This is a genomic window from Gardnerella sp. KA00771, assembly GCF_049244045.1.
Lineage (GTDB): Bacteria > Actinomycetota > Actinomycetes > Actinomycetales > Bifidobacteriaceae > Bifidobacterium > Bifidobacterium swidsinskii.
This window is the reverse complement of the sequence record NZ_CP058368.1, coordinates 230686-288356: the sequence shown is the minus strand read 5'-3', so window position 1 is coordinate 288356 and position 57671 is coordinate 230686. Positions and strand designations below refer to the sequence as shown.

Genomic DNA, 57671 nt, shown 5'->3' with positions numbered 1-57671 from the left:
AGCTTTACATAAAACACCCATTTTCCATCTGGAGAAAGTGAAGCAGAAGCAAGATTTTCCCACGATTCTTCTAACTGCAACCAAGAACATGTTTTTGTAGAAAAGTCACGAATAAAATAGTTAAAGCGTTCATCGCCTTGAGTGTCGACACCGTACAGCATTCTCAAACCATCGGTGCTCAAATCCATTCCACCGACTCTAAAGAACTTGCCACCAGAGTGCTCAGACTCAAAGTTTGCATCAAATAAAATCTCTTCACCATCAGTTGTGCCAGGTTTTGCAGAATTGTCGATAATTGGCGGATTCCAATCGTCACTATTTTTGACTTTCATACGGCATTGCACAGCGTATTGTTTGCCTTTTTCAGTACGCACGTAATACCAATAATTATTCATGCGCACAGGAACAGACATGTCTGTTTCTTGAACTCTTGAACGCAACTCGTCAAACAATGTAGAACGCAAGTTTTCTAAGTGCTTTACACGCTGTTCAGTATAAGCGTTTTGACTATTGACGTATTCCATAAGCTTAGGATTATTGCGATCTTTCATCCAAGCATATTCGTCTATATAAGTGTCGCCATGGAATTCACGTGCCGACGGTATGCGTTCTGCTGCTTTTGGCTTTGCGAAATCTTGATTACTCATAGCTACACCTCTTTTAATTTTCATTAAGTATTTTCTTCAGCTTTTATATATTAGTAACGAAATATTTTCTGCAATTCTTTAATATTACAAAATTATTTTACAATTATTTTTATACTATTTCGCGATTGCTTCCTCTATAAACGGAAGCATTACTTTAGCTAAATCTTTGCCTTGAGGAGCTGCAAAAAATGGCACGCCTTGCAAAGTACCAACAGCACCTTCTGCTTCAATTATGCGCATTTGAGCATCATCAAAATCATCAATATCACCAGAAAACTCGTTAGCATTATGTAATTTTTCGATCGCCATAGTAGGAATTTCTTGTGCATCTTCACACGTAGTATCAAGAGCATCCGAAAAAACATATGCACGCTTAGACGCACTTAAAGCAACCGCAAAATCACGAGATAATTTACGACGAAAATCCTCAACAGTAGCATGCTTACGCAATTGCCTAATACCTACTGCAAGCACACGACCTGGATGCTTACGAATAATATTCGCATACGTTAAAGGATCCTTTTGACCATCATCGCCAATAAGCACAAAACGCATACCCGGAAAATCATCCATAAGCTGAGTTGCAAATTCTAATTTATGCTGCGGTCCGTTTGGGATAAAAGTTTTAGGACGTGGATCCAAATCACGAAGAAGAAGAGGACCCTCAGGAAACTTTTCGCGATCAATAAAGTGACGAATTGAAGCCTCAACATTCCACGGAGAAGTAGAAAGATAGAAAAATGGAATATCGTCACGTAAACGCTCTAAAGACTGGAAAAACTCAGACATTCCAGTAACTGGCGAACGATGAGCAGGATTCATAATAAGCAAATTATAAGCAGCACGAATTGGCGAAGGCGCTTGAGTTACCATAATAGTGTCGTCAACGTCCGAAATAACACCAACAGGAACATTTGCGTCAATAGCAAACAAGCTCGCTTTTACAGGCTCACGATCACTAACAGAATACGAAACAACGTGACGACCAGGCTCTAAAGCGCGCTCAGTAATTAAATCTAAATACCCTGCACGGTCAGAAATACAATACTCTGCACTACCATCGCGCGAACCTTCAGGCTTATCGTATATTTCAGAATCGCCAATTTGAGCTGTTTCTACAGGAATACCGTCAATAGACAAAGCCACGCGCACACGCACAGCAGGAACAACAAGCATTGCGTAAATTCCGCGTTTTAGAGCAGAATGATGACCAAGCTTTGGAGCATACACAGTTCTGCAAATCAAGCGAGCATATCTATGCGTTCCGTATCCAATATACGGCTCAACACTTGGAAACCAGCCAAGACGACGAGCAACACGACCAGCAAGACGCATCCACATGCCGACAATAGACGTAACGAGCCTGCGACCAAAACGCACAAGCAATGGCTTATTGTCAATACACTCAGCTTTAGACGGAGTGTCAAACAATGTTGCAGTAACATGCACAGGAATTGGCGCGCTGCTAATTCGTCTAGACGCAGCTAACTTCGGAGTAGATTGTGGACTTTGCACACACTCAAGATTAGAACGCGCAGAAAGCAAAAGTTCTTCGGCGCGTTCATCTTTGTTAAGTGAGTTACCCACAGATTCGCTCATTCGCGTACCGGACCATCTGGAGTCGTGCCAACAATTTGTACAATAGTGCCACGTGGGCAATTTTCAAAAATCCAGCGAGCATCCTGCTCATACATGTTTATGCAACCATGAGAGCCGTGATTTGCAGCATCGCCAGTTGCAATACCCTTATAATTCCAAGAAGCAGTGTGGAAGCCTTCTCCACCATGGTAATAGCTAACCCAACGCACTCCAGGAGAGAAGTAAGGAGAGCCATCGCCGTTCCTACCGCGCATATCTTGTGAAGCATAACGCAAGTAAATAAAGAATGTGCCGGAAGCTGAATCATCAGCACCGCGCTTACCTGTGCAAACAGGGAATGTTTTTACAAGTTCATCATTCTTATAAACAGAAGCCGTTTGAGTTGTTTTGTCAACAACAATGCGCATTTCAACAAGCTTCTTTTCAACGGTAAACTTAGTGATTTTCGCAGGAACAGCCATCTTGAAATCATTGCCATTGCGCAAAGATTCTACAGCCTTTTTCGCAACACTATTGGAATAGTTAATTTCAACACCATTAGAACCTTTAAGCGTTGTGAAAATAAACCTACCTTCTTTATCAATTGCATCTTCTTGATTAATTTTTTGCTGATTAAGTTCTTTTGGAAGAACTTGAGACAAATAATAATCTGCTTTATCTGCATCAATTGTGTAAGAAAGCTTACGGCGAGTCGTATCTGCTTTTATACTGATCCAAGACGCAATCGCTTCTTTTGGAACCGTAAAATCTTTACCGTCACCGTTATTAAACGTGATTTTTTTCTCAAGAAGTTTATTTAAATCATTTACAAGTTTCTGCGCTGCATCAAGCTTAATAGGAGCGTCAGTGCGTCGAGATGTAACAGAAACTTTTACTGTTTTACCAGGGTAAGCAATTAACTTTTTTACTGCTTCACGAACAGACATAGTTTCTATAGTGCGACCAGGTATGCCATCCTCTACCTTGTAAGATTCAGAATCCTTGTCGAAAACTGCACTATAAGGTACAGCACGATCCTTCTCACGAATAAACTTATGCAATAAGTACGAATCCAAAGCAGAATCATCACGTACAGCTTTCAAGCTCACAGTTTGATGAACCCAAGGCATAATACGAGTAAATAAATTATCTCGCTTAGCATTCATAATAGCTTTTACAGTTGCGTTCTTATCAATCTTGACACCAAGCTGACTCAAATCTGCATCAATACTATTTCCTTGATCGTCACTAATTTCTAATTCGCTATGATCCACAGCATTCTGAACAGTCTTGCTTACAGAATCTTCCTGATAGCCAGTGAGATTGCGCGTAATAGAAGCATCACCAAAATCAACACCTGGAGCAACTCGATTGTTGAAATACAAATGAAGTGCAAAAAATGCTGCTGCTAACAAAATAACAAAAATAAGAAGCGAATACATCAACGCCATTGCGGAACGATTCGTACGATGTTTCTTTGCTTTCGGCTCTACTACTCTAAATGAATCGGTTGCAGTTGAATCGGCAGGAGTTGCATTTGCATACATGCCATAAGATGCAGCATTATTACCAAACACATTCTTCTTATTACCGGCAATATCTTCAACGATATCGTCAACAATGTCTCCAGAAGTATCTTCTTCATCGGCGACTTCGTCTAAATTATCAGCAAGAGTTCCCTCATAATTAACAGAATTATCAGCTATTTGATCTTCTACATGACTTTGAGGAACCTGCATAAAAGCAACAGTATCGTCACTAGCATCATCAGGCATATTACTAGGTGTAATATTGAGGGATTCATCTCCCTCAAAATTTTGCTGTAATTCAGCCATATTCAAAACCTCTGCTCAATAGTTGTATGCGACAGATACGCTTGCACAGTTTACCACTAGCGACGCACGAAATTAGTATTAGCGAAGCAGGAGAGCATAACTGGTTACATAACTAGCTATATAACTAACTAAATATTTAGTACAGAATTAATGCGAATAATACACGTGAAAAACGAGCAAAGAACAAGCAAAAGCAGCAAAATGCACAATTAACTAGCAACTAGCCGACACCTGATGAGTAACTAATAAACATCTAATACAAGCAATAAACGGTATTTATAAAAACAATACATACTATACAAATGTGTAAAAAACGTAAATATTCGCAATATGCCGCAAAATTTAGTATTGTAGAAAAAATAATGTGCAAGAATAGGAGGTATGCCAACTATGCCTATTCAAGCGACTATTGCTCTTATGATGATTGTATTCGCGCTTGTACTCGCTCCATTCGTCATCATGATTGTTTCGCGCGCTTTAAAACGTCATCATTTGGCAGAAAAACTTGCTCAACGACATGGCGACTCAGTGCATTACGCATTCATACTTAATCCTTCAAAACCACAAGCGAAATCGTATCGCGAAAGTATTAAAAATTATTGCAAAGAACGCAATTTAACCTACGAAATTATTGATACACAGTTAGATAAAGATGGACGCGAATGCGCTTTAGAAGCACTTTCAAACGGAGCTAACGTAGTAGTAGCAGTAGGCGGAGATGGCACGGTTCGTACTGTTGCGAGCGCAGTAAGCGGTAAAGGTCACGCGATGGGAATTATTCCTATTGGAACTGGCAATCTTTTTGCTAGAAATATGGGAATTCCAGTAAACGACGTGGATGCTGCGTTGCGTGTTGCAACTTCTCACGGCTCTAGGCAGGTTGACGTTGGGCGCGTAACGATTCTCGACAATCCAGAAGAAGATCATGGACACGCATTCTTAATTATTGCAGGCATTGGTTTTGACGCGTTAATGATTGACGACACTGATCCAAACTTAAAAAAGAATATTAGTTGGCTTGCTTATTTTGTCTCTGGCGTAAAGCATTTGTTTATGCCAAAATATCGCGCAACCGTTACCTTACAGCGTTCGAATGGCGACGAAAGCGTGCTAAAAGGATTGACTTTCCGCACACTTATGGCTGGAAATTGCGGTCAGATTCCTATGTTTTCGCTTATGCCAGAAGCAGCATATGACGATGGTGTGCTTGATTTTGAGATTATTGACACTTCGGGCGGTTTAATTGGTTGGGCTAATTTGTTCCGAGGAGTAATACACCAAACGCTAACAGGGCGCGCGCTCCAGCAGGATTCGCTTTCTGCAGGCTCAAGAATTGACCAAACGCAAGGTTTTAGCGCAGAAGTGCAATTAGAAAAAGCGGCGCCAGTGCAGGTGGACGGCGACATTTTGGGTTACACAAAACATTTGCGATTCACTGTTGACAAACAAGCACTGTGCGTGCGCGTGCCGGCAAGCGTAAAAACTAGCGTTGCTTCAGAAAAAATATAAAATACAAGCGCCGTGGCAAAATAAAAAATTATGGTAGCAAAAAATGCGGGAATGCCCGCCACCCCAGAAGATCTAGTCGACGTCGACGCTTTGGTTGGCGCTTACTATGATGAAGTTCCAAATTCCAACATTCCAGAACAGCGCGTGATTTTCGGCACGTCCGGTCACCGTGGTTCTGCTTTAAAAACTTCGTTTAACGAAGCTCATATTGTGGCAATTACACAAGCTATTGCTGAATATCGCAAAAAAGCTGGCGTAACTGGCCCTCTTTATATTGGTCGCGATACGCATGCTCTTTCTGAGCCTGCTCAAAAGACCGCTATTGAGGTTTTGGTTGCTAACGGAGTTCACGTTCGCGTGGATTCTCGCGGCGATTTCGTGCCAACTCCTGTTGTATCCCAAGCTATTTTGACGCATAATCGCGCAGCCGACGGCACTCAGCGTTTTAGCGGCGACGGCTTGGCTGACGGCATTGTCGTCACTCCTTCGCACAACCCACCAACCGACGGCGGTTTTAAGTACGATCCTGTAACAGGCGGTCCTGCCCCTGCAGAAGTAACTAACGCAATTGCAGCTCGAGCAAATGAATTGCTCGACAACTACAAGTCTGTAAAGCGCGTACCTTTCGAGGAAGCAATCAAGTCTGATTTGGTTGAAGGATTCGATTACCGCGAACACTACGTTAGCGATTTGGCAAACGTAATCGACTTCGACGTGATTCGTTCCAGCGGCGTGCGTTTGGGAATTGACCCACTCGGCGGCGCAAGCGTAAACTACTGGCCACTTATGAACGAAAAGTATGGCCTGAACATTGGCGTTGTGCGTCCAGAAGTTGACCCAACTTGGAGATTCATGACTATTGACCACGATGGCAAGATTCGTATGGATCCAAGCTCCCCTTACGCAATGAAGGGCTTAGTTGATCAGCTTAACGCTGGCGCTTGGGATAAGTACGATTTGGTTGGCGGCACCGATCCAGATGCTGACCGTCACGGTATTGTGTGCCCGAACTGGGGCGTTATGAACCCGAACCATTACATCGCGGTGTGCGTGGAGTACTTGTTCGGCGGCGCTCGCCCGGATTGGCCAAAGAATACTGCTATCGGCAAGACGCTTGTGTCTTCTTCCTTGATCGACCGCGTAGCTGCTTCTATTAACGCAAAGCTTGTGGAAGTTCCAGTTGGATTCAAGTGGTTCGTTGACCCACTCTTTAGCGGCGAAGTTGCTTTCGGCGGCGAGGAAAGCTCCGGCATGAGCTTCTTGCGCAAAGATGGTCGCGTGTGGACCACCGATAAGGATGGCTTGATTCCTGATTTACTCGCTGCGGAAATTACTGCAAAGACTGGCAAGAACCCAGCTCAGCTTCACCAGGATCAGGTAGCTCGTTTTGGCGAAAGCTGGTATAAGCGCGTCGATACCCCAACAACACTTGAGCAAAAGCAGAAGTTTGCAGCTTTGAGCGGCGACGACGTTGAAGCAACCAAGCTTGCTGGTGAGGATATTACCGCAAAGCTTACGGAAGCTCCTGGAAACGGCGCAAAGATTGGTGGCTTGAAGGTGACGACTAAGAACAACTGGTTCGCTGCTCGCCCATCTGGTACCGAGAATATTTACAAGGTTTACGCAGAATCCTTCGTTTCTCCAGAAGCACTTGACAAGGTGCTTGAGGAAGCTACTGCTGTAGTCGACAAGGCTTTAGCGTAACGTAATAATCTTGCGTAAATAAAGAAATCTACTAATTGCGCTGGTTGCAATCTGCAGTCGGCGCATTTTTGAAAGGTTTTGTCATGATTGTTGTTTCAACAGACGGTTCCGCGCTCGGAAACCCGAATGGTTCAATGGGTTGGGCGTGGGCAGATCACATTGACGAGTCTGGTAGCTCTAACGAACATCATCACACAGGCAATGCAGATGCTGGAGGCGCAACTAATGGCACAAATCAAATTGGCGAATTATGCGCGGTTTTGGAAGCTTTACGAGCACATCCTGGAAGAGAGCCGCTCACAATCGAAAGTGATTCACAATACGCTATTAACTGCGCAACTACGTGGATTCACGGATGGAAAAAGAACGGTTGGAAAAACTCTAAAAATGAACCTGTTAAAAATGCCGAGCTGATTCGAGCAATCGACGCGGAAATTACTAAGCGCGAAGGCGCCGTAAAATTCGTGTGGGTTAAGGGTCACGCAGGAAACGAAGGAAACGAAAAAGTTGATACATTAGCGCGCGGATATGCGGAAGATTGCCGAAATGGTTTGAAGGACGGATACTTGCCTTTAGAAGGCTGGAAGTCGCTTCTTGCTTCTGAATATGCAAAAGGTACGAATGTGCCAAGTGATGCGAAAATGCTTTTAGACGGCAAAATTTCTCATGCAAAATACCATCTTGAACGCACAGTTGGCGAAGATATTAATCCTGATTTTTCTGCACAAAATAGTAAAAACACTAGTGATCTAACTGAATCTGCAAATGAATCAGCGCGCGAACAAGCGCGTGAAACAAAGCGTGAAACGTTAGAAAATAGCGAAAAAGATGCACTATCAATAGAAAATAAACAAAATGTACACCAGCAAGATGCACACCAGCAAGACGCTATAACTATTGTTCAAGAAGTTCCAAAAACAAAGCAAAATGTTACGCAAACTGCATCTAAACCAGTTCAAGGATTAAGTGTTTCTGGCGTGCTGCAATTTACTCCACCACCAAACACAAGCCCAAGTTTTAACGGCGAGGCGCGCTTTATTTCCGGCACAATCAACGTAAACGGCTACGTAGAACCAGACGGCACCTTGCATTTATCTCCAACCGCCTTCTACCTTTCATAGCTATTTTTTGCAATTCGTTTAGTGTGGTGTTTGGCTGGCGGATTTCTGAAGTGGCTGTGTGAGATAGGAATTACTTGTCTCGCAGCGCTCCGCTCTTATACCTTATTTGAGCTTAGCGGTTGCATAGTTAAGTTTAGTTTTTTACTTACTTTTTCTGCAAAAATAGTATTCATCAACAAGATTATTACTATCGTTCCGCTTTTATATTGCTCGACCAAGCAATTCCTATCTCCCACTACTAATAAAACCGCTAGCGTTCTGTGGTGTGGTATGAGTGCCTGGTGTGGCACCATGCAGTAGCAATGACGCTAGTGTTCTCTAAGCAATAAATACTCAACGTCTGCAGAGCGCAACTGCAAAACTTCATGAACGTGCAAGCATCCAATCAGTGCAAAAAATCTCAAATCTCTACCACACGAATATCCCGTGAATGAATGAAGGCACAATTAAAATGCACATAGCCCTAAAAATCTGCACGCAGACTAATATGGAAATGTACGAAAATGAGGCACGCATAAAAACACAAAGCCTCTCCCGCAAATAGCGATGGAAGTTCATCGGCGAACTCGGGAATAACAAAAACAAGAAAGCAGGGATAATGGATAAAGCACAACAAGATGCGCTTAAAAAAGCAGCAGGCATTGAAGCCGCAAAGATTGTAAAGAATGGAATGATGGTTGGCCTTGGCACCGGCTCTACAGTGCGCTTCTTGGTTGACGAGCTTGGCCGCAGAGTTCAGGAAGAAGGCTTGAGCTTTACGGGAGTTACCACTTCTCGTCGCACACAAGAGCAAGCAGAAGGCTACGGCATTAAGATTCTCGACATTAACGAAGTGGATCACATTGACGTTACAATCGACGGCTCCGACGAAGTTGACAAGAATTTCAACGGAATTAAAGGCGGCGGCGCAGCTCTTCTTTGGGAAAAGATTGTGGCTATTAACTCTGACCGCATTGTGTGGATTGTTGACGCAAGCAAGGTAGTCGACACGATTGGCAAGTTCCCACTTCCTGTTGAGGTGATTCCATTCGGCTCCGCGCAAGTGATTCGTAAGTTCGAAAAGCGCGGATATAAGCCAGTTTTACGTCTTGATGCAGACGGCAAAGAAGTTCGTACCGACGAGAACAACTTCGTGGTTGATTTGCATATGGAGCGCATTGAGCATCCACAGGAGTTGGCGAAGGATTTGATTGAAACTGTTGGCGTTGTGGAACACGGCTTGTTCTTGAACATGGTTGACACCGTGATCGTCGGCGATCCTAACGGCCCTCGCACGCTTACCAACCCAAATAAGTAGCGAAACTAATCGCAACTAAATAAAACGAAAGTAGAGTCCGTAAACACGGGCTCTACTTTTTTATTACTGTTGCGCGAGTTTTTGTTTGGTGTGGCGCGAGTTTTGGGGGATTTCTCTCCTCGCATGCGCTACGACCTGCTTGAGCGCAGCATTGTGCGCGCGAAAGCAACTCGGAGCGTGAGCTTGCTCAAGTTGAAAGCACGGTGTGCTTTCAACGCAAGCTCAGTAGCGAGCGCACCTAGACCGCGCGAGCGTTCCTTCGTCGCTCTATTCTTAAACTTTTTTAACGATAAGCTCGCGTTTTATTACGCTCGCTTGCGAAACTCGCGTTGGAAGTCCACTGGACTTCCAACTTAAGCGAGTTTCCGCATTGAAGTGCCTCCGCGCACTACGCTTTAAGCGCTCCGGCAAGTCAATGCGCAGTCCTCTTTTAGTGCTCGTAAAGAAATCCCCCAAACTCTGCGTGTTTAATCGTTAATAACCGTGCCTTATCGCAGAGATTTTTCGATTTTTCTTCTTCGCTTGGCGAATCAGCAGCCTGAGGCTCTGACGTTCGCCGCGCTCAGTGCGAAAAATCTCAAATCTCTACCACACGAATATTTGCAAGACAATCCGCGAAATATATAAATAAATAAAAAGCGCCGGGAAAACCGACGCTTCAAAAAAAGTCTTACGTGCCTAAACGTTCAGACACGCATCAACGCATAGCAAGAAAATTACTTGCGCTGGTGACGAGTCTTACGCAGCAGTTTGCGGTGCTTCTTCTTGCTCATCCGCTTGCGGCGCTTCTTGATGACAGAACCCATCTGAAGCCTCCATTCCTATGTAAAGTGTGCAACTTGCCTAATGTTACACCGTTTTAACGACTTTGTGGAGTGATATTACAAAGAACATCATTTTTTACAACAATTTACATTGGGAATCTGTGATAAAAACGCTCTACTGCTTGCTTTGCGCCGTTCACTTCAAAAACAGCGGTATCGTTCTGCCACAATGCACTAGCCTGTGATTTATCATTTTCATCATTTCGCAACACATAGCTACCGGAAGTCTTGCCAGAAACTTGAATTTTTCCACTTGCGATATCAGAACCCTTAAGTCCATCAACTAACGCCTCATACTGTTTGTTTGCAGAATCGCGATTCGACCATTGAGCAACAGTTACAGACACTTCCCCATCTGGCTGACCAGTTGAGTACTTAACAGAATATTCCTCCAAAGGCGACGATTCAGTCCAAGTTGCACTAGGTATAGCGTCAACACGAGCGAAATCAAGTACGCTATCTGGCATAGCCTTAAGCAATGCCGTAGAAGATGCTGGCAAAGGTTTCGATGGTATAGAAGGCGTTTTAGGCATTACCATATGATTTTTGCTCGCAACGTTTTCGTGATTTAATGCCCAACCTGGCCACATAAATGCTGAAATTAGAGCCAAAACCACAATTACTGCAGCTGAAGTCAACACAACTAATAACTTGCTGTGTGATGAATTATTGACACTTGAGGAATTCATATTCAACGCACCCATCTTTGAAGCATTCATACTTGAAGCATTCGATTTCGACATACTTGCATTATGTCACATCGCGATGACGCTTTTAGTACGCAAAAGCGCTTTACAATCAAAAACAAATACAAAATATGATTGTCTAATAAAGCGTATAGCGTCGAGATATGGCTAGTAAATCTACTCTTCACTATTTATGCTCTGAATGCGGTTGGAGCGGCTCAAAATGGTACGGTCGCTGCCCTGAATGTGGCGAATGGGGCACAGTGAACGAGTTTAGAGAAGCGCGAGTTAGCGGATTATCTCGTACAACACGTACACCGCGCGCATATTCACCAGATAGCATAACTACTTCTAATCGCAATAGCGCACATTCAACTCTCGATTCAGCAACATCCGCGCAACCAATTAGCGAAATTCAAGCAGACGACACAATGCGCATCCACACTGGTTTTAGCGAATTCGATCGCGTATTAGGCGGAGGACTTGTGCCAGGCTCCGTAACTCTTATAGCAGGAGAGCCAGGTATCGGAAAATCAACACTACTTCTAAAAACAGCAGCTTACGTATCTAAGCAATCAAAAGAAAGCAACACTCCCCCGGTATTGTATATTTCCGGCGAGGAATCAGCAGCGCAAGTTAAATTGCGCGCGTCTAGAATTAACGCTGTAAACGATTATTTATTACTTGCAACAACAGGCGATCTTGACACTGTGCTGGATCTTATTGAAACGCATCACCCTACGCTTGCCATTGTCGATTCTGCGCAAACGATTTCCGCACAAGAAGTAGATGGTATTACAGGCGGTTCTACACAAGTTAGAGAAGTTGCGAGCGCACTTATCGACGTTGCTAAAGCTAACAATATTCCGATACTTTTAGTTGGGCACGTTACAAAAGATGGTTCAATAGCAGGACCGCGGACGCTTGAGCATTTAGTTGACACAGTATGTCAATTTGAAGGCGATACACAAACAGCGCTACGCATGCTAAGAGCCGTAAAGAATCGCTTTGGACCTACAGACGAAGTTGGCTGCTTCGATATGAGCGGTGAAGGAATTGAGGAAGTGCCAGATCCTTCCGGACTGTTTTTGTCTTCTACAGAAAACGATAATCAAGGTAAAAATGCGCAAGATGGCACAAACGACGGAACTTGCGTCACTTTTACACTTGAAGGACACAGAAGCCTGCCGATTGAAATACAAGCACTTGTAACGCAATCAGCCCTGCCCACTCCTCGCCGTGCAGTTTCTGGTGTTGATTCTAACCGTCTTGCAATGCTTACAGCAGTTTTGTATCGTCACGGACGCGTTAATTTGCTTGCAAAAGATTTGTACGTATCTACTATTGCAGGAGCGTTGGCAAAAGAGCCGTCTTGCGACTTAGCAATCGTAGCAGCTTTAGCTAGCGCTGCTGCCGGGAAAGCAGTAACTCCTAAAACTTGCGCAATTGGCGAAATGAGCTTAACTGGTCAAGTTCGCCCAGTGCCAAGAATAGAGCCGCGATTGCGTGAGGCTGCGCGAATAGGATATAAGCGCGCAATAGTTTGCCATATGCGGAAAAACGTTAATATTCCAGGATTAGAAATTATTGAAGTTAGCACAGTGCGAGAAGCGTTGAAAGCACTTGGGCTATAAGCTAAGCAAATGCCCAAGTGCTACTACTTTAAAGGATTTCGCTTGTGCTGCACACTGTTATAAGCGGCGTAAAAAGCTCCATAGTTTTAAGAGCTAGCTTATGATTTTCTGGCGTGCTTCCTGCACAAGCATCTTCTGCGATACGCACAGCAACGCCATTATCTGCTGCAGCTAAAGCGGTTGTTAGTACGCAACAATCTGTTGCGACTCCGCAAATTGTTATTTTGTGACATTCGCCTAATGCAGCTTTAAGCTTCGTACCCCACTTTCCAAAAGTTTCGCAAGTAACTACAGTGTGACCTTCCGCAAGTTCTGCTGTTTCTGGAGTGAAGTCATACATTGGGTCGTCAGGTTTTACGAGGAATTGTGGCCAATCTTTAAAATAGTCAACCCAAGCGTTTTCTGGCTTAAGCGGTGCTACATAGCGCGTGTAAATTACTCGATTACCATAGGCTTTTGCAAGTTTTGTAAAAGCTTCGGTTGTTGAATCGTAAGTGTGATCTGCGCACGCCCAAGTCGACCACTCACTTTCGCAAAAAACGCGCTGTCTGTCGATTACCACTAACCATTCGTCTTCTTTAATCATTTGAATATCCTTTCATACGAATATCCTTTTTCATTTTTATTTTTATTCTGCAATTTCGCTTGTCTGCAAACCTACTTCGCTTGTTGGCAAATCCGCTTCTTGCTTAGCAATATCTTTACGCTGGAAAATTAAAGAGCCAATTAAGCCGATTAGTAGCGCAACTATTACGCCCAAGTTTGCACCAGCCCAGCTACTTGATTTTCCGCCAACAAGCCAAAGCAAATAACCTTGCCATGTAAGCCATTTCGCTGCAGAGTTTACGACCAAACCCCATCCAACAATCGTTCCAACGCAAAGAATCGCAAAAGCTTTAACATTCCAAGCACCGTAGCGACCTTCCGGCTTATACAAGTCCTCAGTGCAATAATCTTTTTTGCGAACAAGCACATCCGTAGTAAACATTCCAGCCCAAACAGCCATCGGCACTCCCAAAGTCGTTAAGAAGCCTTGGAATGGTCCAATAAATGTGTCGGAGAAGAACGTGACATAAACAACGCCAAGAGTAGTTAGAATTGCAGTAATAATTGCTGCAACAGTTCGAGGAATACGTATTCCAAAAGATAGCAGCGCGAGACCATTTGAATAATTGTCCATAATTGCTCCAGACATAAGTCCTAGAACCGCTACAATCGTATACGGAATCAAATACCACGCTGGCAAGATTGCAGCAATTGCTCCAATCGGGTCGTTTCCAACGTTTTGAGCTAATTTCATATTAGAAGCTGCGAGTAGAAGACCGTAGAAAATTAGGAACACGTTTGCAATTGACGCTCCAAAAGTAGTCCAAAAAACGATTCCGCTATTTGAAGATTTTCTAGGCAAGTATCTAGAGTAATCAGCCGCAACATTAACCCAGCCTATGCCGAAGCCAGTCATAACGAAGAAGCAGCAACCGAGCATTGCAGGAAGAGATCCGTTTGGAATTTGACCAATCGCAGCAAAGTTTATGTGTCCCCAACCTAGTACGAAGAATCCAAGAGTGATTATTCCCGTTACAATTGTTATAACTTGCTGGCACTTCATAATTAAGTCGTAGCCGTAAATTCCAACAATTACAATTAATCCAACTACGATGATTGTGCTCACGATTTTAACACTCGTGCCACTACCCCAGCCGATCTTTTCTGCGGCTGTTGCCATTGCAAGAACGGCAGTTATTGCTAGCGAAATCTCCCATCCGAGCGTTGCAATCCAACTTAGTGCTGCTGGAATGTTTGCTCCACGTACGCCGAACGTTGCGCGAGTCAATACCATTGTTGGAGCGTTTCCGCGTTTGCCGGCTATTGAGATTACCCCAACCAGCAAGAATGATACGATTACGCCGATTATTGTCATTAATGTTGCTTGCCAGAAGGATATTGCAAAACCTAATGCCCACGCTCCGTACGACATGGCAAATACTGAAATATTTGCTGCAAACCACGGCCAGAATAAGCTTGCCGGCGTTCCTTTACGCTCGCTTTCACTGATTGTGTCTATGCCTTGTTCCTCAATGCTTAAGGAACTTTGGGTTTGTTGAGCTTTAGCTTCATCTACTTTAACTTTACTCATTGTTTCACCTAGTTTCTTTTTTAGGTTGATTTGCTTGTCTTTGCACAACGTAAGAAAAGTTAACAAATGTTGGTGTTAATAAACATTTGTTTTAATAAAATCTTCTATCTCCTTTTTCGTAGGGCACGTTGCAGGCCCGTATTTGGTAACAGCAATGGCTGCCGCAGCGTTCGCATACAAAACTGCTTGCTTAAGCGTCATTTTGTAGCCTATGCAAGCCGCAAGTACGCCAGTATGCGCATCTCCAGCTCCATTTGTATCTACTGCTTTTACTTGAAAACCTTTAATATGCTCGGCTTCTTTGCCTAAATCACACACCCAAGCTCCGCAAGATCCTGCATGAACGATGAGCGGAGCTTTTAACACACGCTGTAAACGCTCGATTTTGTATTTTGTAAGTTGATTATTAGTTGCGCAAATAGCATCTTCACTAGCACCTTCGCTAGCTACTTCGCTAACACCGTCACTAGCACATTCGTTGCATTTAGCATCATTCCAAGCGTTAAGCCTTTTTGCTAAAATCTCAGCTTCTCTAGCATTACACAACCAAATTGGCGCGTAGTCAATCAAGGCTTTTAAATCTTCATCTGAAATATTTGCAATCATTGGAGACGCATCAAAAATCGCTGTAAACCGGCGCTTGTGTTTATCAAAAGAACTCTCTAAAGCACTACTACCTAAACCGCACAAACCGCTTGTTCTTAGCATAAACCGCAAAAGCGCGCGCTTTATAGGACTTACAAACGTGTATCCGCTAATGTACACAACATCTTGCGGATTTGGGTTTACTAAGTCAAAAGCATGCTCGTCACCACTAGTTTCCGCACCTTTAGTAGATATAAAAGTTCGCTCTGCGCTTTTATCCGTAAGAGCTATGCAAAATCCTGAATCAAGCATGGAATTTTTTGTGCCAATATGCGAAATATGTGCTTCGTTTAAAGCTTTAGAAATAATATTTGCAAAATATCCTTCACCCAAAACGCCAGCCCATTGCGCTTTAGCTCCCATTTGACTTGCAGCAAATAGCATGTTGTAACTTGCACCAGCGCTCATACTATACGAGTTTGCAAATATGTCTTCACCTGGTTTAGGAACGGAATTAACTTTCATAGTTACATCTACGATAATTTGACCAAGTGAGATTACTTGCGGCACGACCAAACTTGCTTTTTCATTCAAGCTTATGTTTGATTTGTACATTGCAATCGCCTCTAAAAGCTACTATGCAGCATATTCTCTACTTTTCTCAATCTTCTAATTTTTTCTCATTAAGCACAAAGCATACACCATCTTTTCTACGTCGTAGCAGTGTTCAATTCGCAAATTCTCTAAAACGCGTTCTCGTATTTTTGTATCGAATACTTGCAGACCGTATTTTGAACCCAACATTGCAGAACACATTGCAGCAATCGTATCGGTATCTCCGCCAATCGATGCTGCAAAACACGCAGCTTTGGTTGGTTCATTTGCAAAGCGAGTTGCAATTGCGAAAGCTGCAGCTACGGATTCATTAGCTTCAACACTTGTACCACAATCATTTTGCAACATTTCAGCAAAATCATCGTCACTTGCAGATAAGCAACTCAACTCCTCAGCTTTTTTAGTGAAAAATTCGACCCTACTTATAACGCTTGCTTTTGCGCTCCAATTACCATATTTTGGAAGCGATTTTACGAATTTTATTGCTTCTTTAAGCGGATTTTCACAACCTTCAATACCTAAACTTACTGCCACAGCAACGAGTGTTGTAGATTCAATTCCTTGAGTCGTATTGTGAGTAATTAAGCATGATTTTCTGGCTGCCTTAGCAAGCGATTCACCTGGTTTGAAAGCAATGCCAATTGGTGTCGCGCGCATTGCACCACCATTAGTTGTGCCAAATTTGCCTGTTTCTTCAGGACTTACTCCATTTACAAGCGCTTTTAAAGCTGACTTAGTTGACGGTCCTAGCAAATCCAAGGAGCCTTTTTCGCGCATTGCATCTTCCCAATCTAGAAGATTTTGCGCATACTTGTTGTTGTCAATATTGCCATTATCTGCGATTATGCGTTCAGCAAGTAAAAAAGCTTGCTCCGTATCATCTGTTACAGAACCTGCTTTCATATTTGGCGCGATTGGCTGCTGACTTACAGCGTCCATTAATCTTGTAATTGGACCGCCATAAAAACGGCGTATGCTTTGAGCGCTCATGCTTTGAGTTGGCATTCCAAGCGCATCGCCTATAGCAAGACCAACAATAGCTCCAAACGCGCGATTATATGTTTCACTTTGCTCAAGATTGATTGCTGCGTTTATCATAAGTATATTTTATGCTTTCGCAAACACAACTTTAAAAGCACTTGGGCTATAAGTTAAACGCAACTAAGCGCAACTAAGCGCAATTAAGCGCAATTAAACGCAATTAAACGCAGCTAAGCAAATATCAAAATCAGACTTCAGCTTCAGCATCTGTAATCTCGCGCACTTGCTCAACATTAGCTTTGAGCATATCTTTTAACGCGTCAACTGAATCAAAAGTCTGCTGCGGGCGCAAGAAACTAGCAAACTCGATGCAAACGCGATGTCCGTACAAATCTTTCCAATCATCGAACAATCCGTAAGCTTCAACAGTGCGCTCTGCATCTTCTTCGCCATCTTTATTAAATGTTGGCTTAGTTCCAATAGAAATCGCAGCAGGCCAACGCCACGGAGAATGAACGCCTAAATGAAGCTCGTCACGACGCAAAACACTCACATCTGGAACAGCATTTTTCGATGGTCTGACATCGTTCTTATTGTCAGCATCTAAATCAACAACCCATCCTGCATACACGCCATCAACTGGCACATAGCCTTCAATTTTTTCGCCAAGATTTACTGTTGGGAATCCAATCTCGCGCCCACGCTCGTCTCCATGAACTACTGTTCCTTCAACGCGATGCGGCTGATCCAAAATTTCACGCGCTTCTTTGACTCGACCAGTAGCCAACATCCAGCGCACATTTGTAGAACTCCAAGCACGCACTTTCTTATTTGGCATGCTCTTGCTCCAAGCACGATATTCAGCTTTATTCATGCCATCAGAAGGATCTTTAGGGTCTCCAGGCTCCTGTGGAACCTCACGAACAATAGGATCAGGCACGCGAACGTCGTCTGGACCCAAATCCTCTACTTCAATAAGCTCAAAAACTCCAGTTGCCTGAGACAACTCGCGAATTGCTTTGATATCACCAGCACGACGAGCACCAAGTGCAGCATCAGAGCCAAGAACTAATGCTCGCATACCAAGCTTTCCAACGAGCTGACCTAAGAAGAAACGGTATGATTTTGCAGCAAAAGCAAGACTGTAGCGCACAATCACAACATGATCAACATCCAACTGCGACATCACACGCAAACGTTGACGCACGCTTGTAAGAGCATCCGGATCGTCCGGAAGTTTAGAATTAACGTCGCCAAAATCATCGTATAAATCAGGATTAGCATGTACTACGCTTGGACGCGGGTCAAACATGATCACCACTGAAAACGCTCCATGACGATGCGCAAGATCCACAGTACGACGAATAACCTCGCGATGACCTTTGTGCATACCGTCGAATACGCCAATGGTAACAACCGCTTTACGCTCCGCACTTAACGTTGGCCAATTAATCATGCCGTTGGCATCTGGTCGAATGTCGATGACCTTCATGATATCCTTACTATCCGCGTTCAAGCATTACTCAAGCAAACTACGCAAATTACGCAATTCGTTATTTTAAATACTTATCTAGTTTACCAGTCTTCTCGCTTGCCGGAAATACCACAATTGGTTTGATTTGATTACTTTTTATATTTTTTGTCAATTCAACTACTGCAACAACGTCACATTCCGCAGTATTTGCGTTTGGAACGTACGCTATTGCAGGATAATTTTCGTAATTTATGGCAGATTTAAGCTCAATCCAGCGTCCAAAACGCAAGTCTTTAGCTTGATTTTCATCAATGCTTAAAGTTGGAAGCGAATGCGAAGCTGCATCCATCATATTTAAGCAAATTTTAGGAAGCATATTATTTGCGTCAAAATCGTCACCAGGAACTGCTTTTGAGCGATGCTGCAATACTCCATTGCGATCAGTAAATTCTCGCATTTGAGCGCGGAGTTTAAGAACACGCGAATCAGTAACTGAAAAATCACCAACGCTCGTGCGACGAAGCTGAGTAAGATGTCCACCAACTCCCAGTAAGCGACCTAAATCGCGAGCTAAAGCGCGAATATATGTTCCACTACTGCAAGAAACTTTTGTGGATATATCGCATACGAGTTTCCCACTCACTCCCCTAGTAATTCGAGGATTACTTACTGAAAAATCACTAACAAATATCTCTCGAGGAGCAATCTCTACTGATTTTCCTTCGCGCGCTAAATCATAAGCTCGTTGACCATTAATTTTAATAGCAGAAAAAGCAGTAGGAGCTTGCATAATTTTGCCTACTAAATTTTCGCTAACAACTTGCTTAATTCGCTCAAAAGACAGTGACTTTTCAAAAGACGTGTCGTCATTATCGACATGAACCCCCGGACCTATATTTAATGCATTATCCGGAAGAATCTCACCTTCTGCGTCATCAGTAGTAGTTGCTTCTCCTAAGCGGATTACTGCTTCATAGGTTTTATTGTGCCCCAACATATAATTTAAAAGTCGCGTTGCATTGCCAAAACCTATGATTAGCAATCCTGTTGCCATAGGATCAAGCGTTCCTGCGTGCCCAACTCGCTTTGTATGCAACAAATGACGAGCGCATGCAACAATATCGTGACTTGTAACGCCCTGAGGCTTATCTACAAGCAGTAATCCTGAATCTGGTATGCACATAAGTTAAATCTAGCTACTATACGATTCACATTGAGTTTGCTTTGAGATTTAATTGTTGTCAGACGATTCAGACGTGCCTTCAAAGTCGTCGCTTTCAAAGTCATCGTCGTCGTCAAAATCGTCGTCGTCGAAATTATCATCGTCAAAGTCATCGTCAGATTCTTCAACTTCGCGTGGCTTCTTATACGGATCGACATCGCCAGCATACTTAGCATTTTCACGCAATTTAGCTAATTCTTCATCACGATGACGAGCTGCAACAAGAATATCCTCAATTTCGTGCGCTTCAGATGGCACTTCGTCATAAATAAATTGCAATTGGGGAGTCAAACGCAATCCAGCTTTTGCACCGACCAAAGAGCGCAGTCGACCGTGAGCCTGCTGCAAAGCTTGTGCTGCACGCTGACGCTCACCCTGCTCTTTACCTTCGTGACCAAGTTGCGTCCAGTAAACCTTTGCAATTTGCAAATCGTTCGTAACGCGCACTTCCGTAATAGTCACACTCGCCAAACGCTTATCATGCAAATGCGATTCCATATTAGAAGCGATTACGCGCTGAATTAATGCTGCAATACGTGCAGCTCTAGGATTCGTTCCTGCCATAATTACTTGCGCTCAATCTGCTTCATTTCAAAGGTTTCGATTATATCGCCAAGCTCAATGTCATTGAAGCTGCCGAGATTAATACCAGCTTCGTAACCTTCGCTAACGGATTGCACGTCATCCTTAAACCTACGCAAGCTGGAAATCTCCAAGTCGTTGACTGTAGCAACGCCGTCGCGCAAAATACGGCACTTCGTACCGCGCTTGACTTCGCCATCTTGAACCATAACACCAGCAATATTGCCGAACTTGGAAGAACGGAAGATTTCGCGAATTTCGGAATGCGAAGTAACAACTTCTTCGAATTCTGGCTTAAGCATACCCTTCAAAGCAGCTTCGATATCTTCGATTGCCTTGTAAATAACTGAGTAGTACTTAACTTCCACGCCTTCACGGTCTGCCAAATCAGCAACTTGACGGTTTGGACGCACGTTGAAGCCAATAATCACAGCCTTATCGACAGTTGCCAAGTTCACATCATTCTGAGTAATTGCACCAACACCGCGGTGAATAACCTGGATGCCAACTTCCTCAGAGACCTCAATCTTCATCAAGGAATCTTCCAAAGCTTCAACAGAACCAGAAGAATCGCCCTTAATAACGATGTTCAGCATGTCAACTTCAGACTTAGCGAACTGTTCCTTAAGGCTTTCAAGAGACACAACCTTGCGGCGCTTAGCAAGCTGAGCTGCACGCTCTGTAGCTGCACGCTTTTCAGCAATTTGACGAGCAGAACGGTCGTCCGAAGTAACCAAGAACAGGTCGCCTGCGGTTGGAACAGAAGTTAAACCAAGCACCTGAACAGGAGTGGAAGGAGCCGCATCCTGCAAATGCTTGCCGTTCTCGTCAAGCATAGCGCGCACACGGCCATAAGAAGTGCCAGCAACAATAGAATCACCAATGTGAAGAGTACCTTGCTGCACAAGAACAGTAGCAACAGCACCACGACCCTTATCGAGTCGAGCTTCGATAGTTGCACCGCGAGCATCCATATTTGGATTTGCCTTAGGATCAAGCTCAGCGTCAGCAGTCAACAACACAGCTTCAAGAAGCTTATTGACGTTAGTGCCCTGCTTTGCAGAAATATCCACAAACATGGTGTCGCCGCCGTATTCTTCAGCAACTAAACCGTATTCTGTAAGCTGACCGCGAACCTTTTCAGGATTAGCACCTTCAACATCAATCTTGTTCACAGCCACAACAATTGGCACATGAGCAGCTTGAGCGTGGTTAATAGCTTCAACAGTCTGAGGCATTACGCCGTCGTCTGCTGCAACAACAAGAATTGCAACGTCTGTAAGCTCAGCACCGCGAGCACGCATAGCAGTAAACGCTTCGTGACCTGGAGTATCGAGGAACGTAATCTTACGAGGTTTTCCTTCAAGATTTACAGTTACTTGATAAGCACCGATACGCTGAGTAATGCCACCTGCTTCGCGATCGATAACATTCGACTTACGGATGGTATCAAGCAAGCGAGTTTTACCGTGATCGACGTGACCCATAACAGTAACAACAGGCGGACGAGATTGCAAATCGTCATCTTCTTGCAGCTCTTCTTCGTCCAAATCGATGTCAAACTGCTGCAAAAGCTCTTTATCTTCTTCTTCAGCAGAAACAATGCTGATATTCCAGCCGATTTCTTCACCCAAAATTTGGAATGTTGATTCATCCAAAGATTGTGTAGATGTTGCCATTTCTCCCAAGTGGAAGAGCACAGTTACCAAAGCTGCTGGATTTACATCAATCTTTTCCGCCAAATCAGAAAGAGTTGCGCCTTGACGCAAGCGAATCGTAGCGCCGTTACCAGAAGGAATACGCACGCCGCCAATCACTGGTGCTTTAAGCTCTTCGTATTCACGACGTTTCGCTAAACGATTCTTACGAGCCTTAGAAGATTTACCACCTTGACGACCGAATGCGCCTGCAGCTCCTGCACGACCGCGACCGCCGCCACGCGATGGACCACCATTAGGTGCGCCTGCTGCAGCAGCCTGGAAGCTAGCTCCTTGAGATGCAAAACGAGATTCTGCAGATGGGCGAGAAGATGCACCAGAGCCAGCACCTGCGCCACCTTGACCACGACGCTGACCCGACCACTGCGATGAGCGTGCGCCACCTTGACCAGAGCGGCCACCACGCGAGCGGCCACCGCGTTCTGCACGTTCACCACGCGAACCTTGAGGTCCAGAGCCAGCTTGACCTGGACGACCACCGCGGCCATTTTCAGCACCAGGACGAGACATCGGATGAGGACGTGGAATATCTCCAGGTGTAGGAGCACGCATACCCTGCTTACGGCTAAACGGATTATTACCAGGACGTGGAGCAGATGCGCCTGCACCTTGTGCATTCTGGTGCGGACGAGGGCGAGGAGGCATCTGTGAACGATCTGAGTGAGATTGACCTTGAGCTTGCTGTCGCGATTCGCCGCGATTATCATTGCGACGATCATTTTTTCTATTTTCGCCGGCAGCAGCATTAGAACGCGAAGGATTGTTTGAACGAGTATGATTTGCACCCGGCTTTGGAACAAAATGAGAAGCTGTGTTGTGCACAGGCTGGTTAGCAGAAGAGCCAGCTACAGAATCACTGTGTGACGAATCTTTAGCTTGAGGTTTAGTCTGCGGCTTAGCTTGAGGCTTAGCTTTTGGCGCAGCAGGCTTACTTGCACTAGATGCCTTTTCGGACTTATTTCCGTCAGATGCTAACGCTGTTTGCAAACGACGAACTACTGGAGCCTCAACTGTTGAAGAAGCAGACTTAACAAATTCGCCCATGCTCTTCAAACGCTCCAACACGGTTTTACTGTCTACACCAAATTCTTTGGCCAGTTCATACACGCGCTTTTTAACCACTCAGTGTTCTCCTCTGTCTGTGGCAGCGCTAGTACACGCGACCACTTTACATTATTGCGAGCTTATTATTTATTATCGTGCGATATATCATCGTGCGACCATGATCTTATACCTCGTCTCCCGCCGGACGATGGCGATTGCCTTTCGCCCAGATTCCAGCTTTTAGCATACTCGAAACGTTGGATTGACTCGAGTGTCGCTAAATGCCACGCGAGAGACTACTTTATTTGCACACCACTAGCAAAATAAACAATCAAGAAGTGCTAAACATTGCGAAAATATCAATCTAAAAATATTTAGCACTTCTCAATTAACAATCTATTCAGCAGCAGATGCGTTATTATTCAAATCAGCTGAAGCAGGCTGAGCATTTTGTGCTTGAGCTGCAGCAACCTTCTTAGCATGCTCTTCCGCAGACTCAATACCAATCTTCCAACCAGTCAACTTTGCAGCCAAACGAGCGTTCTGACCTTCTTTACCAATAGCAAGAGAAAGCTGAGCATCATGAATAAAAGCAACTGCAGTTTGATTCTTTTCACTCACTACTTGCACTTGTGTAGCAGTAGCAGGCGAAAGAGCAGCAGCAACAAACTTTGCTGGATCAGACGACCAATCGACAATATCAATCTTCTCTTGACCCAAGTTTTCCATTACAGCACGCACGCGTGAACCGCCAGGACCAATTAAAGCACCCTTTGGATTCACACCTTCAGTATTAGCTCTAACAGCAATCTTTGTGCGAGCTCCGGCTTCACGTGCAATCGACATAATAGAAACTGCTCCAGAAACAAGTTCCGGCACTTCTCGCTCAAAAAGACGACGAACTAATTCAGGATGTGAACGTGAAACAACAATTTCCGGACCACGCAGACCACGAGCAACATTTACAACATATACGCGAATACGCTCACCATGGCGGTAACGTTCACCTGGAACCTGCTCGCGACGCGGCAAAATAGCTTCAACATCTCCAACAGCAACGTGGATATTAGTGTTATCTTTTGCGTCTTGTTGAATAATGCCGTTAATAAGCTTTCCTTTTTGACCAGAAAACGCACCAAACACGCGATCATCTTCAGCTTTACGGAAAATTTGACTAATAACTTGACGAGCCGTTGCAGCAGCTAAACGACCAAAATCATGAGGAGTATCGTCATACTCCTCTCCCAGCGTTGGAGCTGGATACGGGTTATCTTCAGTAGGTTTACCAGGAATTTCATCCCTAGCCCACACAGTGAACGAACCTGCACGTTCGTCCAATTCAACTCGCACATGCTTTGCAGGATGAGCGGTTTTCATATACGCAAGACGCAAGGCCTCGGCGAGCGCCTCGTCCAGCTCCTCGGCATTAATCCCCTGCTGTGCCGCAAGCTGATGCATTCCCGCCAAATCCAATTCCATCGCGCACGTCCTCTCGTTATAACGCATTAATTTATGATTATTAATTGTAACTATTAAAGCACACTTATTTTTTCTTCTAACGACAGTTAGCTTTAATTGTTGCAGACTTAGAACAAATACCAAATTAATAAATCGATATTGGTCACAGTCAGTGGCTATTTTAGTAGATTATGCAGACACTTTATGTTTTGTTAAATGACATGCGCAAACAAGTAAAACGCAGTATTGCCAGAGCACTCGTGCTTCTTATATGCGTTTTAATATCTCCACTGCTAACAGCCTGTGGAACATTACAAAACATTCACGTCGAGCATACAGTTCACACAGCAGCTCCAGAAAATGCATGTGCTAAAGCATACAGACTTGCGCAAAAAAAGCAGCGTGAAATCAAAAAGAACCAAAACAACACATCCATTAAGAATTTTGAAACCGCAGCAAAATATTGGAAAACTGTCGCTCAGCAATGCCCAGGAAGATTAAGTGAAAGCATTATATACAGCACGCAAGCTCAATGGGAAATGCTTTCGAAGAAAAATAGTAACGAAAATTCAAATAATGTAAGCAATAAAAGAGGAAACGAAAGCTCAGAAAATACAAAAACTACAACAGCGCAACAAATGGAGCACGATTCATACGCGAATCTTATAGAAGTAATAAATCATTACAAAAACTTCAAATGGACACATCAACCCTTAGCTCAAGCTGCAGAAGCTGAAGACAAACTTGCTTTTATTTTACAAACACTAGCAGCGAGAAAAGAGCAAAATATAACATTGGAATACAGCGATATGGCGTCGACAAACGCTCAAACTCTTATGCGAGTTGCAGGAGAAGGAACAGACTTGCGCAAAAAAGCTTACGATATTCCTCAAGAGGCGTTAGAAAGCGGAAAAACACATGATTCAGCAAGCGGAAAAGATCTGTCGATTACCGCTATAGCTTATATGGATTGCGCTAGAGAAGAGCTAGCTGCTTTTAATCAAATAATAACTATTACGTCAAAAAATAATAATGCATCCGAGAATAACGTTACTACAAAAAGCGATGATAACGATTCTGTAATACGCGCTCAACAAACTCTTAAAAATGCAACTGTGCAATTAATCACATCTAGACTGCTAAGAGCTTATGAACTTGGGTATCCTACTGATACGAAGCTTATTTTGAAGTAAAACTTAACCTTGGGGCTTTTAGCCTATAGGGCATTCCCTTTACACACAAAATAGGACTCGACTTCAAACGCGAGAGAAAGTTCGCACGGATTACGATCGCTTACGAAGTTCGGCGAATTAAAAAGCCTAAAGCAATTTTACATGCTTTAGGCTTGGTTAATTCGCGGATGAAGCGAGATTCCGACATAACACCTTATTAGCCTTACTAAACATTGGGTTTGCGACTTTATGAAAGTGCTTCACCCTGCTAAACACCCCGTTTATAATATTTTTTAATGCTTCAAAACGCTAAATAATACCATTCGTAACACCTGCTATAAGCGCTTGTAATGGCCATTATACAGCCTTACCACGCTAATTTATATGCTCATATGTTAAGGCTCTTAAGTATCAAGTATCAGCACACGAGATAAAGCCACTACATGACGCACCCTCGTACTGTTTGCGAGCGCAAAACGTGCGGTTGTGGTTGTGTGTGTTTTCTTTTTTGTGTACCCCAACGCCACCAACGCACCAACGTGTTGGAAATATTAGGGTTTGTGCTTCCCCACACGTGAACCCCACTGTCCCCAACGTTTTTTATTTTTGTATTGTTGCGCTCGCAATGTTGTGTGTGTTGTGTTTATATGAGTGCAGCCAAACACTTTGGCTTTGTGCGTTCGTGTTTGGCTGCTATTTCCTGTTACCTTTTTATTTTGTTAGGTAATATCTTTTTTCTTTTAATCGTACACGCTTAGCTTTTATTAAATCTGCGAGCGCATCATCGAGCGCCGGTCTTACTGGTTGGTCTAGGCATCTTGTTAATCCGCCTTTTGTTTCGCCTTGACCGTTGCTCTTTTCTAGTTTTCTTATTATTGACCTTTCAACATTGTTGATTATGCCTTCCTTGTTTTCGTCGCCTTTGGCTTCATATTCTTGCTTGTATGTTTCAGCGTTTTTAGTTTGCACGTAGGTATTTAACCCATTTTGCAATGTTGTAATACTTTGGCGAACGAGCCATTCAGCTTGCTGAATGTTTTTAGCTGTCACATTCAATAGGTTTGATTTATCCTCTTGCAAGAATAAGGCTATAAGGCCTGCTAGCTTCAGCACAAGTAATTGAGTATGCGAAACATTCTCACCCTTAAGCCTTTGCTTTGCATTTTCATCTACAGCCACATAAACGCCTTCAGGATAGTTAAGCTCATGCAGCTTATAACTGTATTGCCCGCTTTCCATTACTAGCGTTGTTTCAGGCTTCCCCGACCTTAGTAGACTATTTAAGTCCATCTCCGAGGCGGCATATTGCTTGAATAATGTGTGGTCAAAAGATAACCATTGTTCAGGCGCTATTTTCTCAGGCCTTCTATCAGGCGCATTAGAGTCTAGCACATCAGTCCATAAGCACCGTTGTGGCAAACCCGTGCCACCGTGACTGGTAATATCACGTATATTGGCCGGCTGCACACCAATGACGATTACGGCACGATACCCGTACTCTGGCACTTGTAACGTGTTACTCTCGCTCTTGGTAGTACAACCTATCTTAGACGTGCCATCAAGCAAGTTAACAAGCACTGGCACAATAGTAGAGCCAACACGGCTTGCATTGCCTGCAAACTCTCGAACCTCTCTAATATCAAAAAACGCGTTTTGAGTTTTATACTTGAGACGCGGTTTTTTGCGCTCGCATTTTTCTTTATCGTCACCATTGCGAGTATATGTCTCATCTTCTTCGTAGTGAACATACACGCTCGGTATAGCTTCCCCCGACGCTGTTTGGCCAACCCAAACAGTATCAGGTAATGGAACGAGCGTTTTAGCCACGGTCATAGCCAAACCCTTACCGCCACCAGATTGCGCTATCGTAATAGCAGCAAAATTCAGGCTAGCTGGACTATCACCCGTAAACGAAGGCACAACAATGTTAGGCGGTATTTCTGCGCAAACACTAGCTAAAGTACAAACCAATGCGGCGTGCGGCGACGTTCTGCACGCTCTAGCGTACTGATAAAGATTTTTAATAGTACTACTAGAGTCTAAAAACTCTTGCTCGCTTTCAAAAGGCTTCACGCCTAATGGCCTAAGGTCAAAAACAGGGGTAATCATTTAGTCACCTCCATGCCTTGAGTCTTCATTAGATTACGCCAACAGTCTTTCTCACATTCTGCAAGTATTTGCTCTGGTGAACTTTCATTATGTAATGGCGCGATTTCATACAAGTGTTCACGTAGTTTAGCAGCGTGCTGGCGTGGACTGTTTTCAAGAAACCATGCTCTTGACATTGGCAAACAGACGATTTCGCCAAACCTAGACATGCTATCAGGCGTATTAAGTCTTATAGCACCATTTTGTATTTTGCCGCTAAAATCTATAGTAACTATCGCGCTAGGGCACGCCATGGCAAGAATAATAATGCCTGCGAGCGCGTCAACGTCCGAGCCTTTAGCAGATATTACAGGTTTTCTACAGCCTTCCGTAACCGATGATATGGCTGCGAGCGCAAACATTCTACAGCGTCTTTCCACGTCGGAGCCTATAGCTAAATTGAATGGCTCATAAATTGCGCGCGCGATGCCATCAGTAAAGCAGTCTAGTTGCTGTTCTGTAGTCATTTTTGCAAAGTTGTATTCGCATGGTGAAGGGGTATAATTGGAACTGTTGTCCCGACCCCCTTCGATATTGTTTGCGATGAAGGGGGTCTCTTTCATTTTTCTTCCCCCTTTACCAACTTAACGAGACTGTCATAGTCGATTAAGATTTTTCGTCCCGTTGGCCTAGAGGCTTTTAACTTCCCTTGGTAGACTAATTTGAGCACGCTTCTACGGTCTTTGTAGCCTAGCATTTCCATTGCGGTTACTACAGACACGCTCAATGGGGTCGTAGATGTAGTGTGACCTACATATAATTTACTTACGGTGCCCATGTTGGCACCCCCTTTCTACCCCACCATTTGGGGGTGGAATTATGAAACCCAAAAGTGAAACGCCTTGATTTTGCAATGTTTAAGACGCTTCACATCAGGTTTCAATTGTTATGTTTCATGACACCCATTTGGGCGTCAAGGTGGTATGGAAGAGCTGCACCCTATAGTGTGGTTGCCGCCACGCTATGTAGTAGGGTGTGGCTCTTTTTGCCACTAAATGTAGATTATAGTACAAGCGTTCTACTCTATGAAGAGACTTTTCAGAACGAACAATTTCTATTCGATTTAATTCGCGATAATTGCCAATAACTATAGTAATTAAGTGTGTCGTTTCACAAAAAAGACGTTACAACACACCGACAAAACGGCTTAAAATAGCCATTTCTTGAAAAATTAAGTTCGAACCTAAATAGTTATCCACAAATTAGCGATTTTTTATATAAAACTGCGCTCGCAAACATGGTGACAACCGTAAATAATGCCTTGAACATGCAGCCTATAATGGCCATACACGCGCTAACATATCACACAGCATCAAACCCACACGCCACCATTACAAGACGGGGGGAAAGGGTATTGCTGTGGCGCTCGCAAAAAGCGCTGCCTAACTCTCTCAAATGCGCGCCATGTTCAAAAGATTTGGCACACACTAGATTATTGAACATTATTAAGCATGTGCCACAACATAAAATGCGACTACTATCATGCCCAAACCCTAGTAAAATCAGCCCATACGCACGCAAACAATAGCTAGTAGTATGCAAAGTAGTAAGCCATTGAATAAACGTCGAATATGGCACGAAAACAATGCATATAGGGGGTATACCCCCACCCCCTCATGGAAAGCCACCCCGGCGATAGGTCTAATATCTCCCTTCGTCCTCTATTCGTAACACCCTTATCGTAACAAAAAGCTATTCGTAACAATACGCCAATAAAAGCCACTACCCTCGTACCGTTTGCGAGCGCAAAACGTGCGGTTTATGAGATTGTTGGGGGTAGTGGGGAAAGTGTGGGGTGTAATGAAACCCTAATGTTTCCAACGGTTGGGGTGTTGGGGGTGTTGGTGTGAGTATTAGAGTGTTAGGTTATTCGATTGAGTTTATGAAAGCGTCTTTTGTTTCCTCTTTTATGCCGTCTGATAGTGAGTCTAATGCTTGTTTTCTTTGCTCTTTGCTCATGCCTCTTAATGCTTGAATGCGAGCGCTCATCTCCATGCTTACGAGGAACACATATAAGCCATTAGCAGCCTCATTATCATTACTGTTAGGCTTCGTGCTTTCCACGCTCTCCATGCTCTTTACGCTCTTGCTAGAAGCTGTTTTTATAGGCTCTGAGTTTAATCCTTCACTTAATTGTTCGCTTATTTTCTCGCTTGCTTTTTCGAGTGCGCCTCTTGTTGTTGAGTCTGCATAAAAACGTGCTGTTGTACGAGCATCAGAATGGCGTACTTGTTTAGCAACAACATTCAATGATTCACCACTTTCGAGCATGGTAATAACACGAGCGTGGCGGCCATCATGAGGCCAATACTCTTCCAAGCCTGCTACTTGCTTACGAGCCGGGTTGTGGTATCTACAACGAAAATTAGACGGCCTTATAAAATTATTGTTGTTCTCCGTAGTAAATATGAACGCGTCCGCCTCTTTACTCGTATACTCTTTTAATTGCTTTTCAAACAATGGTTTTAATGATTCAGGAATGATAACACTAGCTTCACTGCTCTTAGTCTTGGTACTACCCATTACTACTACTGTTTTGCCGCGCTCATCTTTCTCATCTTTCAACGAATGGCGCACATGAATAACAGACGCACCCACTTCATCATTCAATTCAATATCACGCCTCTGTAATGCCAATATCTCACCTATACGAAACCCCAAACCAAAAGCAACCCACTCAATCAACCCAAGACGCTCAGGCATGTAAGAAACAAGCTCTCTAATCTGCTCAACTGTAGGAACTACCGTTTCATGCCTCTTTTTAGGACGTGCAACATCCTTCAAACGGCACGGGCTTTTATCAATAAGCGTATTACCCTCATCATCAAGCGCATCATTAGCAGCCGAACCCATAATCTCAGATAACAGTTTATAAGCGTTCACACGAGCCGTATTATCAGGCTCACCATCAAACCAATTCTTAACATTTATGTAAGTAATAGCCCTTACTTGAATACCACCAAAGAAAGGCAATAAATGATTATCCAATAATTCAAAATACTTGTTCTTAGTAGACTTACCAAGCCTCTCATTACCCTCAACAAAACTAGTCGCATACTCACTAAACAGAATACTATTGCGCTCGCGTCTTACCTCACGCTCTTTTACCGGCAACCATTCGCCACTATGAACCAACTTTTCCTCTGAAGAAAGCCAATCTTGTGCCTCTTGCAATGTCCTAGCACCATTCGGCTTATACTGTCGCTTTGCAGAATTAGGCCATTTGTCGAGTTCTTCGATAGGTGTTAAATACGAAACCTCATAATAATGCTCACTAGGCTTATGCTTTTTCTTCCACCATGAAGGGGTTTTAATCTGACCAAAGGCGCTTTTTCTAGCCATGAGTGTTGTCCCTTGCTTCGTCCCATGATAAATAAAACTACCTTCAATATAATTCTTGCATCAGATATTCACCCCTTTATACACCCTGCTTATAATCAAAAATAATGGTACTTAATGATACAAAATGCAAAACAGAAAAACACTGAGAACAAGCCAAAAACGTTGATATATCAAGGGTTTTCGGCATGAAAAAAGGGCTTCTAGCGATTTGCTAGAAACCCTATTCGCGGATGAAGCGAGATTCGAACTCGCGGAGGATTTTACCCTCACACGCTTTCGAGGCGTGCTCCTTAGACCGCTCGGACATTCATCCACTTACGATTCGCGCAACAAAATCGCGCGCAAACGCAACTTTTCAATTGTAAACCATGGCGCGAATATAAATTTATGGCGAGTTGAAACGCTATAACTCAGCAGAATCACGGCGAGCGCGAATTTTTTCAGCGCGAGAAGCAAGCTCCTCATCAGGAGGATAAGCTACATATTCCAATGTCAATCCATGAGGATCAATTGGACCCGTCGAGCCTTCACGAAGAGGAACATTGATCTTTTCCTCAAACCAATCAAAAGAACGCTTCCCACAACCAATTTGCACACAAGCTTGCACAAGAGAACGCACCATATTGTGCGCAAAAGCATCAGCGACAATAGTAAATTCAAGCAAACCCTGCTCAACAGGCGGCACGCATCCAGTTTTAAGCTTAACGCGCACGTCATTAGCACGCGTTCCCACGCGTTCCCAACAGACACTTTTTACATCGCGAATAGTAGTGCCTCCAGGATTAGGGCGCGCAAAAGATCCAAAATCGTGAAGGCCAATCATAAGCCTCGCAGCCTGGTTCATTGCATCAACATCCAAAACATCATCAAGTTTCAAAACAAAACCGCGCATACGAGGGTCATAATCACAATAATCAGAAGCGTCGCAAATACGATACACATACGTGCGCTCTAACGCAGAAAAGCGTGCATCAAAACCAATGGGCGCAACGCTAACCTTATGCAACGAAATATCTTGTGGCAAAACATGCTTAAGCCTGTACTCGAGCGCGCAAACACCGTCCAATCCGGTATGACCTACGCATCGCAATAAAGTTTCTTCACAAACATCAAGATGACAAACCTGATGCGATGCATGCACGCCCGTATCCGTACGACCAGCAACAGTAAGACGCAACGATTCAGTAGGATCATTTTTCGGAACGTGCAAAACCATATGCAATGCTGCTTCAATATCACCTTGAACAGTGCGCAAAACCGGCTGCTTAGCCCAACCGTAAAATCCGCCGCCATCATACGCTAAATCTAAGCGAAGTCGCATTTAAAAAACCTTCCATTCGTCGTAACTAAATAATTCCGCAATTAAATTCCGTTTACAGTTGCTTACGCTTAGTATTACTTTCCATCTACAGTTACTCATAAAGCTTGCTTCACCACAGTTACTTCACGCCTACGCCAGCAACAGCAGCAATAATTCCGCGTATAAGCTCATAAGACTTCGCATCCAAGTGCGTTGCCATTCCAAGTAATTTTGGCACAAGCTCAGACCAATGAGAACCCAATAAATCAAAAGTAGGATAACCTAAACTCGACAAAACGTTATACACACTATCAATCCTGCGTTTTCGTTCCTCAACAGGCAAATCAAACATCCAAGAATTCATAGCTTTTGCGATTGCAGCAGCGCGAACAGTAACTTCATCTCGATAGTCAAAATCACCATCCTCAACATGCCAATACATGCCAAAATGTTGCATTAAACCAACAGAATCAGCCCTAGCTACTTTATATGGCAATCCATTATCCATAAGAAGCCCAATAATCGAAGATTGCGGCACAACTTTCTCTATTCGACTTGCCACGCACGAAAAAACGCTAGTATCTACTACATCATTTGCAAAACCCGGCCCATCCATTGAATAAATTTTAGATACAAGATTGCCAAGTTTTTCATTTTCCGCATCCAATCGCATAGTAGCATAGGACGCCATATTCCCACCTTTTGAATGACCTGTGACAATAATATTCGGGCTGTTATTGCGCTTGTTATTATTATCGCGCTTATTATTGTTATCGCAATTGTCACGCTTCGAATTAGTTGATTTTGCGAAAAACGAGGAAATTTTTTGTAATAAACTAGCTTTTTTTGCAATATATTTACTATATCTTTGTGTTACAGAAATTAAATATTCTGCTGCTGACTCCTGAGCTGGAATTGGGCAGCGAAAGGCCATATTAAAATCTTCTTTCCACCCAACAAGCGTATTATCAGTTCCTCTAAAAGCAACAACAATAGTATTCGGATTATCAATTCCTTCACAAGAACTAAGGTCAAAAGTAACACCAGCAAACTGCTGTTCACAAGATTCATGAGCATTCGATTTATCAAATCGTTCAAGAATTTCGCCTACTTTAATACCTCTGTAGCGCGGATTAGCTGCAACTGCAAAAAGTAACTCTTGACGAAACTTATCAACCTTAGCTACTCCAGAAGAAAACATCGACGAAAAATCTTCAAAACGTAGCAGATCGTAAATAGGCGTAGTCGAAATAACTTTTGACTCACTGTTATATAGCGGAATAGATTTTGGCATATTTATGTATGAAAGCTCACACAAAATCAAAGCATCAACAGAATTAAAACTTCTTTGAGCAAAAGTACGAAAATCGCTTCTTACTTGATCCAAAATATTCGGCATAACTTAATAATAATACAAACAAAAAACGAGCCGAGGAAATCCTCGACTCGTTTTAGCAATTCTTCAAGAAGCGATTAAACGCTTGCTTTAAGATTCACTTTACCGATGCGTAAAGCTGGAATGCAAACTACTCGGCAGCTTCTTCTTTAGCTGCAACCTTGGTAGCTGCTTCAGCTTCCTTCACAACAGCCTTCTTTGGGCTTACTGGCTCAGTTACGAGCTCAATAATTGCCTGAGGAGCGGTATCACCACGACGTGGAGCAATCTTCACGATACGTGTGTAACCACCTTCACGCTGCTTCATCTGCTCAGCAATCTGAGTGAAAAGCACGTGAACCACGGACTTGTTGCGAATTACACGCAACACACGACGACGCGAATGCAAATCGCCACGCTTAGCGAACGAAATCAAACGCTCAGCAAGCGGACGAAGACGCTTTGCCTTTGGCAACGTCGTTACGATACGACCGTGCTGGAAGAGACTGGTCGCCATATTGGCCAGCATCAGGCGCTCATGAGCCGGGCTAGAAGCCAGACGAGGGCCTTGTTTCGGTGTAGGCATTATTACTCCTTATTGTCGCATCGTTCAGGTGGGCATCAACCCGAACATCCGAACGTTACGACGATTGCAGGCGGAACTTACTCGTCTTCAGGCGAGAAGAAAGTGCCACCTTCGAGATTATTGGCGTCGAAGCCAATCGGTGAAGCCTTCAAAGACAGACCCATTGCCTGCAACTTCTCTTTAACTTCATCGATGGATTTCATGCCGAAATTACGAATATCGAGCAAATCCTGCTCAGTGTGAACTACCAGTTCGCCGACTGTATGAATACCCTCACGCTTCAAGCAATTATAGCTACGCTGAGTAAAATTCATATCTTCAATCGGTATAGCCAACTGAGAATCAGCTTCATCATGAGTTGGCGCTGGACCAACTTCAACACCTTCAGCATCAACGTTAAGCTCACGGCAAAGACCGAAAAGCTCAACTAAAGTCGAGCCTGCAGATGCAACTGCATCACGCGGTGTAATAGCTGGCTTGGTTTCCACATCCAGGATGAGCTTATCGAAGTCCGTGCGCTGTTCCACGCGGGTAGCTTCGACCTTATAGCTCACCTTCAAAACTGGTGAGTAGATCGAATCCACAGGAATGCGGCCGATTTCGCTGTTCTCCTGCTTGTTCATCTGAGCTGGCACGTAACCGCGACCGCGTTCAACAGTAAACTCAATTTCAAGTTCACCATCTTCTGCGAGTGTAGCAATATGCAAGTCAGGATTAGCAATAGTAACACCGGCTGGAGGAGTAATATCTCCAGCAGTGGCCTCACCTTTACCATTCTTGCGCAAATACATCACTACAGGCTCGTCGTACTCACTCGTGAGCACGATGCCCTTGATGTTCAGCAGAATTTCAGTGACATCTTCTTCAACACCTGGCAGAGTCGTAAACTCATGCAAAGCTCCAGAGATGCGAACCGAAGTAACGGCAGCACCTGGAATAGAGCTTAACAAGGTACGACGCAGCGAATTGCCGAGAGTGTAGCCAAAACCTGGTTCCAGCGGCTCAATAGTAAAGCGAGAACGCTGGGGATTCAGTGATTCCTCGGTAAGTGTCGGACGCTGTGCGATAAGCACTTTGGTATCCTTTCAGCTTCTGGTCGGTGGTGCACTCGCCGCCCATAAGCGGGTTGGATGGATGGATTCGTAAGAGTGCTCAGACGCGGCGACGCTTTGGTGGGCGTACGCCGTTATGCGCTTGTGGGGTAACGTCGGTAATAGAACCAACTTCGAGACCCGCGGACTGGAGGGAACGGATAGCGGTTTCACGACCGGAACCTGGACCCTTAACAAACACGTCGACCTTCTTGAGGCCATGCTCCATTGCCTTGCGTGCAGCAGACTCAGCAGCCATACCTGCAGCGTAAGGAGTCGACTTACGGGAACCCTTAAAGCCGACATCACCGCCGGAAGCCCAAGAAAGGACTGCACCGGATGGATCGGTAATGGAGATAATCGTGTTATTGAATGTTGATTTAATATGCGCCTGCCCAACCGGCACCGACTTGCGGTCCCGGCGACGCGGCTTGCGCGAGGCTTGCTTTGCAGCTGCCATTGACCCTCGTTTCCTAATGACGAATGAGTTGGTATGTCTAGACGATGGAAATATATCCGTGGCCTAGAGCCGACCACCGACTACTATCGGGTGGCCTTCTTCTTCCCGGCGACAGTACGCTTCGGACCCTTGCGAGTACGAGCATTAGTCTTAGTACGCTGACCACGCACAGGAAGACCCTTGCGATGACGCTGGCCTTGATAGCAGTTGATCTGAATCTTACGACGGATGTCAGCGTCAATCTCACGACGCAAATCGCCTTCAATCTTGTAATTGGCCTCAAGATAATCACGCAAGGTGATCAGCTGTTCATCCGTAAGATCCTTGACGCGAGTGTCCGGATTAACACCGGTCGCGGCAAGCGTTTCCTTAGCGCGAGTACGACCAACACCAAAAATGTAGGTGAGGGCAATCTCAATGCGCTTCTCATTGGGAATATCTACTCCGGCAAGACGTGCCATTGTAATTCCTTTACTGTTACGCAGGTCGTGCACCAAGTCTTCCGCACTAATAGAAATTAAGTGCGGCCTGGGCCTGCGCACCCAGGGTTCAGCTTAGGCTGTGACTTAGCGCCTTATTCTTTGTATTCCGCGATGGAAATCTGCTCAGCCCTGACGCTGCTTATGACGTGGGTTAATGCAGATCACCATGACGCGGCCGTGACGGCGGATCACGCGGCAGTTTTCGCAGATCCTCTTCACGCTAGGGCTGACCTTCATGGTTTTCCTTTGCTTGTACCTTACTTATAACGGTACGTAATACGCCCACGATTTAGATCGTAAGGGCTCATTTCTAGCACTACACGATCTTGAGGAAGAATGCGAATATAATTTTTACGCATCTTACCAGAAATCGTAGCTAAAACAATGTGCTCATTCTCAAGCTGAACGCGAAACATCGCATTTGGTAGTGCTTCTACTACCGTGCCTTCGACTTCAATCACACCGTCTTTTGCCATGAGCCTCGTTCCGTTCCTTGGGCATACTACTTTGCGCATCCGAAGACACGCCAATCTTTTATAATACAGTAAATGCGTCCCATTCAACACTCGGCGTGTCGAACAGAACGCATTTTACTTTTTAAATTTAAAAACGCACTACTTAATTAAGTGATTCAACAATGCGATTATTGATTTCCTTAATATCTCCAACGCCATCTACTTCAACCAACTGACCGCGGCTATCATAGATATCAAGCAATGGAGCTGTTTCCTTCTCATACGTTTCTAAACGCTTAGCAATTACTTCTGGAGTATCGTCAGAACGACCTTGCTCCACTGCACGCTTTTGCATGCGTTCGAGCAAAACATCGCGCTCAGCCTCGAGAGCCACAACGTGATCGAGAGGAGTGCCAAGCTCTTCCAACATACGATCCAAAGCTTGAACCTGAGAAGCGTTGCGAGGATAACCGTCGAGAATCCAGCCGCTCTTTGCATCGTCCTGAGCAAGACGATCCTTAACAATGCTGTTAGTCAGCTCATCTGGAACCAACTCGCCCTTGTCAAGATATCCCTGAACCTGTTTTCCAAGCTCAGTATGATTCTTAAGGTTATAACGGAAAATATCACCAGTAGAAATCGCTGGAATGCCATAATGCTCACTTAACAAAGCGGCCTGAGTGCCTTTTCCAACGCCCTGTGGACCCATAATTAGTAATCGCATATTCATCTCCTTAGCTCGCTAACTGTAGTTACTTAGATACTTGCTTTTGCTCATCATGCTTGAACAAGAAACCAGCATACTGGAATTGTTCAGTCTGAGCCTTTGCTTGACGCAACGTATCCAAACCAACGCCAGCAATAATCAAAATTGTTGTACCACCAAATGGCAATTTTGTATTCAAATGCAAAGCCATAATCAAAACGGTAGGAATCAATGCAACAAAGAGCAAATAAATAGCACCGACAGTATTCAACCTATTCATAACATAGCTAAGATAATGACTTGTAGCACTACCAGCGCGAATGCCTGGTATGAAGCCACCATACTCTTTCATGTTATCTGCAGTCTCATCAGGATTAAAAGTAATCTCTGTGTAGAAGAAGCAGAAGAACACAATCATTATTGTGTAAAACGCAATATACCAAGCAGAAGTGGAATTAGCCAAATTAGCTTCAATCCAATTCACCCAAGCCTTGCTCTTATCTCCAAACTGAGCAATAAGGGTAGGAACAGCAAGAATTGACGAAGCAAAGATTGGTGGAATAACACCACTCATATTTACCTTTAATGGCAAATAAGTCGAAGAGCCGCCATACATTTTTCGGCCAATCATGCGACGCGTATACTGCACAGGAATACGACGCTGAGCAAGCTCAACAAAGTCAACAAATATGAGGATAACAATCAAAACGCCACCAACAATAGCGAACTTATTCCAATCGCCATTAGAACCGTTGGTTCCCCAACCAATCTCCCAAAGCTTTGGCAAGAAGCCAGAGCAAATAGACATAAAGATTAAGACAGACATGCCTTGACCGATACCCTTATCGGTAATGAGTTCTGCCATCCACATAATAAGACCAGTGCCGCCAGTCATGATCAAAACCATGACAATAAGGCTCCACATGCTTCCGTCTGGAATAATATTATTTCCGCACTGATAATTAAACAAAGCACCCGTACGTGCTGTTACCAAAATCGTAGTAGATTGCAAAATTGCCAATCCAATAGTTAGGTAACGCGTGTACTGCGTAAGCTTTGTTTCTCCAGACTGACCTTCCTTATGAAGAGCTTCGAAGCGAGGAATGACCACGCGCAAAAGCTGAATCACAATGGAAGCAGTGATGTAAGGCATAACACCCAAAGCAAAAATAGAAAGCTGCAACAGCGAGCCACCTGAGAACAAGTTAACTAACCCAATAAAGTTCTCGCTCGATGAAGCTAATTTAACAGTGCAAGCGTGCACAACTTTATAGTCCACACCCGGAATCGGAATAAATGAACCAATACGATAAATAATTATCATAGCGAAGACGAAGAGGATCTTGTTCCTCAACTCCTTCGTCCTGAAGGCCTGGATTAACGTTTTCACCTGGGTCTTCCTCCCTTTTTTCGCGCACTCCTAGGCGCAACAGTGCAAAAAACAAACTCTGAGACGATAGTTTAACCCACGGTACCTACTGAAATAGGTTATTGGTGAGTTTTGGTGATAAAAATAGTCCCTCTAGACAATGCTAGAGGGACTATCACAGATTTATAACTGCATCAAGCTTTAAGTAGCCTTTAACTACTCTTCGCTGATGGAGCCGCCGGCAGCCTCAACCTTTGCCTTAGCAGAAGCAGAAGCCTTCATACCCTTAAGAGTCAAAGCAACAGTCAATTCACCATCGCCAAGAACCTTTACAGGATAGCCATCACGTACAGCGCCCTTAGTAATAAGGTCAGCTACAGTAACCTCGCCACCCTTTGGGAAAAGGTCAGCAAGATCTGCAACGTTGACGACTTGGAATTCCTTCTTGAAAGGACTCTTGAAGCCACGCAACTTAGGCAAGCGCATGTACAGTGGGAGCTGACCACCTTCGAAGCCAGGACGAACCTGATAACGCTTCTTGGTGCCCTTATCACCACGACCTGAGGTCTTACCCTTAGAGCCTTCACCACGACCTACACGGATGCGATCCTTCTTAGCTCCTGGAGCTGGACGCAACGTGTGCATATGCAGCATTGGTTCTTCGTTAGCCATAATCAGTCGACCTCCTCGACGCTCACCAAGTGACGAACGGCCATAACCAAGCCACGATTGACGGGGGTGTCCTCGCGAACTACGCTGTGACCAATCTTATGAAGGCCGAGCGTATGAACATTCGCGCGCTGGCGCTCAGTTGTATGAACTAAACCATGCACCAGAGTGATCTTCAAATTTGACATCACTCACCATCCTTTGCTTCAGATGCCTTGGCGGCCTGAGCTTCTTCGCGAGCCTTGCGAGCTTCGGCAATGCCAGCAGCACGCTCACGGAGCAAAGCATCAGGAGCGACTTCCTCAAGAGAAAGACCACGACGAGCAGAAATCTCTTCTGGCTCTTCGAGCTTCTTCAAAGCGTCCACAGTAGCACGCACTACGTTTACAGCAGTTGCAGAGCCCATGGACTTGGTGAGGATGTCCGTGATGCCGGCGCATTCCATAACAGCGCGTACAGCACCACCAGCAATTACACCAGTACCTGGAGCAGCTGGACGGAGCAACACAGTACCAGCAGCATCGTGACCGAGCACTGGATGAGTGACGGTGCCACGAATGCGTGGAACAGTGAACATATGCTTCTTAGCGTCAAGCTGACCCTTAGCAATAGCAGCTGGAACTTCGCGAGACTTGCCGTAACCAACACCAACAGTGCCCTTACCGTCGCCAACAACAACAAGTGCTGCAAAGCTAAAGGTACGACCACCCTTGTGGGTCTTGGAAACACGGTTAATAGTAACTACGCGATCCAGAAGCTCTTCGCCACGGTTTTCTTCACGACGATTACGACGTTCGCCGCGTTTACCCTCGCCCTTGTTACGGCGAGAACGACGATCATCGTTACGCTCCTCAGCGGATGCCTGAGTGTTCTGAGTTTCTTCAGCCACTTGGGTTTCCTTTTCGTTGTCGCTCACAGTGCCAGACCTCCCTGACGGGCGCCTTCAGCCACTGCTGCGACGCGACCATGATATTTGTTACCGCCACGGTCGAAGACTACAGCGGTGATACCCGCTTCCTTCGCCTTAGCCGCTACTAATTCGCCAACCTTGGTTGCAGCTTCAGTCTTCGTGCCAGTGAAACCAGCGAAGTCAGCAGTCAAAGTGGAAGCACTTACCAAAGTAATTCCCTTGGTATCATCCACAATCTGAGCAACCATATGACGGTTAGAACGGGAAACAACTAAACGAGGACGTTCAGATGTGCCGGCAATGTGCTTACGAAGACGGGCGTGACGACGCAAACGTGCGACTTTGGTACCCTTACCGAAAATCTTAACGCTCATATCACTTACCAGCCTTTCCAGCCTTGCGCAGGATACGTTCATCGGTGTACTTAATACCCTTACCCTTGTAAGGTTCTGGAGCACGAAGCTTACGAATGTTAGCAGCAACCTGACCAACAGTCTGCTTATCGGTGCCCTTTACGATTACCTGGTTAGGATTTGGCAACTCGAACTCAATACCTGCCGGTGGTTGAACGGTAATAGTGTGAGAATAACCGAGCGAGAACTCAATGCCCTTGCCCTTCATCACTGCACGATAACCGGTACCGACAATATCCAAAGTCTTGGTGTAGCCTTCATGTACACCCTTCACCATAGAAGCAACAATTGCGCGAGCCAAACCATGCTTTGCACGAGTTGGACGCAAATCGTCAACTGGAGTCAGAACAATCTGATTGTCAGCGACTGCTGCGGTGATTCCCTCTGGAATTTCATAAGAATCAGAACCCTTAGCGCCTTTGACGCTGAAGGACTGACCTTCAATCTTTACTTCCACGCCTGCAGGAATGTCGACGGGGAGCTTACCAATATGCGATGCCATCTTCAGCTCTCCTTTCTCACCATACGTAGGCGACGATTTCGCCGCCAATGCCTCGATCGAGGCATTCCTTCTGAGTCAACAATCCCGAGCTGGTCGAGATAATAGCAATACCGAGACCACCAAGAGGCATTGGCAAAGCATCAGACTTTGCGTAACGACGCAAGCCTGGCTTAGAAATGCGCTTGATGCCTTGGATAGAACGCTGGCCATTGGAGCCATACTTCAACGTAATTTCCAACGTCTGTCCAACCTTAGCTTCCTTAGCAGCGAAGTCCTTAATATAGCCTTCGTGCTTCAGAATCTCGGCGATATTCGCCTTGAATTTGGAGTACGGCATTTCCACGGTATCGTGCTTTGCCGCGCTCGCATTACGCAGACGTGTCAACATGTCTGCGATTGGATCTGTCATTGTCATGTGGGCTAACGCCCTTTCTCGCCGTGGTTTCCACCGCCTCTATATGAGAACTTTGTCTTCAAGCAGTGGACCTTCAGCGTCGATATTTACCAACTGGACTTCGTAACACCCGGCAACTCACCGCGATGAGCCTTCTCACGAAGGCAGATGCGGCACAGACCGAACTTGCGATACACGGAGTGAGGACGACCACAAACCTGGCAACGCGTATAAGCGCGTACCTTGAACTTCGGCTTGGCGGCCGCCTTGTTTTTCAGAGCGGTTTTTGCCATTTCAGTTCTCCTTGAATGGGAAACCGAGGTGCTTAAGCAAAGACTTGGCCTCCACATCGTCCTTGGTGGTAGTCACCACGGTGATGTCCATACCACGCTGATGATCAATCGAGTCAGGATCAATCTCATGGAACATAGACTGTTCCGTAAGACCAAAGTTGTAATTACCCTGACCGTCAAACTGGTTGCCATTGATACCACGGAAATCGCGGATACGAGGCAAAGCCAGAGTGAGCAAACGATCCAAGAATTCCCACATACGATCGCCACGAAGAGTTACGTAAGCACCGATAGCCTGACCTTCGCGCAAATGGAACTGAGCGACAGACTTCTTTGCCTTAGTTACCTTTGGCTTCTGGCCGGCAATCAAAGTGAGATCCTTAATCGCACCTTCAATGAGCTTAGAATCACGAGCTGCAGCGCCGACACCCATAGAGACGACAACCTTCTGCACGCGAGCCACCTGCATAGGATTAGTGTGGCCGAATTCTTTCTCCAAGGCTGGTACGATTTCATCCTTGTATTGTTGCTTTAAGCGCGGAGTTGCCGGCAACTCAACTGTAGTATCGGTCATGCCAGCTCCTTTCCGGACTTCTTGGCGACACGCACGCGCACGGTCTTAACCTTGCCGTCACGAGCCTCTTGCTTAACAATCACGCCAACGCGTGTAGGCTGCTTGGTCTCTGGATCAATAACCATCACATTAGAGCGATGGATTGGAGCCTCAACCGAGACAATGCCCGCCTGCTGACCCTGCTGGGTGGCGCGAACGTGCTTCTTAACGATCTGAACGCCTTCTACAATCAAACGGTCATCGGCTAGTACACGAACTACTTTGCCTTCCTTACCGCGATCCTTGCCGCGAATGACCTTCACCTGGTCGCCGGACTTAATCTTGGCTACCATATCAGATCACCTCCGGAGCAAGGGACACAATCTTCATGAAGCGCTGATCACGCAATTCACGACCGACTGGTCCGAAGATACGAGTGCCTTTTGGTTCACGACCGGAGCCGAGAATTACGGCGGCGTTCTCATCGAACTTAATATAGGAACCATCGACACGGCGATGTTCCTTGACAGTACGGACGACGACAGCCTTAACTACGTCGCCTTTCTTGACCGACCCGCCAGGGATCGCGTCCTTGACGGAGGCGACGATGATGTCGCCGATGCCGGCATAGCGTCGCTTCGATCCACCGAGCACGCGGATGGCAAGTAACTCCTTAGCACCCGTGTTGTCGGCGACATGAAGCCGCGTTTCCTGCTGAATCATTGATTCTCCTTAGCCGAGCTGGTTCTCCCCACTCACCTGTGTCTACACATTAGCAGACACAGGTGAAGCGCGGAGCCTTGCCGAACTTGTTTACTTGGCGCGCTCGATAATCGAGTCGAGACGCCAACGCTTGGTCTTGCTCAGTGGCCGAGTTTCCATAATACTCACGAGGTCGCCAATATGTGCCTCATTGTGTTCATCATGGGCTTTGACCTTGCGGGTGGAGCGAACGACTTTACCGTAAAGCGGGTGTGTCGAACGCTGCTCCAGCTCAACGGCGATTGTCTTGTCCATGGCCTCGGACACGACGTAGCCGCGACGAACCTTGCGGAAGTTGCGCTCTTGGTTCTCAGCCATGCTTACTTCTCCTTGACCTCAGTGGCGCCAGGCTCTTGGCTGATGCCGAGTTCACGCTCACGCAGGATAGTATACATCCTGGCAATGTCGTGCTTGACCGCCTTGAGGCGAGCGCTGTTTTCGAGTTGACCAGTTGCTGCCTGGAAGCGCAAGTTAAATAGCTCTTCCTTAGACTTCTTCAAGAAGCCTTCGATCTCAGCATTTGTCTTCTCGTTCAAATTCTTGATGGTGTAGTCTGCAGTTCCGACTGGCATCAGATGTCACCGCCTTCACGCGCAATAACACGGCATTTCATTGGGAGCTTATCGATAGCGCGGCGCAAAGCCTCGCGAGCGATGTCCTCAGAAACACCACCGATCTCGAACATTACGCGTCCTGGGTGGATGTTGGCAATCCAGAATTCTGGAGCACCCTTACCGGAACCCATTCGCGCACCAAGCGGGTGCTTGGTTAATGGACGATCTGGGAAGATCGTAATCCACACACGACCGCCACGCTTAATGTAGCGAGTCATTGCGATACGAGCTGCCTCGATCTGTCGGTTAGTGATGTAAGCCGGAGCCAGCGCCTGAATACCAAAATCGCCGAAAGCGATCTCGGTGCCACCCTTAGACATGCCGCTACGGGTAGGACGGTGCTGCTTACGATATTTAGTCCTCTTTGGGATAAGCATCTGCTCACTCCTTCGTTTCCGTTGCGGCAGGAGCTTCAGCAGCTGCAGCTTCAGCTGGCTTTTCAGCCTGTGCTTCAGCAGCCTTCTGCTGGTTAGCAGGACGTGCGCCACGACGTGGACGACGATCGCCACCACGACGACCTTCACGCTTACCCTGCTGAGCCTGCTGCTCTTCGAACTCACGCTCGGTCATATCACCCTTGTAGATCCAGACCTTTACGCCGATACGACCGTATGTGGTCTTAGCTTCAAAGAAGCCGTAATCAATCAAGGCACGAAGGGTCTGCAGTGGAACGCGACCCTCGCGATAGAACTCAGAGCGGCTCATTTCGGCACCACCAAGGCGACCGGAGAGCTTGATACGGATACCCTTGGCACCTGCACGCATTGCATCTTGCTGTGCCTTACGCATAGCACGACGGAATGTAACACGGTTTGTCAACTGCTCCGCAATTCCCTGAGCAACCAACTGAGCGTCAAGTGCAGCGTTCTTCACTTCGAAGATGTTGAGCTGTACTTGCTTGCCTGTGAGCTTCTCGAGCTTTGCGCGAACGCGCTCAGCTTCAGCGCCACGACGACCGATGATAATACCCGGACGAGCAGTGTGAATATCTACACGAACGCGATCACGAGTGCGCTCGATAACGATACGAGATACGCCAGCACGCTCGAGGTCATGGCTCATTTCCTTGCGAATCTTGTCATCCTCAAGGACGAAGTCACGATAACGCTCGCCAGCTTTGTTGGAGTCAGAGAACCACTTAGAGCGATGATTCTCGGTGATGCCCAGGCGATAGCCGAAAGGATTGATCTTCTGACCCATCTTTAGCGGGCTCCTTCCTTAAGCGAGACGATAACAGTGATATGGCTTGTGCGCTTGTTAATGCGCGCAGCGCGACCCTGTGCACGAGCACGGAAACGCTTAAGCGTTACACCCTCGTCCACATAGGTTTCCTTGATGACCAAGTCCTGCTCACGGAATGGTTCACCGGCTTTTTCAGCCTTAACGCGAGCGTTAGCAATCGCGCTTTCAAGAACCTTGCGCACCGGCAATGATGCGTCCTGAGGAGCAAACTTCAAAATGGTAATAGCTTCGCTTGCACGCTTGCCTCGGATGAGGTCGACCATGCGGCGAGCCTTGCGCGGCGTCACGCGAACGTGACGAGCAATTGCTTTAGCTTCCATGTGTCCTAACTCTCCTTTAGCGGCGTGCCTTTTTGTCGTCCTTCACATGACCCTTAAAGGTCTTGGTCGGGGCGAACTCACCGAGCTTATGACCAACCATGGCTTCGGTAACGAATACCGGCACATGCTTGCGGCCATCATGTACGGCAAAGGTGTGTCCAATGAAATCAGGAGTGATCATCGAACGACGCGACCAAGTCTTAATGACATTGTGCGTACCCTTGTCGTTTTGCTCGTCGACTTTCTTCTGCAAGTGGGCGTCGACGAAAGGGCCCTTCTTGATGCTACGAGTCATCTATTCGACACTCCCTTACTTGCGGTTCTTACCATTCGGGCGACGACGAACAATCATCTTGTTCGAAGCCTTCTTTGGACGACGTGTACGAACCTCGCCCTTGCCCCATGGAGAAACTGGTGGCTTACCACCACGGGTGCGACCACCATGTGGATGGTCCACAGGGTTCATGGATTCGCCTCGGGTGATTGGTCTACGACCAAGCCAACGTGCGCGACCTGCCTTACCAAGCTCGATATTGGCGTGATCGGAATTACCTACTTCGCCAACAGTAGCGCGGCAACGAGCGTCCACGTTACGAATTTCGCCAGATGGCATACGCAACTGCGCATAAGCACCATCCTTAGCGACGAGCTGAACAGCAGCACCAGCGGAACGAGCAATCTTCGCACCACCAAGTGGACGAAGCTCAATTGCGTGAACCACGGTACCAGTTGGGATATTCTTCAGAGGCAGGTTGTTGCCTGGCTTAATATCAGCCTGAGCGCCGGTCTCAATAACATCACCCTGGGCAACGCCTTCAGGAGCGATAATGTAACGCTTCTCACCGTCTGCGTAATGCAACAAAGCGATGCGAGCGGAACGGTTAGGGTCATACTCAATATGAGCGACCTTTGCTGGCACGCCATCCTTGTCCCAACGCTTGAAGTCGATGAGACGATACTGACGCTTGTGACCACCGCCGCGATGGCGAGAAGTCATGCGGCCGTAAGAGTTACGACCACCAGTCTTGCTGAGTTTGCGTACCAGCGACTTTTCAGGCGTAGAACGCGTGATCTCGGCAAAATCCGAAACCGAAGCGTTGCGACGGCCTGCAGTCGTCGGCTTATAAACGCGGATAGCCATAATATAGTATTCCTTTACTTTTCTCGGCTAGCCTTCAGTTACCAAAGATGTCAATCGTTTGACCTTCAGCCACGGTGACAATAGCACGCTTCTGGTTCACACGACGGCCGAAACCGGTGCGAGAGCGCTTCAACTTGCCAGCGCGGTTCAAAGTGTTAACGTTTGTCACCTTGACCTTGAAGATTTCTTCGATAGCCTGCTTGATCTGAACCTTGTTAGCATCTGGAGCCACTACGAAAGTGTACTGACCACGATCAGAAGCTGCGTAACTTTTTTCAGAAACAACTGGCTTAAGAATTACGTCATGTGCTGGGTTATGGACTGCGACCATTTAAATCAGGCCTCCTTAACGACAGGCTCGGTCTTAGCAGCAACGAAGGCTTCGAAGCCTTCCTTGGAGAAGACGACGTACTGAGCTGTAACAACATCGTAAGTGTTGAGCTGATCAGCGAAGATCACGTGAACAGTTGGAATGTTGCGTACAGACATCCACTCATTGATGTTCTCACGAGAAAGAACAACAGTAGTGAATTGGTTATTGGTCACAGGAGTAAGTGCTGCAACAGCTGTCTTGGTGGATGGAACATCCTTAATACCAAAGTCAACTACAGCAATACGTCCAGCATTTGCACGATCCGAAAGAACGTAGCGAAGAGCAGCTGCCTTCATCTTCTTCGGGGTGCGCTGATCGTACTTACGAGGAACTGGACCGTGAACAACGCCACCATGTACCCACTGAGGAGCACGAATGGAACCCTGGCGAGCACGACCGGTGCCCTTCTGCTTCCATGGCTTCTTACCTCCGCCGGAAACATTAGCACGATTCTTCACAGCATGGGTGCCCTGACGAGCAGCAGCAAGCTGAGCGATTACGACCTGATGAACCAGTGGACCGTGAGCTAAAACGTCTTCGTTGGAGATGCCGAAAATTTCAGCAGGAGCTTCAACGGTTCCGTTTGCATTGCCCTTAGTATCAGTGACGTTCAGAGTTACGTTTGCCATAATTATCAGGCTCCCTTCACTGCCGAACGGACGAGAACGATTGCGCCCTTAGGACCTGGAACAGCGCCCTTAATAGCGAGAATGCCGTTCTCGACATCCGAAGAAACGATGGTGAGGTTAAGCGCGGTGGAAGTCACATGACCCATGCGACCAGCCATACGCTTGCCCTTCAAAATGCGGCTTGGAGTTGCGCAAGCGCCCACAGAACCTGGGCGACGTTCGTTCTTGTGCGAGCCGTGAGTACGACGATAGGACTTGAAGCCCCAACGCTTGATAGTGCCAGCAAAACCCTTACCCTTGGTAGTGCCAGTGACATCTACTTCAGAACCCTCAGCGAACAATTCAGCAGTCAATTCCTGACCTGGCTGATAATCTGCCGCGTTCTCGGTGCGCACCTCAGCGAGGTGACGACGAGGAGTTACACCAGCCTTTGCAAAATGACCAGCCAATGGCTTAGTCACCTTGGTAGGATCAATCTGGCCGTAACCGAGCTGTACTGCGCAATAACCGTCAGACTCTACAGTCTTTACAGCGGTAACTACGTTAGTAGCAACTTCAACCAGAGTTACGGGGACGAAGAAGCCGTTTTCATCCCAAACCTGCGACATACCCAGCTTGCGGCCGAGCAATGCAGTGCGATTCTTATTCTGCGACATTACTTTCTCCCCCTTCCTACAGCTTGATCTCGATGTTTACATCCGCAGGCAGGTCAATGTGCATCAAAGAATCCACAGCCTTTGGCGTTGGATCTACGATGTCAATGAGACGCTTATGAGTGCGCATCTCGAAATGCTCGCGAGAATCCTTGTATTTATGAGGAGAACGGATAACAACAAACACGTTCTTCTCGGTCGGCAGAGGAACCGGACCCACTACTGTGGCGCCCGCGTTCGTCACCGTCTCGACGATTTTCTTCGCCGATTGGTCGATGACCTCATGGTCATAGGACTTAAGCCTGATGCGGATTTTCTGTCCCGCCATTGCCGTCCGCCCTTTCTAGCGATTCGTTTACTGTTTACCAACCTGAATTCAAGGGCACCGGCGAGAATAAACCCCTAGGGTAATTCCACATCAGTGCGCGGCATCAAAAACCTATTCATACAAAAAGATTTCGATTCAAAGTTTTTGCTTCCGCGCTCGCTTTTTTTAATTACAATATGCGAGCCTTAAAACAGGCAACTAAGTAATTAAACCATCAACCTTCGATTATTAAAAACCGGGCGTGTCGGCTATTTTCCAACAAAAAATGGCAGAAACTACAATTAGTTGAGCTTCTGCCATTATTAACTAGATATGCAAATAATTACGCCGCTTCACGCTCCAAGCGCATGCGATGGCCTTCTCCTTGAGAAACACCATAATATGCAGCAATAGCAATATCCTTCATATCCTCAATTTGCGGAATACGAGGATTTGCAGGCGCACACTGATCTTCGTAAGCACGCATGCCAATATTGTCAAGTATCGACCAGTAGTACGCTTCGTCTACGCCACAAGCCTTAAACGAAGCGTCCATTCCAAGCTTTTCATTTCGATACTCTTCAACAGCACGAGCAAGATTTTCAACGCCTTCTTCAGGAGTTTTACCAGGATCTACACCAAGATTCTTAGCGATCTCCTGATACCTCTCAAGAGCAATATAGCGGTTGTACTTTGGCCAGCTAGTTGGCTCTTGCGGAATTTGACCGTTATAGCGAATAACGTAAGGCAGCAAAATTGCGTTCGTATGACCGTGTACAACGTGGCACAAAGCACCAATAGTATGAGCCATAGCGTGGCACATTCCTAAGAATGCAGAACCAAACGCCATTCCAGCCATAGTAGCTGCATTATGCATTTTTTCTTTTGCTTCAATCTTGCGCTGAGAATCTTCACAATTCACAGAATCGTTGAGATTTTCCCAAATAAGTTTCGAAGCGTGCAAAGCCATAGCATCCGTAAAATCATTTGCGTAAACAGAAACATAAGCTTCCATAGCATGAGTTAAAGCATCAAAACCAGAATCGCACGCCAATCGACGCGGCTGAGTACGAGCCAAAACAGGATCGACTATTGCGACCGTTGGAGTCAAAGCGTAATCCGTAATAGGATACTTGTATCCAGTCTTGTGATCTGTAATAACAGCGTAAGGCGTAACTTCAGAACCAGTTCCGGAAGAAGTTGGTATGCAAATAAGCTTAGCTTTGCTACCAAGAGGCGGAATCTTAAATGCGCGCTTACGAATATCGAAGAACTTTTCTCGCAAATCAGCGAAAGAAATCTCCGGATGCTCGTACATAAGCCACATAATCTTAGAAGCATCCATTGGAGAACCGCCACCAACAGCAATAATTGTGTCTGGCTGGAATTCGTCACGCATCATTGCTGCGCCACGCTCAACTGTTTCAACGCTTGGCTCAGGCTCAACATAATCAATAATACGGAAGCTAACGCGATTATCTCGAGCACGAAGCTGATCAACAATCTTATCGACTACGCCAAGCTGCTCCATAACTTTATCGCACACAATAACTGCGCGCTCAACGCCATACATATCCCTCAAATAACGAATAGCATTCGGCTCAAAATAAGTTTTAGCCGGAATCTTGAACCATTGCATATTATTATTCCTTCGTGCAATACGCTTAATATTAAGAAGATTTATAGCTTGTACGTTGCCAGAAACGGAATTTCCACCATAAGATCCGCATCCAAGAGTAAGCGAAGGAGCAATCGCGTTGTAAATGTCTCCAACGCCACCAAGAGATCCAGGAGAATTCCAAACAATTCTGCAAGCATGCATACGAACACCATATTCGCGCACAAGATCTTGATTATTTGTGTGAATTACAGCAGTGTGACCAGCTCCATGCACAAGCATCTGTTCACACATCTTGAAGCCTTGTTCCTTATTTTCTGCGCGAAGCATTGCGTGTACAGGAGCGAGCTTTTCCATAGTAAGCGGCTCCATTTCGCCAACTTCTTTGCACTCTGCAACCAAAATCACAGCATCTTCTGGAATTTCAAATCCAGCTTCGTGCGCAATATATTGCGGAGACTTACCAGGAACAACAGAATTAAGTTTTGGCGTATTTCCAGAATATGCAGTGCATCCAAACATATATTGTTCAAGTTTAGCTTTTTCGTCAGCGTTAACAAAATATGCTTTCCTGCGCTTCAATTCGCGAAGCAATGGCTCATATACATCCTTATGCGCAATAATTGCTTGCTCTGTTGCACAAATCATTCCGTAATCAAAATGCTTTGAAAGAATCAAATCGTTTGCAGCACGCACAATATCAACATCACTATCGACATATGCAGGAGCATTTCCAGCACCAACACCAAGAGCAGGTTTTCCTGAAGAATACGCCGCCTTAACCATTCCAGGACCGCCTGTTGCAAGAATAGTTGCGATCTTTGGATGTTTCATCAATGCACCAGTAGCTTCAATTGAAGGATGCTCAATCCACTGAATGCAATCTTTTGGCGCGCCTGCAGCCACAGCAGCATCGCGAACAATTCGAGCTGCTTCAGAAGAGCACTTTTGCGCGAAAGGATGGAATCCAAAAATAATTGGGCAACGAGTCTTAAGTGCAATAAGCGACTTAAAAATAGCTGTAGAAGTTGGGTTTGTAACTGGAGTGACGCCTGCAACAATACCAACCGGTTCAGCTATTTCGTCAATTCCGAGAACATCGTCCTCGCGAATAATACCAACTGTTTTTTGACCTGCTAGATAATGCGTAATATGTTCGCATGCAAAGATATTTTTTGTAGCTTTATCTTCTACTAAACCACGACCTGTTTCATCAACAGCCATCTTTGCAAGAACCAAATGTTTATTCAACGCTGCCACTGAAGCTTTAGCAACAATATGATCAATTTGCTGCTGATTAAGCTTCTCAAACTCATTCAAAGCGACAGTTGCTTTTTCAACAAGTTTATCAACTTCATTTTGAGCAGCTAACGCAATGTCATCAGCACTAGCAGTTTTGCCAGTTTCGGCTTGGTGTTGTGCCTCAACCATGAGTATCCTCCTCGATAGTTCCACCAGCGGTATCAATAGACTTATGAACAAACTAATTTAGTATTCACCGCTAAATATGTGATACAAGTCACAATTTAGTCTCTTTGCTGTACTTTCGCATCTTTGAAGCGAGTTGCGCTATTTATGAGCGAGCTTTATCCTCTATTGTTCGTTATTTGTTCTTTTTTGTAATGATTTATGTTCGATTAATAGATAAATTTTTCTAGAATGTCAATTTTGACAGATAATTACACACTATTTATAACATTTACTCAACAAATTTAATAAATAATAAAAAATACAAAAATGGCTCCCAGCAAAACCAGGAGCCATTTGTAAATATAAATTCGCGAAACTTAACGCTTCGAGAACTGAGGTGCACGACGTGCCTTGTGCAAACCAGCCTTCTTGCGTTCCACAACGCGAGCGTCACGAGTCAAGAAGCCAGCCTTCTTCAAAGCAACACGGTTTGCATCGCGATCGATAGCATTCAATGCACGAGCAACACCCAAACGAATAGCACCAGCTTGACCAGTGGTACCACCACCGTCAACGAGGACTACAACATCAAACTTGCCTTCAAGCTTGAGCAACACGATTGGTGAATTCACTTCGCGCTGCAACAAACGAGATGGGAAGTACTCCTCCAAAGTGCGACCATTGATAGTCCACTTGCCGGAGCCAGGAACCAAGCGCACGCGGGCAACAGCTTCCTTACGACGACCAGTGCCGTAGCCTGGCTCGATGGTGGAAGTACCAGTACCTGCACCAGCATTGGTTTCAGTGGTGTAGCTAGTCAGTTCTTCTTCGTTCTCAAGAACCGCGGAGTTGTTATTTTCTGCCATATCTATTCTCCTTGATCTCACTTAGCCTGCTGAGAGACCTGAGCGATCTCGAAGACCTGTGGCTTCTGCGAAGTGTGCGGATGCTCAGCTCCGGTGAACACACGAAGACGGTCAAGCTGCACCTTAGCAAGACGATTCTTTGGAAGCATACCCTTAACGGCAGCCATGATAATACGCTTTGGATTCCTTTCCAAAAGCTCTGCATAGCTATCACGACGAAGGCCGCCCGGACGACCAGAGTGGGAATACAGTTCCTTGCTCAACTTGTTGCCAGTCAAAGCAATCTTTTCAGCGTTAATAATAATAACGTGATTGCCAGAATCAGCATGAGGAGCAAACGTTGGCTTATTCTTACCACGCAGCAAGATTGCTACCTGAGAGGCCAAACGACCAAGTACCACGTCAGTGGCATCGATGATGTACCAGTCATGAGTTAAATCTGCTGGTTTCGGTGTGAAAGTCTTCACAATCGTACCTTTTCTCTATTGTGTTTCGAGCGTATATCTTCTTGGTTTATAGAAAATATTTTACTCATAATCCGTGGGCTCCCTGAAAGTCCTCGATGGCGAGTGGGAAAAGCGCTTTGAAGGACCCCTTAGGGAAACACAACAATCTGCAAGTATATCGCCAAGTGGCGACTACTTGCAAATGTATATTTTATATAAGGCTGAGACGAATACAAAACAAATTGCTAAACAAATTGTCAAACAAAATAAATCACAAAATGTTATGCATTCATAATCGCAGAAAGCGACTGCACTCGAGGCAAATCAAACATATTATCCAAGGACACAGGATTGCCTTCACCATCAGCTAATGGAATACGCCAATTCGGATACTCGTCATTCGTTCCAGGCTGATTTTGCACACGACACTCTCCAACTGCATCGACCAAAGAAGCAGCCAACAATCTGGAAGGAGCAGCCTTCAAAGCGCGGTACAATGCTTCAACAATCTCCTGAGTATGAGCATCCTCATCCTCAAGCAACTGAGCATCCAAATAACCACCTTTGACCAACATTCGCATCATAGCGCGATGCTCTGCCTCAGCTCCAGCGCGGAATTCTTCAACAGAACCAGTAAGCAAGTGCAAGCGCTCACGAATATTAACTTGCTCATAGCGCAAATAGCCGGCAGCAGGAGGCAAATCATGCGTATTTACAGATGCAAGCGTCATTTCGCGCCACTTGTCTGGAGTACGGAATTCGCCGTCACGCTCTTCGAACCATTCAACCGTGCAACCAAGCACAGCCTTCTTGCGCAACACTTCCAAAGCATTTGCGGGCAAAACACCCAAATCTTCGCCAACAACTACACCGTGAGCACGAGCGGCTTCAATTGCCAAAATGCCAAGCATAATATCAGCATCGTAGTAAACATAAGCACCGCCACTTGGAGCTGAACCTTCTGGAATCCACCATAAGCGGAAAAGTCCAAGAATATGGTCAATGCGAACAGCACCTGCTGAAGCAAACATTCCATGAACCATATCTCGGTATGTTTTAAAACCAGTCCGCTCAAGCTCAAATGGGTGCAAAGGTGGCTGAGACCAATCTTGACCTTGCTGATTGAAGTAATCAGGTGGAGCGCCAACAGTAGCTCCGTTAGCAAATCTCTCCGGATTCCACCAAACTTCAGATCCTGCAGGATGCACGCCAACAGCCATATCAGACATAATGCCGATTTTCATACCAGCTTTACGTGCAGCAACTTGAGCATCATGCAATTGCGTAAAAGCAACCCACTCAAGCCAACGATAAAACTCAAGAGTATCTGGGAAACGATTAGCTAATTCGCGAACTTGCTCAGAATCCTTAGTAAGAGTTTTCTCCCAGCAATCGTCACCCTTTGGAACACCCCACTTGTCGTAGCACAAGCACCAAGTGGCATAAGATTCAAGCCTGTCACCCATCTCATGCTTAAACTCATTAAAAATGCGAGCGCGATCTTCAGACATACCAGCCTTGAAAATCAGCCACAATGCACGCATTTTTACACGCCACATGGAATCACGGTCTATTATTTGCGCGTCATTGTTAAGCGGCTCAACCTGTCCATGAAGCTTTTCAATTTCTTTGCGAGTTTTATCATTTAACGTTTCGTACTCAGGAATACTTTCTGGGCTAATATACGTTACGTTTACCATTCCTCGAGCAACCGGCAGGTATGGGGATGGAGTAAGCGGAGTTATAGGCTCACCTGCATGCATTGGGTTTATTAACACAAAGTCAGCGCCAGTTTTTTGCTTAGCTTCAGTAAGAAGAGTCGCCAAATCAGCAAAATCACCAACACCCCAAGACTTCGAAGAACGGATTGAGTAAAGTTGTGCCATCCATCCCCAAAGCTGTTCTCCATTGGACTCTAAGGAATTCAGCGTATCAATGCTTTCTGGAGCACTAATAAGTGTTGCTTCTTCTTGTCTCTCACCAACTATCACACGCAATGTGTGATAACCCATTGGCACATCTTCAGGAATTTTTATAAGAGATGTTGCAACAAATTTTCCATTTACAGGGTATGCAACATCATTTTCGTTAGGAACAATAGTTAAATCGCCTTTATATTGTTCACCATTTTCCAATGTCAATGTTGCAACTGGGTATTCTAATATTCCCGTATTAACTGTAACTTCATCACATTTGCCAACAGTGTGCAAAACTGTTGGAGCAACAATACGACCGTGTCGATACGCTAAAACGTCGTTTGTAGATCTTTCTATTGTCTCATTTGTGGAAGCATCTACGCCTAATGCGCCTAAGACAGAAACTAATACGTTATCTTGAATCTCGTGTTTTTGATTATCCGAACCAATAAAACTCACGCCAACGCCCATTAATTCAGCAAGACGGTGTAATGGCTTCATTGCTACTTCTTCATCTGTTGTATTATCCATACGCTCCATTATTCGCGTTAGCAACGACTGCGCGCCGCTGATGATACATCTTCAGATTTATCGTTGCATAGTTCTTGCAGCACATTTTGTGGAACACCAGGATTTAGCGCAACAGCTCTTCGTACCATGGAAGCTAATACAATTGGAGCGTTTTCTTCTGCACTAACACCAAGGGAGGCGAGATATTTCAATGTTTCAGCACTTATGCCATCCGATTGCGCACCCTCTAAACGCATTTTCCAAGAAGCTTTTGGATTGCATAATGCAGCATTTCGAACTGCGTTACATGAATCTTTAGTAAGTCTTCCAACTAACCAATTTTTAGCATTTTTATTTTCAGCAACAGCCAAACGTACTTTATCAGCAGAATCTTCAGAAAGTTTCACTAATATGTTTGGGAAAGGCATTTCTGTAGCTAAATAAATACGGTCTTCTTCTGGAGTATTGATATTACCTGCAACTGCTTCAAGCAAGGAGGTGGCTCTAGAAAATGCCGCTTGGTCTGATCGATCCGGTAATTCTCTCCTAGCAAATTCATGAAGCTCAGCTGAATCTTCGCTATGTCGTAAATGCTCATATACAGCAGTTAAAGGTTCATAAGATGAATCGTCAATAGTGTTTGTTTTTTCATTAGTCTTTTCCATGAAATCACCTTTAACGCTTAGTATCTATCAGCTTATTACTTAGAGTACCATCTGCTTTCGGCACAACGCTTCCAGAAAAAGCATTCTGAACCATATCAAGAAATTCTTGTGATTTTAAAGTTGGAATAGCAATATTAAGAGAAATTTCAGCACCATAAATTTCGTTGTCAATTATACCTTCCATTTGGCTTACAATATGCTGCAACATTCGCAATTGTTGATATTGCAACTTGCAAGTAAAACGAGTGCACGTAATAATATCAACTATTTGCGCAGATTCTACTGCCATACTTGCTGCACGCGCATAAGCTCTGGTTAGACCACCAGCTCCAAGCAAAATACCACCAAAATATCGCGTTACTGTTACTACACAATCTGTTAAATTTGACGATCTAAGTACATCTAATATTGGTTTTCCTGCTGTTCCAGTTGGCTCACCATCGTCACTCATGCGCTCACACAATTGAGCTTTCGACGAGCCACAAATTGCAGCATACGCAACATGGCGAGCTTTAGGATTCTTAAAACGCACTGATTGCATAAATTCCGCAGCATCGTCAAGATTATCAATATGACAAATGCATCCAATAAACTCTGATTTTTTCTCTACGAAAGAAGCCTCGAAAGGCTGCGATTGCAATTGACGAACAGTGTGCAGAATATTATGCGAATTAGTCACTAGATACTACCCAATACTACGCTTTTTCGTAACGCAATAACCTGTCAATGATACCAGAAATATCTTCCATTGCTGCATCGGCACCTTCTTCGGTACCAATTTTTACAGATTCATGTATTTCTTTATTGACATGTTCCCTTGCCACTATCACTGCTAAAGAATGTAAAGCAGCAGTTGCAGCAGAAAGCTGCATAAGAACATCTTGACACTTCGCATCGTTTTCAATCATAGTATTGACTGCTGCAAGCTGACCTTGTACTCGATGCATGCGTACTATCAGTTTTTCTTTATCAATATCATAATTCTTCATCGTTACTCCGATTTATCAATTACACAACCACATAAAGGTTATAACATCATATATAAATTAATACAATAAATCGTTGTATCTATATTATGCATCATCGTATTATTTATTGCAAAATGACGCGTTAATCTACTTCAAAAAAATCTCAATAGACTAACGCGCCAAATATTCTACATTAAAAATGCGCTATTTCACTAACCGACGCCTCATTGGAGGAATCCCGCCATGTCGCGCTCCACCAGACATTCTCCCATGCTTAGGAACTATAGATGAAAAACGACCTAACGATAAACCTGAAGCAAAGGTTAACGTAATAACAGCCAGAAGTATCACAGTTACTGA

At 45.2% G+C, this 57671-nt stretch carries 61 protein-coding genes, 1 tRNA gene and 2 pseudogenes (2 of these 64 only partly in view); 6 read left to right on the top strand and 58 right to left on the bottom strand.

The genetic code is table 11. The annotated features are described in order from the left end of the window. The 3 genes from HXT57_RS01355 to HXT57_RS01345 all read right to left on the bottom strand — a co-directional run. Positions 1 to 671, bottom strand: the beginning of a protein-coding gene (locus HXT57_RS01355) for a S9 family peptidase (protein ID WP_410309385.1). 1810 nt of this gene lie to the left of the window's left edge; the window shows 671 of its 2481 coding nt (coding positions 1-671); the start codon lies at positions 669 to 671; its stop codon lies beyond the left edge, outside the window. A 90-nt stretch (positions 672 to 761) separates the two neighbouring features. Beyond that, entirely contained in the window at positions 762 to 2246 is a 1485-nt protein-coding gene (locus HXT57_RS01350) for an App1 family protein (RefSeq protein ID WP_415692895.1), read from the bottom strand. Then, positions 2243 to 4060 carry a L,D-transpeptidase gene (locus tag HXT57_RS01345; protein ID WP_116431919.1) on the bottom strand — a complete coding sequence of 606 codons (1818 nt, stop codon included), beginning with the start codon at positions 4058 to 4060 and terminating at the stop codon, positions 2243 to 2245. Before HXT57_RS01345 ends, HXT57_RS01350 begins: the two co-directional genes overlap by 4 nt. A 381-nt stretch (positions 4061 to 4441) precedes the next feature. Between HXT57_RS01345 and HXT57_RS01340 the strand changes: the two genes are divergently transcribed. The 4 genes from HXT57_RS01340 to rpiA all read left to right on the top strand — a co-directional run bounded on the left by HXT57_RS01340 (position 4442) and on the right by rpiA (position 9691). Next, positions 4442 to 5569, top strand: coding sequence for a diacylglycerol/lipid kinase family protein (locus HXT57_RS01340; protein WP_102703356.1), 1128 nt, complete (start codon positions 4442 to 4444; stop codon positions 5567 to 5569). 30 nt (positions 5570 to 5599) lie between these two features. After that, a complete protein-coding gene (gene pgm, locus HXT57_RS01335) occupies positions 5600 to 7273 on the top strand; it encodes a phosphoglucomutase (alpha-D-glucose-1,6-bisphosphate-dependent) (RefSeq protein ID WP_004574076.1) in 1674 nt (557 codons plus the stop codon). Positions 7274 to 7308: 35 nt separating this feature from the next. Further along, a complete protein-coding gene (locus tag HXT57_RS01330) occupies positions 7309 to 8394 on the top strand; it encodes a ribonuclease H family protein (RefSeq protein WP_004110200.1) in 1086 nt (361 codons plus the stop codon). Positions 8395 to 8992: 598 nt separating this feature from the next. Then, a complete protein-coding gene (gene rpiA, locus HXT57_RS01325) occupies positions 8993 to 9691 on the top strand; it encodes a ribose-5-phosphate isomerase RpiA (RefSeq protein WP_004110197.1) in 699 nt (232 codons plus the stop codon). A gap of 716 nt (positions 9692 to 10407) precedes the next feature. Here the strand turns inward: rpiA and HXT57_RS01320 are convergent. Together HXT57_RS01320 and HXT57_RS01315 are read right to left on the bottom strand one after the other, a co-directional pair. Next, the gene (locus HXT57_RS01320; protein ID WP_004268639.1) at positions 10408 to 10497 is read right to left on the bottom strand and encodes a 30S ribosomal protein bS22; all 90 of its coding nucleotides are present in this window, start codon (positions 10495 to 10497) and stop codon (positions 10408 to 10410) included. A 104-nt stretch (positions 10498 to 10601) separates the two neighbouring features. Then, a complete protein-coding gene (locus tag HXT57_RS01315) occupies positions 10602 to 11258 on the bottom strand; it encodes a hypothetical protein (protein ID WP_004109607.1) in 657 nt (218 codons plus the stop codon). Positions 11259 to 11365: 107 nt separating this feature from the next. On the opposite strand from HXT57_RS01315, the gene radA reads away from it, so the two are divergent. Continuing rightward, the gene (gene radA / locus HXT57_RS01310) at positions 11366 to 12835 is read left to right on the top strand and encodes a DNA repair protein RadA (RefSeq protein WP_102703353.1); all 1470 of its coding nucleotides are present in this window, start codon (positions 11366 to 11368) and stop codon (positions 12833 to 12835) included. A gap of 28 nt (positions 12836 to 12863) precedes the next feature. On the opposite strand, the gene HXT57_RS01305 is transcribed toward radA, so the two are convergent. The 10 genes and pseudogenes from HXT57_RS01305 to nusA all read right to left on the bottom strand — a co-directional run bounded on the left by HXT57_RS01305 (position 12864) and on the right by nusA (position 24672). Then, a complete protein-coding gene (locus HXT57_RS01305) occupies positions 12864 to 13421 on the bottom strand; it encodes a cysteine hydrolase (protein WP_064621690.1) in 558 nt (185 codons plus the stop codon). A gap of 42 nt (positions 13422 to 13463) precedes the next feature. Next, positions 13464 to 14972, bottom strand: a complete 1509-nt coding sequence (locus tag HXT57_RS01300) for a purine-cytosine permease family protein (protein WP_116773819.1) — start codon at positions 14970 to 14972, stop codon at positions 13464 to 13466. A 75-nt stretch (positions 14973 to 15047) separates the two neighbouring features. Continuing rightward, on the bottom strand, positions 15048 to 16172 hold the full coding sequence (locus HXT57_RS01295) for a PfkB family carbohydrate kinase (protein ID WP_116773820.1): 1125 nt from the start codon (positions 16170 to 16172) through the stop codon (positions 15048 to 15050). Positions 16173 to 16226: 54 nt separating this feature from the next. Further along, positions 16227 to 17270, bottom strand: a complete 1044-nt coding sequence (locus tag HXT57_RS01290; RefSeq protein WP_004109618.1) for an ADP-ribosylglycohydrolase family protein — start codon at positions 17268 to 17270, stop codon at positions 16227 to 16229. A gap of 130 nt (positions 17271 to 17400) precedes the next feature. Then, the gene (gene ribF, locus HXT57_RS01285; protein ID WP_421783616.1) at positions 17401 to 18645 is read right to left on the bottom strand and encodes a bifunctional riboflavin kinase/FMN adenylyltransferase; all 1245 of its coding nucleotides are present in this window, start codon (positions 18643 to 18645) and stop codon (positions 17401 to 17403) included. A gap of 61 nt (positions 18646 to 18706) precedes the next feature. After that, positions 18707 to 19810 (bottom strand): tRNA pseudouridine(55) synthase TruB, encoded by a 1104-nt coding sequence (gene truB, locus HXT57_RS01280; protein WP_415692888.1) that lies wholly within the window; start codon positions 19808 to 19810, stop codon positions 18707 to 18709. Positions 19811 to 19858: 48 nt separating this feature from the next. Continuing rightward, complete coding sequence (gene rbfA / locus HXT57_RS01275; RefSeq protein ID WP_004109626.1) at positions 19859 to 20413, bottom strand: 30S ribosome-binding factor RbfA; 555 nt, start codon at positions 20411 to 20413, stop codon at positions 19859 to 19861. A gap of 2 nt (positions 20414 to 20415) precedes the next feature. Continuing rightward, positions 20416 to 22749, bottom strand: a pseudogene (gene infB, locus HXT57_RS01270) (translation initiation factor IF-2); the annotation flags it as partial. Between the two features lie 366 nt (positions 22750 to 23115). Further along, positions 23116 to 23271, bottom strand: a pseudogene (locus HXT57_RS01265) (translation initiation factor IF-2 N-terminal domain-containing protein); the annotation flags it as partial. A gap of 318 nt (positions 23272 to 23589) precedes the next feature. Beyond that, on the bottom strand, positions 23590 to 24672 hold the full coding sequence (gene nusA / locus HXT57_RS01260) for a transcription termination factor NusA (protein WP_004109632.1): 1083 nt from the start codon (positions 24670 to 24672) through the stop codon (positions 23590 to 23592). Positions 24673 to 24842: 170 nt separating this feature from the next. Here nusA and HXT57_RS01255 point away from each other — a divergent pair, with 170 nt between their 5' ends. Further along, entirely contained in the window at positions 24843 to 25844 is a 1002-nt protein-coding gene (locus tag HXT57_RS01255) for a hypothetical protein (RefSeq protein ID WP_415693327.1), read from the top strand. A 690-nt stretch (positions 25845 to 26534) separates the two neighbouring features. Here the strand turns inward: HXT57_RS01255 and HXT57_RS01250 are convergent. The 43 genes from HXT57_RS01250 to HXT57_RS01040 all read right to left on the bottom strand — a co-directional run. Next, complete coding sequence (locus HXT57_RS01250) at positions 26535 to 27932, bottom strand: hypothetical protein (RefSeq protein WP_415692887.1); 1398 nt, start codon at positions 27930 to 27932, stop codon at positions 26535 to 26537. Further along, the gene (locus HXT57_RS01245; protein WP_421783614.1) at positions 27929 to 28438 is read right to left on the bottom strand and encodes a hypothetical protein; all 510 of its coding nucleotides are present in this window, start codon (positions 28436 to 28438) and stop codon (positions 27929 to 27931) included. Before HXT57_RS01245 ends, HXT57_RS01250 begins: the two co-directional genes overlap by 4 nt. Before the next feature lie 1399 nt (positions 28439 to 29837). Then, complete coding sequence (locus HXT57_RS01240; protein ID WP_415692885.1) at positions 29838 to 31313, bottom strand: tyrosine-type recombinase/integrase; 1476 nt, start codon at positions 31311 to 31313, stop codon at positions 29838 to 29840. A gap of 227 nt (positions 31314 to 31540) precedes the next feature. Next, a tRNA-Ser gene (locus tag HXT57_RS01235) sits at positions 31541 to 31626 on the bottom strand. 90 nt (positions 31627 to 31716) lie between these two features. Further along, the gene (locus tag HXT57_RS01230) at positions 31717 to 32634 is read right to left on the bottom strand and encodes a tRNA pseudouridine synthase A (protein ID WP_421783612.1); all 918 of its coding nucleotides are present in this window, start codon (positions 32632 to 32634) and stop codon (positions 31717 to 31719) included. 118 nt (positions 32635 to 32752) lie between these two features. Further along, on the bottom strand, positions 32753 to 34012 hold the full coding sequence (locus HXT57_RS01225; RefSeq protein WP_421783610.1) for an Mbeg1-like protein: 1260 nt from the start codon (positions 34010 to 34012) through the stop codon (positions 32753 to 32755). 127 nt (positions 34013 to 34139) lie between these two features. After that, on the bottom strand, positions 34140 to 34574 hold the full coding sequence (gene rplQ / locus HXT57_RS01220; protein ID WP_004129014.1) for a 50S ribosomal protein L17: 435 nt from the start codon (positions 34572 to 34574) through the stop codon (positions 34140 to 34142). Positions 34575 to 34651: 77 nt separating this feature from the next. Continuing rightward, entirely contained in the window at positions 34652 to 35647 is a 996-nt protein-coding gene (locus HXT57_RS01215; protein WP_004574084.1) for a DNA-directed RNA polymerase subunit alpha, read from the bottom strand. Between the two features lie 79 nt (positions 35648 to 35726). Next, on the bottom strand, positions 35727 to 36125 hold the full coding sequence (rpsK, locus tag HXT57_RS01210) for a 30S ribosomal protein S11 (protein ID WP_004105468.1): 399 nt from the start codon (positions 36123 to 36125) through the stop codon (positions 35727 to 35729). 83 nt (positions 36126 to 36208) lie between these two features. Beyond that, positions 36209 to 36586 carry a 30S ribosomal protein S13 gene (rpsM, locus tag HXT57_RS01205; protein ID WP_004105472.1) on the bottom strand — a complete coding sequence of 126 codons (378 nt, stop codon included), beginning with the start codon at positions 36584 to 36586 and terminating at the stop codon, positions 36209 to 36211. A gap of 144 nt (positions 36587 to 36730) precedes the next feature. After that, complete coding sequence (gene rpmJ, locus HXT57_RS01200) at positions 36731 to 36844, bottom strand: 50S ribosomal protein L36 (RefSeq protein ID WP_003842636.1); 114 nt, start codon at positions 36842 to 36844, stop codon at positions 36731 to 36733. A gap of 20 nt (positions 36845 to 36864) precedes the next feature. Then, a complete protein-coding gene (infA, locus tag HXT57_RS01195; protein ID WP_004105485.1) occupies positions 36865 to 37083 on the bottom strand; it encodes a translation initiation factor IF-1 in 219 nt (72 codons plus the stop codon). 142 nt (positions 37084 to 37225) lie between these two features. Next, positions 37226 to 37786 (bottom strand): adenylate kinase, encoded by a 561-nt coding sequence (locus HXT57_RS01190; RefSeq protein WP_012913828.1) that lies wholly within the window; start codon positions 37784 to 37786, stop codon positions 37226 to 37228. A gap of 28 nt (positions 37787 to 37814) precedes the next feature. Further along, positions 37815 to 39158 (bottom strand): preprotein translocase subunit SecY, encoded by a 1344-nt coding sequence (gene secY, locus HXT57_RS01185; protein WP_421783608.1) that lies wholly within the window; start codon positions 39156 to 39158, stop codon positions 37815 to 37817. 195 nt (positions 39159 to 39353) lie between these two features. Further along, entirely contained in the window at positions 39354 to 39809 is a 456-nt protein-coding gene (gene rplO, locus HXT57_RS01180; RefSeq protein WP_004109667.1) for a 50S ribosomal protein L15, read from the bottom strand. Positions 39810 to 39811: 2 nt separating this feature from the next. Continuing rightward, complete coding sequence (gene rpmD, locus HXT57_RS01175; protein ID WP_004105491.1) at positions 39812 to 39994, bottom strand: 50S ribosomal protein L30; 183 nt, start codon at positions 39992 to 39994, stop codon at positions 39812 to 39814. Continuing rightward, the gene (gene rpsE, locus HXT57_RS01170; protein ID WP_004574087.1) at positions 39994 to 40722 is read right to left on the bottom strand and encodes a 30S ribosomal protein S5; all 729 of its coding nucleotides are present in this window, start codon (positions 40720 to 40722) and stop codon (positions 39994 to 39996) included. The genes rpmD and rpsE overlap by 1 nt, the downstream gene beginning before the upstream one ends. Continuing rightward, positions 40719 to 41090 (bottom strand): 50S ribosomal protein L18, encoded by a 372-nt coding sequence (rplR, locus tag HXT57_RS01165; RefSeq protein WP_004109670.1) that lies wholly within the window; start codon positions 41088 to 41090, stop codon positions 40719 to 40721. Before rplR ends, rpsE begins: the two co-directional genes overlap by 4 nt. 1 nt (position 41091) lies before the next feature. Continuing rightward, positions 41092 to 41631, bottom strand: coding sequence for a 50S ribosomal protein L6 (rplF, locus tag HXT57_RS01160; protein ID WP_004109673.1), 540 nt, complete (start codon positions 41629 to 41631; stop codon positions 41092 to 41094). A gap of 16 nt (positions 41632 to 41647) precedes the next feature. Beyond that, positions 41648 to 42046: a 30S ribosomal protein S8 gene (gene rpsH, locus HXT57_RS01155; protein ID WP_004105495.1), complete on the bottom strand. Its 399-nt coding sequence runs from the start codon at positions 42044 to 42046 to the stop codon at positions 41648 to 41650. An 86-nt stretch (positions 42047 to 42132) separates the two neighbouring features. Then, positions 42133 to 42318, bottom strand: coding sequence for a type Z 30S ribosomal protein S14 (locus HXT57_RS01150; RefSeq protein ID WP_003808046.1), 186 nt, complete (start codon positions 42316 to 42318; stop codon positions 42133 to 42135). A gap of 1 nt (position 42319) precedes the next feature. Further along, positions 42320 to 42892: a 50S ribosomal protein L5 gene (rplE, locus tag HXT57_RS01145; RefSeq protein ID WP_004109679.1), complete on the bottom strand. Its 573-nt coding sequence runs from the start codon at positions 42890 to 42892 to the stop codon at positions 42320 to 42322. After that, positions 42889 to 43224, bottom strand: coding sequence for a 50S ribosomal protein L24 (gene rplX / locus HXT57_RS01140; RefSeq protein ID WP_012913827.1), 336 nt, complete (start codon positions 43222 to 43224; stop codon positions 42889 to 42891). Before rplX ends, rplE begins: the two co-directional genes overlap by 4 nt. Position 43225: 1 nt before the next feature. Beyond that, complete coding sequence (rplN, locus tag HXT57_RS01135) at positions 43226 to 43594, bottom strand: 50S ribosomal protein L14 (RefSeq protein WP_004574089.1); 369 nt, start codon at positions 43592 to 43594, stop codon at positions 43226 to 43228. A 90-nt stretch (positions 43595 to 43684) separates the two neighbouring features. After that, entirely contained in the window at positions 43685 to 43951 is a 267-nt protein-coding gene (gene rpsQ, locus HXT57_RS01130) for a 30S ribosomal protein S17 (protein WP_004114365.1), read from the bottom strand. 2 nt (positions 43952 to 43953) lie between these two features. Continuing rightward, on the bottom strand, positions 43954 to 44205 hold the full coding sequence (gene rpmC / locus HXT57_RS01125; RefSeq protein WP_004105502.1) for a 50S ribosomal protein L29: 252 nt from the start codon (positions 44203 to 44205) through the stop codon (positions 43954 to 43956). Further along, on the bottom strand, positions 44205 to 44624 hold the full coding sequence (gene rplP / locus HXT57_RS01120; protein ID WP_004109684.1) for a 50S ribosomal protein L16: 420 nt from the start codon (positions 44622 to 44624) through the stop codon (positions 44205 to 44207). Before rplP ends, rpmC begins: the two co-directional genes overlap by 1 nt. A gap of 4 nt (positions 44625 to 44628) precedes the next feature. Beyond that, a complete protein-coding gene (gene rpsC, locus HXT57_RS01115) occupies positions 44629 to 45447 on the bottom strand; it encodes a 30S ribosomal protein S3 (protein WP_004574090.1) in 819 nt (272 codons plus the stop codon). 2 nt (positions 45448 to 45449) lie between these two features. Next, positions 45450 to 45809: a 50S ribosomal protein L22 gene (rplV, locus tag HXT57_RS01110; protein ID WP_004105510.1), complete on the bottom strand. Its 360-nt coding sequence runs from the start codon at positions 45807 to 45809 to the stop codon at positions 45450 to 45452. Between the two features lie 16 nt (positions 45810 to 45825). After that, positions 45826 to 46104 carry a 30S ribosomal protein S19 gene (gene rpsS / locus HXT57_RS01105; protein ID WP_004114357.1) on the bottom strand — a complete coding sequence of 93 codons (279 nt, stop codon included), beginning with the start codon at positions 46102 to 46104 and terminating at the stop codon, positions 45826 to 45828. A 15-nt stretch (positions 46105 to 46119) separates the two neighbouring features. Then, positions 46120 to 46950, bottom strand: a complete 831-nt coding sequence (gene rplB, locus HXT57_RS01100) for a 50S ribosomal protein L2 (RefSeq protein WP_004574091.1) — start codon at positions 46948 to 46950, stop codon at positions 46120 to 46122. Between the two features lie 34 nt (positions 46951 to 46984). Continuing rightward, on the bottom strand, positions 46985 to 47281 hold the full coding sequence (rplW, locus tag HXT57_RS01095; protein ID WP_004105515.1) for a 50S ribosomal protein L23: 297 nt from the start codon (positions 47279 to 47281) through the stop codon (positions 46985 to 46987). A 5-nt stretch (positions 47282 to 47286) separates the two neighbouring features. Further along, positions 47287 to 47952 carry a 50S ribosomal protein L4 gene (gene rplD / locus HXT57_RS01090; RefSeq protein WP_012913826.1) on the bottom strand — a complete coding sequence of 222 codons (666 nt, stop codon included), beginning with the start codon at positions 47950 to 47952 and terminating at the stop codon, positions 47287 to 47289. 5 nt (positions 47953 to 47957) lie between these two features. Further along, the gene (rplC, locus tag HXT57_RS01085) at positions 47958 to 48608 is read right to left on the bottom strand and encodes a 50S ribosomal protein L3 (protein ID WP_004105519.1); all 651 of its coding nucleotides are present in this window, start codon (positions 48606 to 48608) and stop codon (positions 47958 to 47960) included. A gap of 16 nt (positions 48609 to 48624) precedes the next feature. Beyond that, entirely contained in the window at positions 48625 to 48933 is a 309-nt protein-coding gene (rpsJ, locus tag HXT57_RS01080) for a 30S ribosomal protein S10 (RefSeq protein WP_003808013.1), read from the bottom strand. Between the two features lie 322 nt (positions 48934 to 49255). Then, positions 49256 to 51961, bottom strand: coding sequence for a bifunctional acetaldehyde-CoA/alcohol dehydrogenase (adhE, locus tag HXT57_RS01075; RefSeq protein WP_421783606.1), 2706 nt, complete (start codon positions 51959 to 51961; stop codon positions 49256 to 49258). Between the two features lie 356 nt (positions 51962 to 52317). Then, entirely contained in the window at positions 52318 to 52806 is a 489-nt protein-coding gene (rpsI, locus tag HXT57_RS01070) for a 30S ribosomal protein S9 (protein WP_116773822.1), read from the bottom strand. 17 nt (positions 52807 to 52823) lie between these two features. Next, a complete protein-coding gene (gene rplM, locus HXT57_RS01065; protein WP_012913824.1) occupies positions 52824 to 53273 on the bottom strand; it encodes a 50S ribosomal protein L13 in 450 nt (149 codons plus the stop codon). Positions 53274 to 53533: 260 nt separating this feature from the next. Further along, positions 53534 to 55708 carry a 4-alpha-glucanotransferase gene (gene malQ, locus HXT57_RS01060; RefSeq protein WP_102703343.1) on the bottom strand — a complete coding sequence of 725 codons (2175 nt, stop codon included), beginning with the start codon at positions 55706 to 55708 and terminating at the stop codon, positions 53534 to 53536. 8 nt (positions 55709 to 55716) lie between these two features. Further along, a complete protein-coding gene (locus tag HXT57_RS01055) occupies positions 55717 to 56343 on the bottom strand; it encodes a hypothetical protein (RefSeq protein WP_004109701.1) in 627 nt (208 codons plus the stop codon). A gap of 10 nt (positions 56344 to 56353) precedes the next feature. Further along, positions 56354 to 57022, bottom strand: coding sequence for a YigZ family protein (locus tag HXT57_RS01050; RefSeq protein WP_103013790.1), 669 nt, complete (start codon positions 57020 to 57022; stop codon positions 56354 to 56356). A 16-nt stretch (positions 57023 to 57038) separates the two neighbouring features. Further along, positions 57039 to 57332 (bottom strand): metal-sensitive transcriptional regulator, encoded by a 294-nt coding sequence (locus HXT57_RS01045; protein WP_004109707.1) that lies wholly within the window; start codon positions 57330 to 57332, stop codon positions 57039 to 57041. A 183-nt stretch (positions 57333 to 57515) separates the two neighbouring features. Then, positions 57516 to 57671 carry the 3' portion of a peptidase gene (locus tag HXT57_RS01040; RefSeq protein ID WP_102703341.1) on the bottom strand. The gene runs 2697 nt beyond the window's last position, so only the last 156 of its 2853 coding nucleotides appear in the window; its start codon lies beyond the right edge, outside the window — the gene reads right to left on this strand; the stop codon is at positions 57516 to 57518.

Coding starts and splice junctions, on each gene's coding strand:
- HXT57_RS01350 (WP_415692895.1), bottom strand. CDS start 2,246: ATGAGCGAATCTGTGGGTAACTCACTTAACAAAGATGAACGCGCCGAA.
- HXT57_RS01345 (WP_116431919.1), bottom strand. CDS start 4,060: ATGGCTGAATTACAGCAAAATTTTGAGGGAGATGAATCCCTCAATATT.
- HXT57_RS01340 (WP_102703356.1), top strand. CDS start 4,442: ATGCCAACTATGCCTATTCAAGCGACTATTGCTCTTATGATGATTGTA.
- pgm (WP_004574076.1), top strand. CDS start 5,600: ATGGTAGCAAAAAATGCGGGAATGCCCGCCACCCCAGAAGATCTAGTC.
- rpiA (WP_004110197.1), top strand. CDS start 8,993: ATGGATAAAGCACAACAAGATGCGCTTAAAAAAGCAGCAGGCATTGAA.
- HXT57_RS01320 (WP_004268639.1), bottom strand. CDS start 10,497: ATGGGTTCTGTCATCAAGAAGCGCCGCAAGCGGATGAGCAAGAAGAAG.
- HXT57_RS01315 (WP_004109607.1), bottom strand. CDS start 11,258: ATGTCGAAATCGAATGCTTCAAGTATGAATGCTTCAAAGATGGGTGCG.
- radA (WP_102703353.1), top strand. CDS start 11,366: ATGGCTAGTAAATCTACTCTTCACTATTTATGCTCTGAATGCGGTTGG.
- HXT57_RS01305 (WP_064621690.1), bottom strand. CDS start 13,421: ATGATTAAAGAAGACGAATGGTTAGTGGTAATCGACAGACAGCGCGTT.
- HXT57_RS01300 (WP_116773819.1), bottom strand. CDS start 14,972: ATGAGTAAAGTTAAAGTAGATGAAGCTAAAGCTCAACAAACCCAAAGT.
- HXT57_RS01295 (WP_116773820.1), bottom strand. CDS start 16,172: ATGTACAAATCAAACATAAGCTTGAATGAAAAAGCAAGTTTGGTCGTG.
- HXT57_RS01290 (WP_004109618.1), bottom strand. CDS start 17,270: ATGATAAACGCAGCAATCAATCTTGAGCAAAGTGAAACATATAATCGC.
- ribF (WP_421783616.1), bottom strand. CDS start 18,645: ATGAAGGTCATCGACATTCGACCAGATGCCAACGGCATGATTAATTGG.
- truB (WP_415692888.1), bottom strand. CDS start 19,810: ATGTGCATACCAGATTCAGGATTACTGCTTGTAGATAAGCCTCAGGGC.
- rbfA (WP_004109626.1), bottom strand. CDS start 20,413: ATGGCAGGAACGAATCCTAGAGCTGCACGTATTGCAGCATTAATTCAG.
- nusA (WP_004109632.1), bottom strand. CDS start 24,672: ATGGAATTGGATTTGGCGGGAATGCATCAGCTTGCGGCACAGCAGGGG.
- HXT57_RS01255 (WP_415693327.1), top strand. CDS start 24,843: ATGCAGACACTTTATGTTTTGTTAAATGACATGCGCAAACAAGTAAAA.
- HXT57_RS01250 (WP_415692887.1), bottom strand. CDS start 27,932: ATGATTACCCCTGTTTTTGACCTTAGGCCATTAGGCGTGAAGCCTTTT.
- HXT57_RS01245 (WP_421783614.1), bottom strand. CDS start 28,438: ATGACTACAGAACAGCAACTAGACTGCTTTACTGATGGCATCGCGCGC.
- HXT57_RS01240 (WP_415692885.1), bottom strand. CDS start 31,313: ATGGCTAGAAAAAGCGCCTTTGGTCAGATTAAAACCCCTTCATGGTGG.
- HXT57_RS01230 (WP_421783612.1), bottom strand. CDS start 32,634: ATGCGACTTCGCTTAGATTTAGCGTATGATGGCGGCGGATTTTACGGT.
- HXT57_RS01225 (WP_421783610.1), bottom strand. CDS start 34,012: ATGCCGAATATTTTGGATCAAGTAAGAAGCGATTTTCGTACTTTTGCT.
- rplQ (WP_004129014.1), bottom strand. CDS start 34,574: ATGCCTACACCGAAACAAGGCCCTCGTCTGGCTTCTAGCCCGGCTCAT.
- rpsK (WP_004105468.1), bottom strand. CDS start 36,125: ATGGCAGCTGCAAAGCAAGCCTCGCGCAAGCCGCGTCGCCGGGACCGC.
- rpsM (WP_004105472.1), bottom strand. CDS start 36,586: ATGGCACGTCTTGCCGGAGTAGATATTCCCAATGAGAAGCGCATTGAG.
- rpmJ (WP_003842636.1), bottom strand. CDS start 36,844: ATGAAGGTCAGCCCTAGCGTGAAGAGGATCTGCGAAAACTGCCGCGTG.
- infA (WP_004105485.1), bottom strand. CDS start 37,083: ATGGCAAAAGACGGTGTGATTGAAGTCGAAGGCACGGTAGTAGAAGCA.
- HXT57_RS01190 (WP_012913828.1), bottom strand. CDS start 37,786: ATGCGATTACTAATTATGGGTCCACAGGGCGTTGGAAAAGGCACTCAG.
- rplO (WP_004109667.1), bottom strand. CDS start 39,809: ATGGCTAACGAAGAACCAATGCTGCATATGCACACGTTGCGTCCAGCT.
- rpmD (WP_004105491.1), bottom strand. CDS start 39,994: ATGTCAAATTTGAAGATCACTCTGGTGCATGGTTTAGTTCATACAACT.
- rplR (WP_004109670.1), bottom strand. CDS start 41,090: ATGAGCGTTAAGATTTTCGGTAAGGGTACCAAAGTCGCACGTTTGCGT.
- rplF (WP_004109673.1), bottom strand. CDS start 41,631: ATGGCATCGCATATTGGTAAGCTCCCCGTCGACATTCCTGCAGGCGTG.
- rpsH (WP_004105495.1), bottom strand. CDS start 42,046: ATGACAATGACAGATCCAATCGCAGACATGTTGACACGTCTGCGTAAT.
- HXT57_RS01150 (WP_003808046.1), bottom strand. CDS start 42,318: ATGGCAAAAACCGCTCTGAAAAACAAGGCGGCCGCCAAGCCGAAGTTC.
- rplE (WP_004109679.1), bottom strand. CDS start 42,892: ATGACCGATACTACAGTTGAGTTGCCGGCAACTCCGCGCTTAAAGCAA.
- rplX (WP_012913827.1), bottom strand. CDS start 43,224: ATGGTAGCCAAGATTAAGTCCGGCGACCAGGTGAAGGTCATTCGCGGC.
- rplN (WP_004574089.1), bottom strand. CDS start 43,594: ATGATTCAGCAGGAAACGCGGCTTCATGTCGCCGACAACACGGGTGCT.
- rpsQ (WP_004114365.1), bottom strand. CDS start 43,951: ATGGCTGAGAACCAAGAGCGCAACTTCCGCAAGGTTCGTCGCGGCTAC.
- rpmC (WP_004105502.1), bottom strand. CDS start 44,205: ATGCCAGTCGGAACTGCAGACTACACCATCAAGAATTTGAACGAGAAG.
- rplP (WP_004109684.1), bottom strand. CDS start 44,624: ATGCTTATCCCAAAGAGGACTAAATATCGTAAGCAGCACCGTCCTACC.
- rpsC (WP_004574090.1), bottom strand. CDS start 45,447: ATGGGTCAGAAGATCAATCCTTTCGGCTATCGCCTGGGCATCACCGAG.
- rplV (WP_004105510.1), bottom strand. CDS start 45,809: ATGGAAGCTAAAGCAATTGCTCGTCACGTTCGCGTGACGCCGCGCAAG.
- rpsS (WP_004114357.1), bottom strand. CDS start 46,104: ATGACTCGTAGCATCAAGAAGGGCCCTTTCGTCGACGCCCACTTGCAG.
- rplB (WP_004574091.1), bottom strand. CDS start 46,950: ATGGCTATCCGCGTTTATAAGCCGACGACTGCAGGCCGTCGCAACGCT.
- rplW (WP_004105515.1), bottom strand. CDS start 47,281: ATGGTCGCAGTCCATAACCCAGCACATGACGTAATTCTTAAGCCAGTT.
- rplD (WP_012913826.1), bottom strand. CDS start 47,952: ATGGCAAACGTAACTCTGAACGTCACTGATACTAAGGGCAATGCAAAC.
- rplC (WP_004105519.1), bottom strand. CDS start 48,608: ATGTCGCAGAATAAGAATCGCACTGCATTGCTCGGCCGCAAGCTGGGT.
- rpsJ (WP_003808013.1), bottom strand. CDS start 48,933: ATGGCGGGACAGAAAATCCGCATCAGGCTTAAGTCCTATGACCATGAG.
- adhE (WP_421783606.1), bottom strand. CDS start 51,961: ATGGTTGAGGCACAACACCAAGCCGAAACTGGCAAAACTGCTAGTGCT.
- rpsI (WP_116773822.1), bottom strand. CDS start 52,806: ATGGCAGAAAATAACAACTCCGCGGTTCTTGAGAACGAAGAAGAACTG.
- malQ (WP_102703343.1), bottom strand. CDS start 55,708: ATGGAGCGTATGGATAATACAACAGATGAAGAAGTAGCAATGAAGCCA.
- HXT57_RS01055 (WP_004109701.1), bottom strand. CDS start 56,343: ATGGAAAAGACTAATGAAAAAACAAACACTATTGACGATTCATCTTAT.
- HXT57_RS01045 (WP_004109707.1), bottom strand. CDS start 57,332: ATGAAGAATTATGATATTGATAAAGAAAAACTGATAGTACGCATGCAT.